We start from the raw sequence: 57,671 nt of genomic DNA on the forward strand, positions 1-57,671 counted from the left end.
AAAACTTATATCCTTATAGTTTTTTATAAAATTAAGTAAAAACAGACAGTTAAAGGCAATCGAGAAAATTGCTTATGCCAAGTTAACCACTCGATAAGCGAATTCGTCACTAAGAGTCCAGCACACAAACTGCTAGCATATCTTTTATTATCCATAGGGTGATTTTCGAAATACGTCGGGCTGCAATATTAATAATAAAGTGCCCACTATTTTGCCAACGCCCAACCATCTATTAAGAAGAAAATCATGCAATCAGCCATACAATCAAAACTGTCTAATATCACCTTAAAAGTGGGTAGCGTACTGGCCGTTACGGTGCTCATAGCAGCTTGTAACTCGAATTCGCAAGACACATCGACAGCGGGAGACTCGCAAGATATTAGCTTATTGAATGTCTCTTATGATATATCACGTGATTTCTATAAAGACTACAACACTCTATTCAGTGCAAGTTATCAAAAAGAGCATCCAGGTAGCAAGATCAAGGTAAATCAGTCACATGGCGGATCAAGTAAGCAAGCACTGTCTATTGCCAATGGTTTGCAAGCAGATGTGGCAACCTTAAATCAAGAAAGCGATATGAACTTGTTGGTAGAAAAAGGGCTAGTAGCTACTGATTGGAAGCAGGCGTTCCCGAATAATGCGGTGCCTTATACCAGTACCATGGTGCTACTGGTCCGTAGCGGTAACCCAAAAAATATCAAAGACTGGTCAGATCTGGCACGCAATGATATCGATGTGGTCATACCAAACCCAAAAACCAGTGGTACAGCACGTTATGCCTTTTTGGGTGCTTATGGCTACGGTCTGCATCAATTCAAAGAAAGCGTGGAAATGCCTACCAAAACCGATGACTTTATTAAGAAGTTATTGGCAAACGTGGTCACTTATGACAATGGTGCGCGTGCGGCGACGACCAGCTTTACCCAGCGCGGGTTAGGGGATGTACTCATTACGACTGAAAATGAAGCACATTTGGCTGCCAAGGAATTTGCTAAAGGAAAAGTCGATATCGTTTATCCAAGCTACTCTATTGTGATTGCTAATCCAGTGGCGGTCGTCACAGCCGTTACGGATAAGAGCGGTAAAACAGATGCCGCAAGTGCTTACTTACAAGGTCTGTGGGACGTGCCTGCTCAGCAGCTCATGGCAGAGATGTATATGCGCCCTAGTAATGCAGAAGTGCTGGCTGCTCATAGAGACACATTGCCTGAGATTACGACTTTCGAGCCAGTGGCTGTCTTTGGTGCTTGGACGCAGATTATGGATACGTTCTTTGTCGATGGTGGACGATTCGATCAGCTGGCAAGTGTGAAAAAGTAGTCTGTAAAGCAATCTATAAAATCATGCATAACTTGCCAGCTATCAGGTAGAAAATACCGTCAATCTTATGTGCTTTTGAGTCTCTATAAATGAGGCGCTTCTAGTAGGATTTTGCCAACTGATTGATAAGTTTAACGTTACGGTCTTGTTATTCCGTTTTGGCAATAACATACGCATATTCATCATTAAACATAATAAGATGGCGCTGTTAGCATACTTGTATTACTTAACAGATATCTTTGAGGGATTTATGACATACGCTGTGCGCTATCAACAAAAAAGTAAAACACTGAACGTCTTAAGTATTGCCGGTGTTGCATTAACTTTGGGTCTGGTCGGCTGTAGCAACAGCGAGCAGACAGATGCAAGTGGTAGCGCAGCAACAGACACTCAAGATATCGAGTTGCTAAATGTCTCTTATGATGTGGCACGTGATTTTTACAAAGACTACAACCCATTATTCGTTGAGCATTACAAAGCTGAAAACCCAAACAGTAATATCCTAATCAAACAGTCACATGGTGGCTCAAGCAAACAGGCGCTGTCTGTCGCTAACGGTCTACAAGCAGACGTTGCCACTATGAACCAAGGGTCTGATATTGAGCTGCTTGAGAAAAAAGGCTTGGTTGAATCAGATTGGGAAAGCAAGTTCCCAGACAACGCCGTACCTTTTACCAGCACCATCGTATTTTTGGTACGTAAAGGCAACCCAAAAGGCATTAATGATTGGGAAGATTTGACCAAAGACGGTCTTGAGATCGTGATGGCAAACCCGAAAGTCACGGGTAATGGTCGTTATGCATTCTTAGGTGCTTATGGTTATGGTCTGCATGCTTTTAATCAAGATGAAACCAAGGCTAAAGGCTACGTCAAAGACATGCTCAAAAATGTCAAAGTTTATGAGAATGGTGGACGTGCTGCAACAACTACATTCGTTCAGCGTGGTATCGGTGACGTTTTGGTTACTTTTGAAAACGAAGCCAACCTTGCAGCAACTGATTTCGGCGCTGGTCAAGTCGATATCGTTTATCCAAAATACTCTATCAAATCAGAAAGCCCAGTGGCGATTGTCAAATCAGTAACGGATAAGAAAGGCACAACAGACGCAGCAAAAGCTTATTTGGATTACTTATGGAGCGAGCCGGCTCAACAGTTAGCCGCCAATCTATATCTACGTCCTAGCGTGCAAAGCGTGCTTGATAAAAATGGTGATAAATTACCACCAGTTGAAACGTTCCGCCCGAATGATGCCTTTGGTTCATGGGATGACATCATGGGTACATACTTCAGCGATGGTGGCGTGTTTGACCAACTGGCCATCAATGCACCGCAGTAGCAAATGACTAAGACAAGAATGATCACTGAGTAGCCATTTAGTAAAGGTGATTACTTTGCTATAAACCAGGTGATGTAGTCATTCATAAGAAATTCCATAAAGGACATGGTCGTACGCACTATGTCCTTTATACCGTAAGCATACTAATAATAAGTTCGATATAACATGGTCTTACGATAAGTACCATCAGTTGGGCAACAGGATATCACTATGAGTGCACCCACATCTTCTACCAGCAAACCCCTTCCTAAGAAAGGTTGGCTGACACGCTTGCGTCAACGCAATGTGCTGCCAGGGTTTGGTCTAAGCATGGGCATTACTGTTTTTAGCTTATCGCTATTGGTGGTGCTGCCGTTTGCCATGATGGCCTATACGACCACGCAGATGGGCTGGACGGGTTTTTGGGAAACCATCAGCCAACCGCAAGTGACTGCTGCTATCAAGCTGAGCTTATGGATGTCCTTTTTGGCGATGCTCACCAATATGGTGTTTGGTACATTGGTCGCTTGGGTGTTGGTACGTTATGAGTTTTGGGGCAAGTCCTTGATCAATGCCTTGGTTGATTTACCATTTGCTTTGCCAACGGCTGTCACTGGTATATCGCTTGCCACGCTGTATGCGCCTAACGGTCTGATGGGGCAGTGGTTTGCCAAATTCGATATTCAAGTGGCCTTTACACCGATAGGTATCTGGTTGGCCTTGGTCGTGGTCAGCTTCCCCTTTATCGTCCGTGCTGTGCAGCCAGTACTCGCTGAGCTATCGGTCGAGTTTGAAGAAGCGGCAGCTGTATTGGGTGCCAATCGTTTCACCACCTTCCGTAAAGTAATCTTGCCAGAGTTGCTACCAGCACTATTAATGGGCGCAGGTATGATGTTTGCCCGTGCGACGGGTGAGTATGGCTCAGTTATTTTTATCGCGGGCAATATTCCGATGCAGTCTGAGATTTTACCACTGATTATTATCAGTAAGCTTGAGCAGTTTGACATTCAAGGCGCCTCTGCGGTCGCACTATTTATGCTACTCATCTCATTTGTGATTTTATTAACCATTAATATTGTGCAGTGGAAGCTGTCGCGCCGTGTAGGAGCTCGCTAACATGCAAATATCTAACAGCTACGACTACCAAAGCAACGCGGCAACCAAAGACACGCCATGGATACGCCGTACCTTTATCGGTATCGCTGTGCTATTCATGGTTGTAATGCTAGTGATACCGTTGCTAGCGGTGTTCTATGAAGCCTTTAAAGGTGGCTGGCAGCTATATATCGCATCGCTAGTCGATCCTGAAGCGTTGCAAGCCATTAAGCTCACACTAATTACTGCTGCCATCGTCTTGCCGATTAATATGGTGATGGGCATCGCGATTGCATGGTTGGTCACCCGCTATCAGTTTAAAGGTAAGCAGTTGGTCACCACGTTACTTGATTTGCCATTTTCAGTGTCACCAGTGGTCGCAGGCTTGATGTTCATATTGCTGTTTGGGCTCAATTCTACGGTTGGTGGCTGGCTAGAAAGCATGGGGTTCCAAGTGATTTACGCCGTTCCTGGTATTGTCTTAGCGACGTTATTTGTCACTTTCCCTTTTGTCGCACGTGAGCTAATACCGCTGATGCAGACTCAAGGCGACAGTGAAGAGCAAGCAGCATTGACGTTGGGCGCGACTGGTTGGCAGACTTTTTGGCATGTGACGTTGCCAAATATCAAATGGGCACTGCTGTATGGTTTGATTTTGACCAATGCGCGGGCGATGGGTGAGTTTGGTGCTGTCAGTGTGGTATCAGGTCACATTCGCGGTGAGACCAATACCATGCCGCTATTAGTCGAGATTGCTTATAACGATTATAACTTTACTGCCGCTTTCGCTTTATCTAGCTTGCTTGCTGCGCTGGCTCTCGTGACGCTACTCATTCAGCAAATCATGACGAAGCTACAAGAGCGTAAGTTTGCTAAATCTGAGCGACTGGCCAATATACCTGAGCTATCAGTGAGTGCCAATGCTACGGTTGTTACGACTAAAAATAGCAGTGATAAATAAGTCACGATACGACAAAAGATATAATAAGAGATACTATTATGAGCATCGAGATTCGCAGCGTTAATAAAAAATTCGGTAATTTTACCGCCTTAGATAACATCAATATCACGGTGCCTACTGGCAAGCTGACCACACTACTAGGGCCTTCAGGCTGTGGTAAGACGACGCTATTGCGTATCATCGCTGGTCTTGAATATGCTGACTCAGGGCAAATATTGTTTGATGAGCTAGATGTGACCAATACGCCTGTGCAAAAACGTCATATTGGCTTCATGTTTCAGCACTATGCCTTATTTCGTCACAAAAACATCGCTGATAATGTCGCGTTTGGTCTGACGTTGCTACCAAAGCATGAGCGACCAAGCAAAGCTGACATCAATAAGCGTGTGGCCGAGCTGTTAGAGCTCGTACAGCTGCCACAAATTGCCAATGCCTATCCACATCAACTATCAGGTGGTCAGCGTCAGCGTATCGCACTGGCACGAGCACTCGCGGTCAAGCCAAAACTATTATTGCTTGATGAGCCGTTTGGTGCACTGGATGCCAAGGTGCGAAAAGAGCTACGCACTTGGTTGAAAAATATTCATCATGAGCTAGGTATCACCAGTATCATGGTCACACATGATCAAGAAGAAGCCCGTGCAGTATCTGATGAGATTGTTGTCATGAACCAAGGGCGAGTGGAGCAGGTAGGAACATCAGAAGAGCTGATACACCAGCCAGCCAGTGCCTTTATCAGTGAGTTTTTAGATCTGACATAATTGAATATGGCATAGCCATATTGCTAAAGCCACGTTACTAAAGACACATTACTAGAGTTATGTCATTACAGCCACATTCTCATAGTCACATTGTTAGCAGACATAAAAAAGACCTATGATAAATAGGTCTTTTTTGCGTCAAACGATGCCTCGGATTTTCTTAATACCAATCACATTTAGCCTACTTTTGGTAGTGCAACATCATTGGCAGATATTTGCTTATAAGTAATCTCTAGAACCTCTTGGCACCATGCTGGTAAATCATCGGCAACTTCATACCACATCCATGTACCATCACGTACACAGTTCAAAATACCTAATTTTTTCAAATGATTTAAATGACGCGATATCGTTGGTTGAGGTTGATCTAATATTTCTACTAGCTCTCCCACGCAACGTGACTGTTTATTAAAAAGAATTTGAAATATTTTTAAACGCGTTGGATCGGATAGAACTTTAAATAATTCAATTGGTCGTATCGTAAAATTATTATCAGACATAAAATAATCCCTATGGGGTTATTGTTGATAGATGGTCAATATAGCAGTAGTTATCTACAAAATCGATTAAAAAATAAGCCAAATTACAGTTTATCGTAAATTTACTACCATTCATCTATATCATAACATAAATATTTATATTCGCTTACATAGATTAATTCATGCAACATTCTTGCCAAGTTATACCTTTCCTCTAAAAAAACTTCGTTGTCATTAAAATATATCAAATACTATTGAAAATGATAATAGTTATCGTTATTATAGGTCAAGTAATAAATATGATTAATCAGTAGTTATTGAATAGTAATATTCATAGGAGCCAGTTCATGTACGTATGCATCTGCAATGACGTAAAAGAAAAGCAAATTAAAGCAGCTATTGCCTCAGGCATTGATACGCTTGATGGTTTAAAAGACACGCTTGATGTAGCGACTTGCTGTGGCTGCTGCGAACCTATGGTCAATGATTACTTAGAAGAGCACCATGCGAAACTTGATGTCTTAGCTTACGCCGTTTAAGCAGCATCAACTTTTAATATTAAAATCAACAATACGCTTTAGCATCACACAAAATATCTAACAGACTTCACTTACGCTTTAACTATTATATATAAAGGGTAAGTTGCAAGCGTCCGTATAACTTCGCTAATACACCTATTTTAAGCACCTCTAATAATCAGAATTAACGCTAGCTAATTATTGTTCTCAATTAGCATCTTATTCTTAGTTCCTAACGTTACAAGCGATATCAGAGCCGTTATGCTACTATATATGTCTGACGCTGTAAGGCATTTTGTTGGTTTTGATATCTACTACTCAGTTTGCTAATAACACTATCCTTGTATGGGTAATTATGAATGCATTGTGAGTGGTAAAGTATAAATAGGGGAGTATAAGTTATGATAGGTAGCCCAAAAGTCATTGATTATTTGAATTTCTTATTAGGTGGTGAGCTTGCCGCTCGTGATCAGTATTTTATTCATTCAGAAATGTATGCTGAGTGGCATTATGGCAAGTTGTATGATCGTATCCATCATGAGATGGCCGATGAAACATTGCATGCCCAAGCCATCATTCGCCGTATCTTAATGTTAAGTGGCACGCCTAAAATGACGGTTGACGCGATCAATATCGGCGCGACTGTTCCCGAAATGCTTCAGCTTGACCTTAATCTAGAGTATCAAGTACAGCAGCACTTAAAGGATGGCATTGCACTCTGTGAAGCAGAGCATGACTATGTCACACGTGAGATGCTGGTCGAACAACTAAAAGACACTGAAGAAGACCATGCTCATTGGCTTGAGCAACAACTGCGTCTAATTGATATGATTGGCCTGCCCAATTATCTACAAAGCCAAATGGCTGAAGTCACTCCTAATCTCATCTAACATTATGCTAGGGCGTGTCCTAGATAATTAGATGAATAATGTTTAGCTTAAATAATAAATGAATAGGGAGAGAGATAATGAAAGGGGATAAAGAGGTCATTCGCGCCTTAAACAAAGTACTTGGACAGTCGCTGATTGCTATTAATCAGTACTTCTTGCATGCTCGTATTGCGCGTCATTGGGGATTAGAAGCCCTTAATGAAAGCTTTTATAAGCAGTCTATTGCCGAAATGAAATGGTCTGATGATCTGATTGCACGGATTTTATTGCTAGGCGGTTTACCGAATTTGCAAGACTATGGCAAAATGTTCATCGCTGAAGATGTGCCTGAAATGATTGACTGTAATTTGCGTTTAGAAAAACAAAAATTTGCAATTATCACGGACGCCATCACGTTATGTGAGACAAAATCTGACTATGTATCTCGCCAGCTATTGGTTATCTTAAAAGATGGCAACGAAGAGTATGAAGACTGGTTAGACACGCAAGAAGATTTGATTAAGAGTGTTGGGGTGGAACGATACATCCAATCACAAATGAGTGATGACGACGCGCCGTAAGATGATATGATAGATAAATAGATCATATTTTCTAAACTTGCCAGCCTATGATTGGTCATAAACCAAAACATATGCTGGCATTTTTATGTCTGAAATTTGACAGACTCTATCCGGCACACTTTAATATAGACCGCGACCATCTTCAGGCTTTAGGCGTAAAAAGTACAATCCTGAGAGAATGGTTAAAATACCAAGTATCCAATAGGTGGTTTGGAATGCAGCCAAGGTATCTAGCTCGAACCTATCACGCAGCAAATTAAGTACTGCTGCACCAAAAGCAATACCGAAGCTAATTGCCAGCTGCTGATTGACCGCCATTAGGCTGTTGCCACTACTGGTCTGCGTGCCATGAAGGTCGCCAATAGTAATGGTATTCATCGCGCTGAACTGCATAGAATTACAAGCACCCATGACAGTCAAGATGGGTATGAACCACAGCCATTGTGATGCGTCATTGAACTGTGCCAATACGATGATAAGCGAACCCATAAAAAAGGTGTTGTAAACCAAAACAGTGCGATAGCTGTAACGCTGAATTATTTTACTTACCCATGGCTTGATTCCGATGGCACCTACAGCGATAGGAGCCAGTAACCAGCCCGCCTGTGAAGGTGAGTACTCAAACACCACCTGTAATAGTAACGGTAGTAGGAACGGAACCGCACTGATACCGAGTCGCGTGAATAAGTTACCCGTAATACCAATGCGGAAGGTACGGATGTCAAAGAGGCTCAAAGGAAACAGCGGCGCCTCCCGCTTTTTGGCATGCCAGATATAAGCCCCTATCAGTAGGCCAGCACCTAAACCACAGAACAATCCATAAAGCTCTCGCCCTGCCTGTGAGCCGAACTCTACTGCCAGCGTAAATCCACAAGCGGCTGCCGCAAACAATAAAAACCCTGTCCAATCAAGACGCTTGGTATCTTCAAATAATGCAGGCACGAGTTTTTTGCCCATAATAAAACCGACGATACCCATCGGAATATTAATCAAAAATATCCAGTGCCAGCTGGCATATTGTACGATATAACCACCCAATACTGGACCAACTAACGGCGCGACCAATGCCGGTATCACCGCAAAGTTCATCACCGTCAAGAGCTTGTTGCGAGGATAAGACTTAACCAATATCAAACGAGCCACAGGCGTCATCATCGCGCCACCAATACCTTGAACAATGCGTGAGCCAATCAAAAAATCTAGCGTAGGTGAGGCAGCGCAGAGTAAAGAGCCAATACAAAAAATGATGATGGCCGATAGAAATACCCGACGTGTGCCATATTTATCTGCTAAAAAACCACTGATAGGAATGAAGATAGCCAAGGTCAAGGCATAACTGATCACTGCCCATTGCATCTTCAGTGGCGACTCACCCAACGCCTGTGCCATTTGCGGTAAGGACGTGTTTAAAATAGTGGCGTCTAAAATCTGCATGAACAGCGCTACCGCTAGCACATAGGGTAAGTATTTATCTTGCGTTGGGGTTAGCGTTACCATGTAAATCTCATTGGATATCTGATTATAAAACAAGCAAAAAGTATATTAACGACTAGAGCGTTATAATAAAAGTGACTCAAGGTAACGGTGCGCTGTCAAAGCGGAAAAATAAAAAACCTAACCGCAATTACATTGATTACAAGAGAGGACTTTAATGTAGGGAGTGGTTGTCGTTATAGTAAGCACTCCCTACATTTATAAAAATAAACTGAGGATAAATTATGAGTCAGGATAATAATAAATATGTACCACCAAAAATTTGGACGCAAGATAAAGAAAGCGGTGGTAAGTTCGCCAACATCAATAGCCCGACAGCTGGCGCACGTTTTAATAAAGAGCTACCAGTAGGTAATGCGCCACTACAATTGTATTCGCTGAATACACCGAATGGCGTCAAGGTAAACATGCTACTAGAAGAGCTGGCCGAAATTGGTGTCAAAGGCGCTGAGTACGATGCGTATAAAGTTGACATTTCTGAGGGCGAGCAATTTGGCTCTGGCTTTGTGACAATAAACCCCAACTCAAAAATCCCAGCTTTGGTCGATCATTCTAACAGAAACGACGGTGAGCCTATTGCGATCTTTGAGTCTGGCGCCATCTTAATGTACTTAGCAGAAAAGTTTGGCAAATTTATCCCTTTATCGGCTAGCAAAGCGCGTGCCGACTGTCTGTCTTGGGTGATGTGGCAGATGGGTAGTGCGCCGTTTCTCGGCGGCGGCTTTGGACATTTCTATGCTTATGCACCCGAACCATTAGAGTACCCAATCAACCGCTATACGATGGAAGCCAAACGTCAGCTTGATGTACTTAATATCCATCTAAAAGACAACAAGTACATGTGTGGTAATGATGAGACGGATTACAATATCGCGGATATGCTCATTTGGTCATGGTATGGTCAGCTAGTGCTGGGTAAGCTTTACGATGCAGCAGAGTTTTTACAAGTAGATGATTATACTCACGTAAAACGTTGGGCAGAGGCTATTGCTGAGCGACCAGCGATTAAGCGTGCTGTAGAGTTGCCATTACAATCAATGGGTTAGCTATAATTAGAGAACGACTAAACTGCTACGGCGTTAGCCTTCCTACATGTACAATTTACAGTCGGCTGCCTTATACTATTTTAGCGTTCTTAGACCATAGCTGAGCAGTACACAGCGTAATAATAAGGCTGATAAGCGGATTGCTTATCAGCCTTATTTTATAGACGTTTATAGTCATCAAGTTCATAGTTATTCTGTATCTATATATGGTTATATTAAAATAATCATGTACTTGCCCGTTTACATAATAGTACATTAGTATAACAGATAGAAACATTGATACGTTAAGATAGCAGACACTGCCTTGATGGGTAAGTACTTGTACTGCTTCTATTGATGAGTAATGACTATGAATGATGACAACCGTAAGCTGATGGGTATATCACTACAGACAAGCACTGATCGCTTTGCTGTTTGCTATTCTCAGGTCAAGGCCGCGCAGGACCATCGACATATAGACGTCTCTCCATACTTACAGCCTAAAGATACCACTCGTCTAAGACTTAATTCTAAAAAAACAAAAAAGACACCCTTATTAATGATAAAAAATAAAATACGATTATCTTTATTTGCTGCTATCAGCACCACCTTATTTAGCACAGCAAGTATGGCACATTCTGGCGTTGAGCTGACCAGCCAAGATTGGCAAGTTGCTTGTGATAACACCCGTACGTGCCGGCTGGCAGGCTATCAAGCAGAAAACAATAGCGAATTCCCTATATCTGTATTACTCACACGCCGTGCAGGTGCGAATGCGAGCGTGGATGGCAAAGTAAAAATTGGCGGTGCCAAAGAAAGCTCATCTAAAGCCTTGATGAAACTGGGTAACCGTCACCGTATATCATTGTTTATTAATGACAAAGACTACGGTGAAACTCAGCCGTTTTCGGCCACAGCAGGCAGTGCCGAATTGACTAAAACACAAGTGACCGCACTGTTAGAGGCGCTGACCAAATCAAGCAATATCGAACTGGTACTGCGCAATTCACGTTGGCAGTTATCTGATAAAGGCGCTAGTGCCGTTATGCTCAAAGCGGACGAAGCACAGGGGCGAGTAGGGACATCGAGCGCTTTTATTGATCATGCTAGTGCGGTTAAACCTAATAGTGGTGTGTTAGCACCTAAAGCGGCACCCACATTACGTTTTGTCGCGCCTAAACCAAATGCCGCCGTGAATGATAAGAAAAAGTTTGTCATGAAGTCGTCGCAATTGGCCGCACTCATGAAAGGCACTATCAAAGATGTCGATGATGACTGCCCAAACTTGTCAGATAAATCACCATGGCGTGTTAGTCGCTTGAACAGCTCGAAATTAATAGCACAGCATGACTGTTGGACGAGTGCTTATAATACAGGGGCGGGTGCCTGGGTCATCAATGACACCAAACCTTACAATCCAACACTGGTAACGACCAACGCGACTGACTACGATAAAGGTATAGTCACTTCAGTACAAAAAGGTCGTGGTATCGGTGACTGCTTAACTAAGACTGATTGGATATGGACGGGAAAATCGTTTGAAAAAAGCCATCAGAGCAGTACTGGGCTGTGCCGCATGATTGAAGCAGGTGGGGCGTGGCAGCTACCGACCTACGTGACAGAAGTTAAAACAAGTAAATAGTATTGAATATAAACGATAACCTGCTGAATCATATCGATATTTAAACATCGAGCTGTTATTGGCTAAGTCTTATTTAATAATTATGTGAAAAAATAGGTACAGTTGTACTTTTATTATGATATACTACGTCGCCACGTTAGCTTATAGCTTTCGTGAATTATGAGATTGATAACATCGCCTGCGATTTTGGGTCTAGGATGACCATAAGTAATTGTTGCCGATGATTTTGTGTACTTAAATAACCTTTTAAAATATCCGTTATTTTTGACTCATATCTTATCTACTGTTCCATGAGTATGGATTAGATTGGTTGCTGTTTGCCTTTATCTGCTTTAGACAAAGCATCGATAATGCGCGTATATCAAGCAAGGATAAGACACTCGGCACTACCACCAAAATACGTCAGACAGCACGAACGCATTTATTGTAGAAACGACAGCTCTATTGGCTGGGTTTCTGATTATCGACACTCCTACAGTGGTCCGGTAATTCTTTAATAAAGGCAGCGTGGTGAACGGTTATCAGTGGTATGCATCAAGTTTGCTGAATTTACAGCAGCTTATACTTACCAAGGATTACTATGACTGACATCTTATCTGCAATCGCCGCTGAAAACGGTATCATCGAAAGCACAGACACCCCAAACACTGACACTCAAGCGGCTACTACTGACGCTGTTGACGAAAACCAAGTTACTTTTACTGATCTTGGCATCGCTAAGCCTATTCTAACTGCACTTGATCGCAGTGGTTACACCAACCCAACGCCTATCCAAGCACAAGCTATTCCTTTTGCTCTAGCAGGTCGTGACCTTCTATTGTCAGCGCAAACGGGTAGTGGTAAAACTGCCGCTTTCGTTATCCCAGTACTTGATCGTTTAAGCCGCGCTACTAGCTTTGACAAATTAACCAAAGCACTTATCCTAACGCCAACGCGTGAACTTGCTCAGCAAGTACATGACAGCGTTCGTACATATTCTAAAGATATGCGCGGTCTGTTCTGTGTACCACTAGTTGGCGGCGCACCGTACAATGGTCAGATCACTGCTTTGAAAAAAGGCGTTCAAGTTATCGTTGCAACTCCTGGTCGTTTACTTGACCATATCAATGCTGGTCGTGTTGATCTATCAAGCCTAGAAGTATTGGTACTTGATGAAGCTGACCGCATGCTAGACATGGGTTTTGCTGATGACATCAGTGACATCTTGCGCGCTGCTCCTACTGATCGTCAAACTATCATGTGTTCAGCCACTTGGGATGGCCCAGTAGGTAAAATCGCTGCCAGCTTCACTAAGAACCCTGAGCGTGTATCAATCAAAGTAGAATCTGCACACATCGAAGAAAAAGTATACTACTGTGATGATTTCGATCACAAAAACCGTTTACTTGACAAAATCGTTTGCCAGCAAGATATGGAACAGATCATTATCTTTGCTGCTACCAAACGTAGCACTGAAAAACTAGCAAAACAGTTACAAGAAGCTGGTCATAAGGCAAGCTTCCTACATGGTGACTTGCCACAAAGCAAGCGTAACCGTATCGTTCAAGACTTGCGTAATGGTAAAGTTAAAATCCTAGTAGCGACTGACGTTGCTGCTCGTGGTCTAGACATCCCAGCAATCTCGCACGTAATCAACTATGACTTGCCACGCCAAACTGAAGATTATGTCCATCGTATCGGTCGTTGTGGCCGTGCTGGTCGTACTGGTATCGCTATCAGCTTGTGTAGCATGGATGATCGTCCACAGCTTAACGCCATCAACCGTTATTTAGATCGCAAAATGGAAGTATGTATCATCGAAGGCATGGAGCCTAAGAAAACTTACGTACCTAGCGAAAACAAAGGTAATGGTCGTGGCCGTGGTCGTGGTCGCTCTAACGGTGGTGGTAATGGTCAAGGCCGTGGTCGTTCAAGCGGTGGCTATCAAGGTAATCCTGCTAATGCTCGTGGTCGTTCAAGCGACAGCTCATCAACTGGTCAACGCGCTAGCAATGACAGCGGTTATCAAGGTAAGCCACGTGACACGTCAGGCAAACCAAATGAGCGTTCAGGTGGCAAGCCTTATCAAGGTAAGCGCACTGGTGGCCCTAGCCGCGGTGATAGCACTGGCGTTCCACGTGGTGAGCGTGCTGCAACGGGTCGTGGTCGTCCAAGCGGCAGCCAAGGTCGTCCAGCTGGTCGTTCTGACAGCCGTGGCCAAGGTCGTCCAAACGGCGGCAACCGTGGTAACAACTCGTAATAACGCTATCGTTAACGGTTAATAACGATTTGAATAAAATCACTTAATTTAACCGTATAACCTAGCATTGAAGAGCCAGATACTTGTTATCTGGCTTTTTTGTGTCTGCTGACTTTGTTTTTGTCCGTTTTAATATTCTTCGAGCATAATTAATAGGATTAACTTAGCTAACAGAGTAAAAATTAGCTTTGTATTCGATAGTGGCTTGCACGTTTTTTTTGCCTTCTCTATACTGACAAGCTTTTATCGTGCGCACTGGAGCCATTGGATGCCCGACTTTTCTCATTTAGCCATTGATAGCTTGCCATTAGCCTTTGGCATCATTATGGCCATTATCGGCTTGGTGTTTTATACACAAAGTCTACCTGGTAGGTTTTGGCGACGGTTTTATGCAATCTTGCCAGGTATTGTGCTGTGTTGCTTTATACCTGCGACGCTGAATAGCTTAGGCGTCTTCGCTGATGGTATTGGCTCACAGATTTACGGATTTACAGCGACTTATCTGCTGCCAGCAAGTTTACTACTGATGACTTTATCGATGGACGTGCCCAAAATATTGGGCTTGGGTTGGAAAGCGATTGCGATGTTTTTCGCGGCCAGTATCGCCATTATCATTAGTGGTCCTATTAGTCTGGGCGTCGCTAAATGGATATCGCCTGGCATGTTCACAGATGACACGCTATGGCGCGGATTTTCAGCGGTGGCGGGTAGTTGGATCGGCGGGGCGGCCAATCAAGCCGCGATGAAAGAGCTGTTTGGGGTTAGTGATGATTTATTTGGCATGATGATTTTGGTCGATACCACCAATGCTTCATTATGGTTATTGGCTATCTTGGTCATGGCCAAGCATAGTGAGAAAATAGATCGGTTTTTGCGGGCGGATACCAGCAGTATTGATAAAGTGGTTAAAGCTGTTGAAAATTATGAGCGTGACAATGAGCGACCAGCAACCTTAAATGATTTGATGGTGATGTTTGGTTTGTGCTTTGCCATGGTAGGAGTAGCGCATTTCGTCGGAGGTCAAATTGCAGGATTTTTTGCCCCATACAAATGGGCAGTCCAGTATAGCTTTGCTAGCTCATTTTTTTGGATGGTGGTGATTATCACCTTAATAGGCGTCATTTTTTCGTTTACTAAGATTCGTCGACTTGACCATGTGGGTGCATCAAAAATCGGCACCGTATTTATCTTTGTATTAATCGCCGCGATCGGTATGCAAATTAATCTGGCCGGTATCGTCTCGCAATGGCGACTATTACTAATCGGTCTGTTATGGATGAGTATTCACGTCGTGATTATTTTTGCTGTCGCTAGACTCATTCGAGCACCGTTCTTCTTTTTGGCGGTTGGCTCCAATGCCAATACTGGCGGTGCTTCTTCTGCACCAATTGTGGCAACTGCGTTTCATCCGTCACTGGCTCCAGTTGGGGTGTTTTTGGGTATTTTAGGTTACGCAGTAGGGACGTTTGGCGGTTATATCAGCACCCAATTGATGCGCTTGGTGGTGTCTTAATGTCTAAGCTGTCATTCTATTAATAGTGTTTTTTGCTAAACAAAACCCGCATTTATGTGGGTTTTCTATTATTAATGATTGGGTGACTTGAGTTATCGTTTTGTCTATCTATGCTATCGATACGTAAGCCTAGCCATAGCCTTGTATGAGTACGTGTTAACCTTTCTGCTAATTGAATAAAGACAAATAGGCATGTCAGGAATAAACAACGACTTAATAGGAACAGTAGCACTATGGCAAACCCAAAAAAATTAGAAGAAAAAACAAGTATAACAAGCACAGTAAAGAACGCTCTCTATAACTCTGACCAAGATAATATTCAGGTCAGAGGCGCGCGTGTACATAACTTAAAGAACGTTGATGTTGATTTACCTCGCAATGCTTTGGTGGTCTTTACCGGTATATCAGGCTCAGGGAAGTCGTCATTGGCATTTGGTACGTTGTTTGCCGAGTCACAACGCCGCTATCTTGACTCTGTATCGCCTTATGCGAGACGGCTGATCGATCAGGTTGAAGAGCCAGACGTTGATTCCATAGAGGGTCTGCCGCCAGCAGTAGCCTTACAGCAAAAAAGAGGTACGCCTTCAGTGCGCTCGTCTGTGGGTAGCGTGACGACGATATCCAATGGTCTACGCATGTTGTACTCACGCGCAGGAGAGTATCCGGCAGATCAAGGAATACTATATGCCGATGCGTTCTCTCCCAATACGCCAGATGGTGCTTGCCCGATTTGTTCAGGTATCGGCCGAGTATTTGAGGTCACTGAAGAGTTGCTGGTCCCAGACAATACTAAGACCATCCGTGAGCGTGCGATTGCAGCATGGCCGCCAGCGTGGCAAGGTCAAAACCTTAGCCGTATATTGACTACATTAGGCTATGATATTGATAAACCATGGCGTACATTACCGAAAAAAACACGCGACTGGATTTTGTTTACGGATGATACGCCAACAGTGCCTGTCTATCCTGAATACAACATCGAACAAACGCGCGATGCGATTGAGAAAGACGAAAAGCCAAACTACATGGGCACTTTCACCAGTGCCAAAAATTTTATTTTGCACTCTTTTGCCACGACCCAAAGCCCGCGTACCAAAAAACGTGTCTCGCAATTTATGCAAATATCTGAGTGCCCAGAATGTCACGGCAAAAAATTAAAGAAAGAATCGCTTTCGGTTAAGTTTGCAGGACTCGATATCGGTGAGTTATCACAGCTCACACTGACTGAAATGGCACAAAAACTGGAAAAAACTGCTCGTACCAAGGTAGCCGATAACACATCAAACCGCGAAAAAGCTATCGTTGCTCAGCGTATCGCCAGTGACATTCTCTCTCGTGTTGAAGCGCTGACAAGGTTAGGGTTAGGCTATCTCTCGCTTGAGCGTACCACACCGACACTCTCTCCTGGTGAGCTACAGCGGTTAAGATTAGCCACTCAAATTCGCTCGCAGTTGTTTGGCGTGGTATATGTCCTTGATGAGCCATCGGCAGGTCTGCATCCCGCTGATACTCAAGCATTACTAGGTGCGTTGGATGAGCTGATTGCAGCTGGTAATTCTGTGTTTGTCGTTGAGCACGACGTTAGTGTCATTAGACATGCTGATTGGATAGTCGATGTCGGGCCAAAGGCAGGTACGCATGGCGGCGAGATTGTCTATAGTGGGCCTGTAGATGGTCTTCGTGAGGTTGCGCAGTCGCATACTGGTCAATATCTCTTTGCCAATGCTACATCTAACGCTCAGTCTAAAACTAGTACAAGGCAGCCACCAGCCTGGCTTAAGCTTGCCAACATTGAGCGAAATAACATCACAGGATTAGACGTTGAGTTTCCGCTTGGGGTGATGACCAGCGTCACAGGGGTATCAGGCTCAGGCAAATCAAGTCTCGTCAGTCAAGCATTGGTAGAGCTTATCAATGAAGCATTGGGTCAAAAGACAGTCACAGAAGCGCCTGTCGGTGAGGCAGACTTACTTGAGCAAGAGCTTGAGTCAGTAACTGGTGGTGAAATCGTCGCTGGCATGGAGTACGTCCGCCGTCTTATTAATATCAATCAAAAAGCGATTGGGCGTACACCGCGCTCTAATTTGGCAACCTATACGGGTTTGTTTGACGATGTGCGTAAGATTTTTGCAGCGACCAAGCAAGCAAAATCTCATGGCTATGATGCTGGCAGGTTTTCATTTAACACCACAAAAGGTCGCTGCTCAAATTGCGAAGGCTTAGGGTTTGTCAGTGTTGAGCTGTTGTTTTTGCCAAGTGTCTATGCGCCTTGTCAGGTATGTCATGGGCAACGCTATGACGAGGAAACGCTAGCAATCACTTATCGAGACAAAAACATCGCTGAAGTTTTGAATTTAACAGTTGAAGCAGCTCATGAGTTTTTTGCTGATGAAGCGCCTATTTTTCGTGCATTAGAGGCATTGCTACAAGTTGGACTTGGTTACTTACGTTTGGGTCAGCCTGCCACCGAATTATCAGGCGGCGAAGCGCAGCGGATTAAGCTTGCCACCGAGCTGCAGCGTGTGCAACGAGGTGACACGCTATACATCTTAGATGAACCAACCACAGGTCTACATCCTGCTGATGTATCCATGCTAATGACACAGTTAAATGGTCTCGTCGATGCGGGCAATACCGTCATCATGGTTGAACACGATATGCAAGTGGCGAGCAACAGCGACTGGATTATTGATATCGGGCCAGAGGCTGGAGATGCGGGCGGAGTGATTGTTGCTCAAGGTACACCACATGACGTTGCTCAGTCAAAAGACAGCCGTACTGCACCGTTTTTATTGGTGTAATGGTGCTATATTTATATCAGTGTCTTTACATCAGTACACGTTACTGATGTAAAAATGAGTATTAGAAATAGAATTTTTCTAATACTCATTTTTTTATAAATATAAATAAATATCTATGCAGGTGTCTCTTGCTGCACTTGTAAACGTTCAACTCTATCTAGATAACTGTGTCCTAGCTCTGGCTCTGCCGAAGCGATCCAAGCGGCATATCCTGACAGCGTATTTAAAGTCTCATCAGAGCGTAATGTGCCGCCTGACTCTAGGTTATGAACGGCCGCGCGTAACATTTTTTTGATTTGACGAGATACCCTAGGTACGCCTTGTCCATTGACCACCATGCCAGTAACGTTATGCTGATTTCCTGTACGAATCACACGTGTCTTGTCGTTATTCAGCGCAAACCCTTCTTCTCGTAAGATTTTATTCACTGATCCTAAGAGTTGACCAATCAATTGGTTGTGCTTAGTGTCTGAATCGCTCTTTGCAGAGGTGAATTTCTGACTGGATACCGCCAAACTAAACGTTAAATCATCAGCATAGCGGCTATAGCGCAAGCCAATTTTGTCAGCTAGTCCCGTTAAGCGTCGATCTAAATTTAAGCAGACGATATTGGATAGTGCAGGGCTAGTAGGTGCACCTTGTGGCAAAGCTCTATCACCCAACGCCACATAGTAGGTAACGCCATCTTGTTTGATGATTTGCCTGGGTGCTTCGGTGCACAATAGCGCTAGTAGCGTGGATATTTGTTCTTGATAACCTGCATGACGGAACACGCCTTTGACGCGGCGCCAGCTGACACTAGGGAAGAAGTCTTTGACATCAAGCTTAATAAGCAGCTCACTATTGCTGTGTACGGCTGCATTGGTCACGATAGATTTGCCACGAACAAAACCATGTGCGGCATCATGCGTCGTTAAGTTGTTTAAGACTTGATGCAAAATCCAGCGCTGTACAAACTTCAAACGCGGTATGGGTGACCAAATTTGACGTGCTGTGCCATTGCGTTTGGCAATAGTGAAATGCGAATAGGCCAGATTGGTTGCGACGTCCCTTTGATAGCAGAGTCCTTTCAACTGGGGAACAGTTAGGTTAACTGCGTCTGCTAGCTCAGTATGCTTGTTGAGTAGTGGCAATTTATTTTCAATAAGGCGATTGGACGCGTCTTTGATATCCCATTTATCGGCACTGGTGTCATCTGACCAGTAGACTTGGTGACCAAGATGAACAATATGGTGAGCTTTATAGGCTTGCCACGCTGATTTTTTAAGGATTCTTTCTTCTGCTGCCTCTTTTTTCAAGGCTTTTTTATAGCGATCCCGTTCTTTTGGGCTCATATTATCGACAGGTTGGCGATCTACCATAAAGCCGTTCTTCACCAGCTGCTGCTGAACGTATTGATAGCGTCCGCCTGCCAGCTCAATGTCTTGCCATAGTTGCTGCCACTGTCGCTCAAAGGGCGTGGCATTAGGCACAGGGGTTATATAATCATTCTGCTGCTCTGTCTGCGTCGTCATACCTTACACCCCTTGGTTTTCGATAAAGCCTTTGGCTTCAAATCTGGCAATATGTTGTAAATAAGCCGCTTTGGCTTGAGCAGGTTGGTTAAACACGAAGTGCTGATGCGTACTGTCATCACCCGTGGTCTGCTCAATCGTTATTTTTTTATGTGCGATAGTCAGATAGATATAAGTAATGCAGGTCTCATCTGTTGCGGCAATCGCTTTGTCTTTGATATTGTCCGTCTTATTATCTAATGATGGTTCTGAGGGCTGCGCCAATGCAGATAAGTCCATCACCAAATCTGAAGGTGCTGTGATAGCCTCGTTTTTATACTGAGTGGCAGCTTTAGTGGAATGGCGAATAGAGTGACGAACAGGCACACGCTGACTCAATATGCGAGTGTCATGCCAGCTGTCATTTTTGGCAGTGGTACTGTCGTAATTATTATAACTGAGCCTTAATGCTATGAGATGTGCACATACACCTTGTGTGAGTCGGTGTTGTAAGTACTGCGGACAGCTACATTCTGCTCGGCTGACCAGTACTTCATCGCCCAGTTGTAGCTGACTGTGGTAAGTACGTCGATCCTCTTCAACATAGATATCAGCACTAATGCTCACGCCTTTGGTAGCGACAGTCTCGACAGAGAACTTCTGCACGGCATCCGCACGGCCAATCAAATCAAAGGCCTGTTTTTCTGCTTCATTGTGGTAAGCGAACTGCGCCATATCAAGCGGTGTCTGCGTCAATGGTCGATAGTAATAGCTCCCTTTCGCAATATCATAACGAATCAAGCCTTGCTGCGTTCCTGCTAGCAGCCACTGTCGCACTTGTGCTTGCGTGATAGGCGCTGATTTTAATTCTGACTCTTGCATTGTTAGCTGCTGGGTTAATGCGTCTACCGTACTTGGGCAGCGAGTAAGAATATCAACGACCTTTACTAACCCACTATCAGTACTTTCTGCTATTTGTTCACTTACTTGCTCGCTATTCGCACTAAGTGTGTTTTGCTGTGGGCGCTTGGGTAGTAACAAGTCAAAGTTTAACGACTGTGACCAATTGGCTTGGCTAAAGCCTGTCATGGCAAAGGTGAAATGAAAGCCTTTACCTTTTAGTGTCCAATAGCTTGGCATGCCTTGACCCAATAGAGATACCGAAACGCTGTCAGTATGTGGCAACAGGCGTTTTAATAGGCTGAGACGACGGCGACCCCATAAGCGAATGAGCTTTGCTTGTTGACCTTGATAGGGCTTTTGCTGTTGGCTAACTTGGCTGGTGACAGTGATGTCAAAAGGTTCTAATATAATCACTGGCAGCTGCTGAGGTCTAAGCTCAATCAACAATCCTCGGCGCTTGCCTTTGATGTCAGCATGCATACGCAGCTCAAATAGCACGTTATACAATGCGATTGGATCAAGATGAATGGTGTCTTGTGGCAATTGACCTGCAGACTGTACTTGTAGCAGTGCTCTGATCCAGCTTTTGGGCACATTGATGCGCTTTTCTATGATCTGTTTTTTTACGGTGGGCGTGGCCACTGTACTATCAGTATCTGCTTCAGCTGTCTCTGGCATGGTTTCGAGTAATTGTAAGCCGACCGCTTCATGACCAATGTCTAATATCGTTTGTTGATGATCGCGAACTTTCTCAATACCGTTAAACAACGCCGCACTGTAATCAATACTTGTGGTACCAAGGGTAGGTTTAGCACTTTGCTCAAAAATCTCATTGGTCAATGTCAATTGAGCATAGCAACCTTCATCACGGCTAAATACCTCAAAGCTAACACTTTGCTCATGCACCTGAATAATCGGGTCCAAAATACAAAAGGCGAGCGGGTCATTGTCGAATAGCCATGTGAAGTAATCACGCTGCGCAGTAAATAGGTTTTTATTGCTGCTGGCACGGCGCATCTGCATAAAGACCGTATACGCTGAGCGATCTTTTGGCACATAACGGTAATCGCTACTGACCACATCAAATAAGGCTAGCAAACTGTCACGAAAGACAAGGGGAGACTTGACCTTACCGTGGAAGTTAACCTCCGAACGATTCAGCTGAGCAAATAGTGCCACATGCTGAGTGTGTTCTCTTGTTTGCGCCTCCGACAATGAATCTGACGATTCGTTAACTTGACTGATTTGGCTAGGGGCGGCGTAGTCCAACTGCATCATCAGGCCATCAGTGTTGGCTACTACTTCTGACTCTGTTTCTGATGCTTGGTCTAATTGATTGTCTATAGTCATTGACTGTCTCCTTCACCCTGATTGCTTTTTTGACTGCTGTCCTGACTATTTTGTGCTGCGATGGTCGAGCTAGGTTGCGCCTCCATATTGACAGATGACAACGGACGCTTTTGCTGCGCTCGTATCATGGCACGTTGCCAGCGGCGTAGTACTTTATAAGCAAGCTTCTGAATGTCTGAATTTTCATGTGCCATGAGCGTCGTCAGCCATTGTTCAATATTTGGATCATGTAGCTGTCCAAGCGCTTCGATGGCACGGATACGAACCGTCAGCTCCATGTTGTCATTACTCGCACAATGATAGAGTGCATCAGCGTCTTTGGCTCTGATCCACTGTAGTAGCTGCTGATTGATTGGTATCTCGGTAGACGAGCCCTTATGTTTTAGCGCATTCTTTACTACCGTTATTATGGATTTTTGGGTAGATGTACCGCTTTGTTCAATACGAGCAATCACAGTTCCTAGCAAGGCTTGGTTGTCATAAGTAAGCTGCGATTGAGTTGCTGTCGAGACAACGCTCAACGTTGGCAAGATACTTGATAGCACCTTATCTTCAGCGGCAGGTCTAGCCAGCAATGCTAACAGCGCTTGCTGCCACCAATCACTGACGGTAGTAGAGAGTAATGCAATAGAGGTGATGGTCAATGGTTGACGAGCATCATTGAGCCAATCAAGCATTGCCACGATCTGCTTAGTAGCCGCTTTGTCGACAGCGCCTTTGGCAGTTGTAATGGCTATATGACGCATGATTAGCCAAACCAGTTGTCTGATGGTGCCACCCACTTGCTCAACCATATCAATCCACTGACTATTATTGATGGTCGTTGGACTGCGGTTGATGATGTCGATAAGCGTATGCCATTGCTCGCTTGCAGTACCAAAACGCTGCTGCAACGTCGCAACCATTTCTTTGTCTAAATAGTTAGTTGGATACTGGGTCAGATAACACAGTCCAATATGCTGTGTCAGAGGATTACTACTAATCAACGCGGTAAGCTGCGATGTTGGCATGTCTTGCTTGGCCATAATGGCATTTTGCAGTGCCATCAAGATGTCGGATGGCAAGTGCGCGCCATGCTGGGTGATAAATGCTGCCAGCTCATCGATGCTGCTATTATCAATGATACGCTTTAGACTCAAATGCTCAGTCTCTTCTATAAAGTCATTGTTATGGCTTTGAATGGCTGCCCAATCATAAGGGTAAACCTGCGATGCGAGGCTGCCCCAAGTTTTCTGTGCCGCCGTATAAGCCGCCATAAGCACAGCACGGTCTAAATTGCTCGTCTTTAAAATATCTAAGATTAATGCTTTATTGGCATCGTTATTATTCATCTGCAATAGCCATACTGCATGCCTTTGCGGACGGAAAAATATGGCTTTATCAAGATGAAGGCGTATATAGCTGCGGATTTGTTCCCAAGCAGGCGTTGTGTTGAGCCAGCGCAGTCCATTTAACCAATGGACAATGGCGGGATTGGTGAAATGGATTGCGGGGTCTGACAAGTGCGATTTTAATAGCTCAAAAATATGCGGACTATGCTCAAAATCACCACCTTGTGCAAGGCGACCTAAGGCTTCGCTAGCCACGTCTTGCAGGTAATGCTCATCATCTTCGGCCAGTTTGATTAACTTATCATAGGCTTTGTACAAGGTATGAACCTGTAAGTTTTTATCAGCATTGTCCGCAGGCGAGCTATCATTAGGCGAGTGAGTATTTTGACTTTGGTTGTTACTGCCTAGCAACTCGCCAATGGCCAATACACTGCAGCTGCGGAATTCAGCATCAGGGTTGTAATCTATCGTTGCCATCAAGATATTGACCCCATCAGAGTGACCGCACTTAGCCAATCCTTCAGCCGCGGCAAATTGCACATCAGCGTCTTTATTACGCAGGGCATTTTGTAGTGAGGCAATGCTGCTATGTCGTCTTTTGGCTCGATATGCCAGTGCCTCGACCAATTTAAAGGTATGGTTAGCTGGCATCTGCTCGTAGGCTAGCGCTAAAGCGGTATCAATGCGCGAGGATAAATCGCTGTCGCCCGATTGTACCCATGCCAGTGACGGTAATAGCTGCGCGGCAAGCGCATAATCACTATGATTCATAAGCGTAGTAAACAGCGATAACAAGACTTGCGAGTCTCTAGGGTGCTGACGTTGTAACCAGCGCGTGTCTTCACGCTCCTCCAAATAATCCTCAATTTTTTGATCGTAACCACTGATTTTTACTAAGGTATCAAATAAATATTTACGCTCTTCTTTATTTTTTTGCGGCGTGTGCTCAAACAGACTTTCTAAACGCTGTAGTAATGGCGCCACGAGATTCGTGTTACGTAGGTCAGCGATATCCCAATAAATAAACTGCTTAGGTTTGTTGATATGTGGATCATCAAGTAAGGCTAATAATCGTAAGTGCGCTTCATTGGCGACCTGTTCAGCAGTCGCAATATTAAAGCTGCTCTCTAAATCATTATTAAAGCCATCATCTAAAATATTCTTATTGATGAATTGGTACGACGTGAGTGCCTCAGTAAGTAATTTCCAGCTACGATATCTCTCATTACTGGACTGAGCGTCTTCAGCAAAATCAAACAAGTCATCAAATAGCGTGCTGTCCGCAAAGAGTACGTCATGAAACTCGACCAGTTGACTCAGTGCTTGATATTTTGCATTCCAATCATCACTCTTCACAGCGTGCAGCAAAAACGTCAGTTTGTCTTGGCGCTGCACTGACGGCGATTGACTGTTTGCAAAGGGCGTGACGATGACTTGTTTCCATTCAGCAACGATCTGAGGCAGTAGCGACTGACAATAGGTCTGTAGCCCAAGTAAGCTAGCAGGCAGATGGCCTAGTCGGTCTTTTAGCAGCTGATAGATCTCTTCTGCTAAGGTGTGATTATTGGTTTTTAACAAATCAATGAGTTGTTGATCAGCGCTACTACTGACAGTAGCTGTATCCGATGGTTTGCTTTGCTGCTGTACGGTATTGTTATTTGCGGTATCTAACAATAAATCCAAGCCGCGTTTTACCATGTCACGGTAGGGCGTGCTCATGGCATAGTCAGCCAGCTTTTTGGCAGGCATATCCAGCTTATACAAGCATGCCCAAGCCAACTCACGAGTGTCAAAACTACTGTGGTTGAGTAGTGGCAACAACACGCGACTGGTACTGTCTCGCCAGTCCTCATCGTTATTAGTGTTGTTATTGGTGTTAAGCTCTGATGGTTGAGTAGCAAGCCACATTAGCCCTCGAATGGCTTGGTCTGTGGTGCTGCTATTAGTATAATAATCATCGCCTGCGCGTATGACGCCAATCCAAGCACCAAAGGCAAGAGACTGGTATGGATAATGCACCTCAGAACTGTCTTGTTTGTCAGTAGGAGAATCACCTACTGTTTGCGCATCGCCTACTACCTCAACGATGGCTGTAACGGGGTGAGCACTTAACAATGCCTGCAAACTGCGTTGCCATTTTTGTAATGTCTCAAACACATCGTTCTCATCGTCATAATAATCATGAGCGAGTAATTCAGATAAGTGGCAAATGACACTAATGGTTTGTGCGCGTACCAATGGTTGCTGATGGCGACTGAGGTTGGCGAGCTGTTGTAAGTTCTCGGTACTGACGGTTGTCAGGATACTTGCTCGGATAGAGGCCGTATTATGCGACTGTCCTTTAGCACCACCTTTATCTACCATGTTTGGCATGGCATCCATCATCATTGTAATGACTTCAGAGTGAGCGGATAAAACACTGCCTAATTTACGTGACAAGTAATCACTTAGGTACTGCCACGTTGACGATAGTGCTGGCTGGTTATTAGGGTGTTGTACGTCATTTGGGTAACGAGCGAGTATATTGGCGTAGACTACTGCCGTGTCATTATCTGCAAAGCTTAACGCTTCTATCAGCTGGTTAAGTCGACCAGTGCTAGTAGTGTCTGTTTTAGTAGCTTGCAGGCTATCTTGCCAGTCATCTTGTAAGTCATTAAATATCAATAACAGTCTGGCTGCCACTGCATAGGACTCTGACTCAAACAAAGGCTGTAATTGCCGTGCATGTGTAATACCTAAACCGTGCTGCGCTTGTAGCCAATGCGTAGGCGTCATCGGTGCAACAAGCGTACTCAGATTGTCTGTCTCGTCTCTCTTATGAGTGAGGAAGTACTGCCCGCGAGCATCACCCAAAATAGCCAAACACAAACTGGCTGATTGACTGATAATGGCGCGCTCATCTTTTTGCCATTTCACCAGTAGATCAATGTCCTCAAAAGAGACTATCTGCGTAATCTTTGGTGCAAGAGGTTTAAAATCAGCATCAGGGTGGTGTAGATATTTAGCATACCAACCTAGCGCATCATGCTTTGATGGGTATGCCAGTTTAGACAAACCAAACAGTGCTTGGCTTACATGACTGTGCCACTGGGTATAGCTGTCACTTTTCTTGCCTTGAGAGGGCATAGGCAACTCTAAGTAGTGCTTAAATACTTGGTACGCTTGTTCATCACTTCGCTGTGCCTGTTCTTCGTCAGTGTATAAGCGTGATTGGCTGGCAAGTAGTTGAGCGACTGTTAGCTGAATATCAGGATAAGGACTGTTGAGGGCTACGGTAATCAATGCTTCGTGATGATTTGATTGATCATCGGTGCTACTATCATCTAGGCTACTGTGATCCGCTAAAATAGTAGGTTGTAAGTCTGTCAGTGCTAAAGCGACCGTCAAAGCTTGTTTACGCAGCTCAATACTGTCATCAGCGAACATAGCCACTAGAGCTGGCATCAGTTGTGTCAGCTGAGTCGTATTCGCTCTGGCTTGCACTGTCGTAAGGGCCAGTTGCTTGGTATCAGTATAAGGGCTGGCAAGTGCGTTTAACATTACGTCAGCAAACCCTAAATGCTTGCTTTGTTTGAGTGCGATGTCAAAGGCTTGTTTGCGAATAGCGGCAAACGTATCTGCAAAAAACAAGGTTAAGACAGCTTGATTAGTCTTTTGGTGATTCGTTTCTTCAGTGTTATTGGTTTTATTCGTTTTATGCTTCGAGTTCATCGCTAGCAACAGTCGTTGCCATTCTTCTATCGCCACTTGGTGCACATCTTCAAAAAGGTTTTGCTGCAATAGCTCAATAATGTCAACGATAGCACTGTCAGAAACATTTTTAGAAATATTGTCAGATGACTGCTTAAATTGGCGATTTAATAGAACTTTAACCACTTCTAACCGAATACTGGTAAAAGGGTTGTTCAATGCCTGTAGCAGTATGTCTGTCATCTCTGACGACATCTGAGTGCTTTTATCACTGCTATCACTACTATGTGCGCTATCCGGTGCAACATGCTTTAAAAACAGTGCTAAAGACTGCTCGTGAATGTCTTGATGTTTAGAAGCAAAACCCGTCGCTGCCCAAGATAATGCATTGTCTGCCAATTTGCCATAGGCTTGCATGGCGACTTGGCGCACGCCAGCGTCCTTATCATCTAGTAATGTCGGTAGGACTGCTTTGGCGTCTTCTATATTTAAATGACCAAGCGCGGTGGCCACACCAGCACGGATGATGGCGCTGTCATCATGGCTCATCAGACTAATCAGGGTGCCAAACGCTCGTTTGTCTTGTAGGCAAGCCAGCGCATAAGCCGCTCGGAAACTGATATCTTCGTGACTATTGCTTAAGCTTTGTAATAATGGCTCTAACGTGTCATTGCTTAGATTTATAGATTCAGTAGCAGACTTCTTGGATTTGGCCGTTTTAGCCTTACTCTTAGACTTAGATGCTTGGGTATTATCTGCTTGCGAGATAAAATCTTGCGTAGATAAGGTTAAACGGATCGCCTCATCGGATTCTGATGGTTTAACACTATTATCATTTGCCGCTGTGCTGCTAGCATTATCTAGTAGCGTGCCGCGCAGTAAGCGAAAGTCATCAAAATCAGACAGGGTACGTAATGTTTGCGTGTCACCTTGCTGTTTCAATGCCTCTATCAACTTAGGCTGAGACAGCAATGAGACGTAAAACGCTGTTTGCCTAATCTCTGTATTACGATGATTCTGTAGCAGCATCAATTGACGTGAGACTTCAAGGTGATTTAGCATACCGCGCTGATACAGACGAATTAACCCTGATTGGACAATGTCTGACTGATTGCAGTCTAATGCCATCAAATCTGCTTGCGGACTGTTCTCTGGCAACAGTGTCTCAAGTGAGGCCAATGCTTGCTTGCGAATATTCGCAAAACTGTGTGACAGCGCTTCTCTTAAAATAGGTAAGATGCGGCGCTGGCTGGTGGCATCCTTCATTGCAACCTTTAGGTAACCTTGTAACGCAGAGGCCACCACTTCCTCGTAGTAACGGTTTTTGAAGGCTTCTTCTAAATAATGCAGCGGGCGCTTCGCCGTACTTGCGCGGTCGGCCAAGGCATGAAAAGCAGCAAGGCGTACTTTTGCACTGTGCGCCGAGCTTAGTTCCTGCTCTAAAACCTGTGCAGTTTTATCAAGATTAGTAGTAGCAACCCACTGTACCAATTGCAATGCTTGGTTAGCCGTGAGCGTGTCGCTATCAGCAAGTAATTTTTTAACCAGCTCTAACGTTTGGTTATCTGCTTGCGCCTGTAGCAGCGCCAAGCCTTCTTTAAACGACACATCATTATTGTTTGAGGCATCTGTCAGTAATTGACCGACTCTCTGATAACCGTCTTTGATAATATAATTGACTGGTAATAGCTTGCTATTTTTTGCCGTACTATTTTGTGAGGTGCTATTCTGTGAAGTACTTTGAGTATGGTCAATAGGTATGAAACGTAGGCTCTGATCGGCACTGACGACGATGAGCGTCGGTTGTTCAGCGTAAGAAGATAAGACAATCTGTCGAGCCTTGGTTAGATCCTCTTTACAGCTGTTTGGCTGACCTTTATCAAATGCCCATGATTTGACGCTCTTGTCATCTGCTGCGGTAAATAATCGAGTATCTGAGACACAAAGTGCCGTGATCATTTCGCTGTGTTGGCTAGACTTAGCTCTATCAACAGGGTGGAGATCGCCTTGGACATGAGTACGGTATAAGCACTTATCTGCGCCTGCTGAGAAGAAGTACTGCCCAACTGGCTCAAAGCACAGCGCGTTTACTTTACCTTGGTGGAGCTGTTTGCGGCTACTTAGATTGAGCTGCGCGTTATCTGAGGTCCATTGATAGCTACTAACAGCTCCTGTTTTATCTGCCACGACTAACCACGAGCCATCATTTGAGGTTGCTAGCGCTGTTAATGCAGACTCCTTACTTGATGCTGCTATAGAAGACGAATAAGGCTCAATGATGACAGTACTGCTGGCCTGACTATTTTGATAAGGCCATACTACGATATGTTTTGGATATAAGATAGCCAACGCATCTTGTAGTGGTGCCATTGCTACAGCACGGCCTATAGCACTGTTGTTATCTTCAGGTGCATCAAGCAAGGATGTAGCACTAGTCTTCTTAACTTTCTTGGCTTGCCAATCCGTTTGGTAAAGATGACCATCATCACCAATCATAACAATAGTACTGTCATCTATCTCGGTGATGGCTTGCATCGCACAAGGCAGCGCAGTTGTCGATAAGCTAAATTGCTCACCTTGTTGATCAAGGACGTATAAGACCGTAGCAGATGCTTGCTGCTGGCGAGTAATAAAAAGACTGCGCCCATCTTGCTTGGTTGTCTTTTGAGTTGCCGCTTGAGTACTGTTGGCCTTACTGACTAGGCCAATGATTTGACCCCAATAGGGGAGTGTTATTGTTTTCATGGTGTTATCTCAGTTGAGGTGACGTCATATTTTTTAAAGTATCTATTTATCCATGTCTGCCAAAGCCGTTAAGCCGATGCCACTGGTTGCAGGTTTTTAGATAGTTCAGGATAGCGATGCAATAGCCGTGTGACGGCAACCAAACACGCATGACGCTCCATCTTGCCTGCCGAATGTGTAAAGGTGAACAGTGTGGGCATAATGAGCGCCGCAAAGGTACTGTCAGCCAACGCCACATCACGAAAGGTCTCAATCAATGCCAGTTTGGCACGACTCGCAGATATGGGTTTTAGCGTGATGTTGCTATCTGACTCAGCTGCCTCTGATGACTGTTGTGATGCTGAGTTTTTATCTGAGTAACGTTGTTGCTTGTGCTTATTACTGTCACTAGCATTGGGCTCTTGCGAACCGCCTAGACGACCAGGTGGTAGCTCAAAGAGACCACGGCGTAGCAGCATCAATAACTGATCGACTTCTGCAGGCAAGCTTGCCAAACGTCTATCTGTCTGCTCTGTTATGACTGGTTGAGCGCTGCAGTCTTTATCTCGTGCAGCATCTTTTTTATCTTTACTATCGCTACTGGTTGGCTGCCAGTTTGGAGACACGTGACGCGCCTTGTAGTGTTTCCATAGCATGGTCACGGCGGCATAGCGTACTTCACGGTCTGTGCTTTGGGTCAATCGATATAGAGACTGCACATCTTGGAAATTAGCATGACGCTGCAGCAAGGTGATACCGATTTGGCGAGCGACTCGCGCTTTGCTTTCAATCAAAGCATTCAACATGCCAGCATTCAATTGTGCTGACTGGATGTGATAACGTCGATTGGCAACGGATGGCTTGTCCAATAGCGCACGCTTTAGCAGTTGAGTGATATCCGTATAGGGAGATTCTGCCATCATCAGCCATAGGGCTGGCGTTGGTTGCCACGTCGCCATCTCATACTCACTCAGTAATAAGCCAAATGCTCGCAACTGGCTGTTACGGTGTTGCAATAAAGGAATGACGCGCTCCGCATCAAAGAATGAAGAAGGGACAATCGCATCGGGATCGACTGGTCTGTCTGTCAGTGCCATACAGATCTGTTCATGATGATGACTGAGGTAGCTGATCGCAAGCTCACTGATAGGTGCAGTAGCGTCATCTGTTGCCATATGCCACAGTGCATTGGCACCTGCAAAAGTATCGCCTTCAGACACCTCTCGTGATTGACCGCTCAGCATCTGTAAAAAGGCGGTTTCGGAAATAATCTTTAGCGGTGCACCATCGGCGATTAAGCTTTCGGCTTTAACTTGCTTGCTACCTTTACGGCCATTACCGTATAACGGTGAACCGTCATCACCGATGACCAAGTAATCTAACTTGCCGTTGACAGCACCACTGATGGCACCATTAGCCGCTTTCACAACTTTTTCGGCCTCGCCACGAGTCATGCTTTGCATCTTACCTGTGAATAAATAGCGTTGGCCAGTTAAATCTACTTCAGTAGCAGCATCGCTATTTGAGTCTTTATTATCAGTGCTATTACTGGAAGCGTTGTCAGTAGAGTCGCCTGCATTGCTGTCAAGATAAGCGACAAAGTCAGCAGGCAAGAACCCTTTGTTGATGCGTTCAATCGCAAATTCACGATAGAGTGCTTGTTCGCTATGCGCAAGATTCATAAGCCAGTCGAAACCTAAATCTATCGGCGCAAACCGACGCACATCAGACAGCCAATCCCGCACATTTTCTGCTAAGTACTCATCAAAGGCCAAGTGCTTTTGCCAGTTTTTAATAGGAGTGTCAGCAGATTTTAATTGTTCAACATATTCACTCACTTGCCAATCAGGCTCATAGGCAAGCGCATGCCAATAACTCATATCAAGCGTCGCGGCTGACAGTACATCTTCATCAAACCAGTCGGTAATGGTCGCTTGCGATAATGGGTGTAACAATAGTGTTTGCCATACTGCCGCATTTACTTGGCTCAAATCCAAACGTCTGAGCTGGTCCAACGCAAAGTCCATGCAGTAGCTATCATTGCAATCATTAGCATTGTAGTAACTGCCATTATGAGCAGAGAAGTCCTGTTGCTCTGGTATATCTAACTGCTGGGCAACGCGAATAAAGTATTCAGTCCCTAGCTCTTTGGCACTATAAAGCTCAGGCAGTTTTTTTATCGCAAATTTTACGCTGTGTGTTCTGCCGCTGGTCAATCGTTCAAAAAACCACTCAGGGGTTAAATCGCGCCTCGTAAAGTGTTTGCTAAGTTGTTTGCTCGCCGTTTGATAGTGATGCTCTGTGTCTAACAGCTGACCCCAACCGTTGACACCGATATCAGAAACAGAATCACGACTCAAGATATTGTTGATGGCAAATGCTCTAACAGGCTCATAATCTGACATGGCCAGTAACATCAGCTCAGTGAGTGATAAGTCCTGAGCGTAGCTTTTGGCATAGCCAATCGCATATTGATAGGCGGCAGGATAGTGTGAATGAAGTAGTTGCAGTACGACTTGATGCAAGCCTAATGTTTGAAATTTAGACTTTTCAAAGTGCGGTGAGTTTTCTAATAGCCAAACAATCATCTCATCACGCGCTTTGCTGTGCGCTTGTCCAGCAGATAAATATTGTAGCGTCTTACCACTCACATCACGTAATTGGGTCTTGAAATCGTACTTTAGGTTATCGGTTGCAAACTGTCTGACAGCCTCGTTTTTGGCGATAGCCAATAGCTGGATAAGTGGTTCAGGGTCTCGTTGCCACGCCTCAGAGAACGCGCGACCTTTTGCATCAAAGAGCTTGCGAGGTGAGCGACTGCTGAATCGATTGACGCCATAATCAAGACTGTTGTGGAAGCAGATGTGATTGAGCACCCAGCTGCTCGTTTGTCACGCTCTGCAAACTGTACTTCGGGGTTTTGCTCCCGAAACTGATGACTTAGAATTTTGTCCAAAAATCGCTCAAATGTCAGTTCGTGCTCGGGGATGGGCGACTCAGGAACATCATCAACTTGTGTTGCTAATAAACATAACTTATCAACCAAGCTAGGGTCTTGAGCGTGCCAAGCTTGCTGAATTTGTGCGAAGGACAGACTCATAGAAATTTGCCTTAATTTTTATTTTGTCAGCTTACAATGAATGTTTCGGTAAAATTTTGATTACTATGTAACCGCGTTTTACAAAAAACATCAAGGACTTTTGTCACAAAATAAATAGGTGGCGTCAACAGATGTCGCAAGCAAAAAGAGGGGTCAATTATGTATTGACAGTACTAACTGTTATGAGGCACACTTAACGGGTTGTGAGATTTAGCGTTTCACCGTTTACGGTGAGGGGCGACGTTGCGTCGTCCACGAGTCAAGCCATTACATTTTACCCAAGGAAGACTGTTTCAGTCCTGCTAATACCTAGATAAAGGCCCTAGTGTCATTAGCTCGCTGGCGCAATCACGCAATCGTGATTGAGCTAATGCACTAGGGCCTTTATCTAGGTGCAGTCCAGTGAGTCTTCCATGTACCAGGTCATGAGGTAGATTACACAACAATGAGTGCGACATCACTATGATGGCATTCAAGGTCTTTGAACCAAAACCGGAGTAGGGTTGTTTATTCAGCGCTACTCCGGTTTTTTATTGCCTGATTATTAGTTGATAATAAAAAAGCCCTTTGCATTAGACAAAGGGCTTTTTTAGTGCAAAAGATATATAAATGGCATGCTCTTATACTGAGCTATTTATTCCAATAATTATCAGGATATTCAGGCAGCTCAACCAATATATTGCGTAGCGCCTTTGACCACTGCCGACGAATGGTATTGAAATACTCATCATTCTCATCAATACGACGACCTTCAGGTGTCTCTAAACTGTCACTTTTATAAATGACAAAATCTATCGGCATTCCTACTGATAGGTTGGAGTGAATGGTGGAATCAAATGACAACATTAATGCACGCGCAGCATGCTGAATATCGGTGTCGTATGTGACCGACCGATCCAGAATTGGCTTGCCATATTTGCTTTCACCCAGTTGAAAAAAAGGCGTGTCTTTGGTGGCCCTAATACAATTGCCCTCGGGGTAAATCATATATAACTCGGGCGGCTGACCTTTTATTTGTCCACCCAACATAAATGAGCTGGTAAATTGACTACCGTTATCATCGTTAGCCACCGTTTTGGCATGGTTCATGACATTACGCATGCATTCGCCCACCATTTGTGCGGCATCAAACAATGTGAGTACAGTATTAAGATTGCTTTCATAGCGTTGGTCAATATCATGCTGTAACTTGGTAAATACCGCTTGTGATGTGGCCAGACTACCAGCAGTTTGTAGCACCATCACGCGTTCACCTTCAATACCATACTGATACAGCTTTCTAAACGTTGAGATATGATCGACACCTGCATTGGTGCGAGTATCACTAGCGAAAACCATACCATCTTTTAGGCGAATGGCAGCACAATAAGTCATAAAACATCCTTGGTAGTGAACATAAAAGGTATCAGGCTATGATAGTCGCGTGACCAATACTTGACTGTAAAGATTCTCATAGCCGCCGCCCATACGTACACCGCGTACAGGGGCTGTATCTAAGTAGTCTCTACCAATAGCGACGTAGACGTGAGAGCTTGGTTGAAACAGCTGATTTGATATATCAAAGGTATACCAGTAGCCATCTAACCACACTTCTGCCCACGCATGACTTGCCATGTGGTTTTCGGTATCGTCATACAGATAGCCTGATACATAGCGGGCTGGAATATGCTGATCACGACAGCAGCCTAAAAACACATGAGTATGATCTTGGCACACGCCAGCGCTCGTCGCAAAAGACTCAGCAGCTGTCGTACCTACATGGGTCACGTCCTTTACGAACGGCATTTTCATGATGAGGGCATTGGCCATCGCCTTTAGGCTGTCATGGGTGGGTTTCTTTAGATAAGGCGCTGCAAACTCACGCATCTCTTGTGAACATTTGGTCAATGGCGTTTGTACGGTAAACAGCAGATAGGGGACATAATCCATATCCTCTAAACGTTGGGTCTCTGTATCAATCTCCACGATACCTGATGCTTGCATTTGCAAATTATTATGCGCCTCATTACGGCTTAGCGTGAGCCAGTCATTACCAAAGCCATCCTTTTGATTGGTCGCCACTTTAGGGAGCATTACCTCCCATTCATGAATAATTTGATGCGGCATCTGCATTGGAGTCATACGTATATACTGGACACTGCGCTGTGCAAGCTCGCCGTAGTAGTAATTGGTTTGATGGCTGATTTGAAGTTTCATGATAGCTTCCTATGTTTCTGTTTATTTCATATGTATGGTCAATCCCATATAAATCGAATACAGTGTCAGGCTCGCTTAGTCTGCTATTGTTCGTGCCTTTACGCGCCTTTCTTGCTTTCAAACCCTATCGAATTGACTGTATCATTAGCGCTTGTCATTAGTTTGCGGCTAGACACCTTGACGCAAGATGATATTAAACTCTTTGCTAATCAGCTCAAAATCACTAAATTTCTTCGATCTAATCATCTGATTGGCCAGACGTGTCAGCTCACGCCAGCGCGTGTTCTCTGGTAGCTCATTGATCCAGTACTTAAATTCAAGACTGACCTCTATTGAGTCCTCTTCCAGTAGCACAGCCCGCTCAAGCTGCTCAAAATGACGCCCTAATTGCCAAAAACAAGTCACCGTTGGATGCTCTTGTTTCATAGCGGCGTTACATGCATGTAGCTGCAAGGTCGCTGCCCGATAGGTGCCAGCACTTGAGAGCCGCTTAATCAAGTTATATAACTCAGCAGTATCTTTGCCAATGACGCCTTTTGCCTCCTGTACATTGTCATCTATCGATTGAACGATGTTCGGTATGATATTTCGTTCCAAGTCAGACAGCATCTGCGCTTTCATGCTCTTAAACGATTCATCCGCATCCGCGTCAAAACCTAAATGGCCGATTAAGTGCTTCAGCTGTGATTTTTTGAGATCGTCTTTGACCAGTTTTTTCATGACATCATCATAGTAATACAGGCGCTCACTGTATCGCCCCAGCCATATTAGATAACTGGCAGTGGAGAGTAGTAGGATCATGGGTGCGTCATCTAGCATCTCATAGCCCGCTTCTAGAGGCTGTAGACGATCATAGTAGTTGGCGTGATCTGAGGTATTGGTCTCTGATGATAAAGGCGAGCATTTGCCAGCTTGACCATTGCAGTTTGGTTTTTTGGTCGAAGACTGCAAGTGACTGTCATCAACGACCCACGTGTCCTTGATACCGCCCCCTTGAGATGAATTGACGACTAAGGAGCCTTCAACCATGGCCACACGAGTCAAACCACCTGGCACAATATCTACCGAACCATCACCATGACTTAGGATAAAGGGACGCAAATCAATATGGCGCGGTGCGATGCCATCGCTGACAGCGGTAGGATTGGTAGATAGTGAGATAGTCGGCTGGGCAATGAAACCAGCTGGGTTTTCAAGTAGGCGCAGGCGATACTCTTCAATCTCCTTTTTGGTAGAGGTTGGACCAATGAGCATGCCGTAACCACCTGAACCTTGGGTTTCTTTTACGACCAGCTTATCCAAATTATCAAGCACGTATTTGAGCTCATCAGGCTTACGACATTGATAGGTTTCTATATTGGGTAAAATAGGCTCTTCATTTAAATAGAATTTAATCATATCTGGTACAAAGGGATATAGGCTCTTATCATCAGCCACGCCTGTACCTGGCGCATTCACGATAACGACATTACCAGCACGATAGGCGCTCATCAGCCCTGAGACACCCAATATCGAGTCAGATTGAAAGGCTAGTGGATCGATATATGGGTCATCAATGCGTCGGTAGATCACATCGACTTGCACTTTGCCACGAATACCTTGCATGTAGACTTTGCTGTCCTCAACCACCAAATCATAACCATGTACTAAGGGTACATTCATCTCGTGTGCTAAAAACGCATGTTCATAATAGGCACTATTAAATCGGCCAGGCGTCAAGATGACGATTTGTGGATCGTATTTGGACGTCGAGCTGGCAAGACAGGCTTTGAGACGATTCGGGTAATCGCTGATGCCCATAATGGGGGTGTCAGAAAACATATCAGATAAGAGTGTCTCTGATATTTTACGGCTCTCAAGCATATATGAGACACCAGACGGGGTACGCAAATTATCCTCTAGTACACAGAACTTGCCAGACTCATCACGGATCAGGTCGATACCACTGATGTGTGAGTAGATGGGTTTGTCCAGTTCAATACCCATCATCCAAGGCTCATAGCAGCCGCTAGCATAGACATAGCTGGCAGGCACAATGTCGGCCTTCATAATCGCTTGGTCATGATAGATATCGTGCAAAAAGGCATTGAGAGCGGTAATGCGCTGCTTACAACCAGCTTCTATCTGTCGCCACTCACTGGCAGCAATAATTCGGGGGATAATGTCAAACGGTATCATTCGCTCGATGTTTTTGGCATCGCTATAGACGGTAAAGGTGACGCCTTTACGATAAAAGATATTTTCGGCTTGTTCGTTGAGGTAGTTGAGGGCATCCATGTTGATGTTATCAAGCCAGTTGCCAACGGCCTTTGCCACTGGGCGATACTGACCCTTACTTATCTGTAGCTCATCGAAGCTTTGTGTTTTACTTTGTGCTTTTTTCTCAGATTTTTCTAAAGTGTCTTTTACTGTTTTTGAAGTAGGATTTTTGGTGTTGGTATTGGAGTCGGATGCTTTTATGGATTGACTCTGGGTTTGATTTTCAGAGCTTTCTTTGTTTTGGGTATTATCGGTAGACTGACTTTGAGATGCTGTTTTATTCATAAAAACCTCACGTATTCTTGGTAAAGTTATACTTTATGATGAATACACTGTCTATGCTAAGCCGCGTAGCAATGGTATTGCGCTGAACAGGTAATCTATCTCCTTTATTAACTATACAACGTATACTGATTGATATACAACAAAAGTTAAATAATAGATTTTGAGCAAATTTGACCTATTTATTCAAACAAATTTAGCTCAGTTATTGACAATATAGGAGTGGAACAGATATGAGTCTAAACGGGAGATTTTTAGCGCTGGCAAGCATAGGACTTGCTGCAGCTATTGGCATGACAGGCTGTGATAGTGAACCAATGCAAACGGCTTTACCTGCAGGCAGTACGGTGATTGCACTTGGTGACTCGCTGACCTATGGCTATGGGGCAAATACAGCATATCCTACGGTACTGGCAGAGCTAAGCAAATGGAGGGTTATCAATGCGGGTATTAATGGTGACACTTCTGCAGATGTAATGACTCGGGTGAACGAGATCACTGAGCAAAATCCTGATTTGGTATTATTGGGTGTGGGCGGCAATGATGTATTGCAGCGCATTGCACCTGATACGACGCGGGCCAATATCATCGCGACTATCGATACTTTGCAATCTAAAAATATTGATGTTGTCCTAATCGCTGAGCCGCATCTCAGTACCAGCACCTTGTTTGGCAAAGCCAGTGATAACCCACTGTATGAAGATATTGCGGAAGCTGAAGGCATACCGCTATATTCTGATGGTTGGTCGATTGTACTATCAGATGAGGCTCTAAAGTCTGATAGAATTCACGCTAATGCTGCAGGTTATAAACAGTTCGCCGAAGGACTACATGGTTATCTAAAAAAGGAATGCTGGGTACATTAAGCCGCGAATATTAACCTTGAAAACTGTAAGTAGCGAGTATGTTTTTGGCATCTAGAATACAATACGGAAAAAGCAGAGTGCCTAGTTAATAGACGCTCTGCTTTTTTATTAATGACAAATAAACAATTTTTATAGTCAGGCCTTTATAGCCCAGTCATTTTATGCATTGTCGCCCATGACGACTACCAAACCTTCATCAGCGGCTATTTTACCTTCGCAGATATCTTCATAAACCTCCAGCAAGCGATTAACCCCGTCGAGCTCCTGAATTTTTAGCCACGCATTGGTTTTTGCTGTACTGTGCATGACGTAGCGCATAGAGCGTTTATTAAATTCTTCAGGGCCCCACTCTTTCATGCATTGCTGTACATGACTGGGCGCAAAAAACTGCTGGCTACGTTCTTGAATGATACCTTCAGCATGACGTGGCTCGTCCCAGTGCGTAAGACCAACATTGCTGGTGTAGCGCATGTTATCGCCTAAGTGTCTATGTAGACGGCTAAGCACGTCAGTATTGGCTGACATATCTACGATGACTGTCGGCTTAGTTGCATCAATCTGCTCAAGCGTGTCATAGCTAAGCACACTGTCATAAGCATCGATGGAATTAACAAAATCTATATGATGGTTTGAGGTGAGGCCGATAACGTGCGGTGCGTCCTTATCATCAGTGAGGCCATATGCTAGGCCAATACTGGTTTTACTAGAGGCACTGATAATCACCACTTGCTCTGCACCAAACCAATCATTGCGCTTTAATAAATCATGTAAGCAAAATGAGGTTAAGTGCAAGACAAACAATAGCATGCGCTGATTGTCATGGGCGCGGTCATAGTTTGGTTCGTGGTTAACGCGCTGATACATATTGTAGCCAGGCGGCAGATCGGCACGATGGGCACTACCATCGAGCAAGCTGGTTTGTGTGATTCGCTTGGGGGTAATCACCAATTCGCTGGCAGGCGGAAAGTAACCAAATAGTCGTTCACCGACGGGCAGCGCATCACTATTGGACTCAACAACATCGGCAAAGCCCCAGACTGGAATAATGCCCCATTTTTCGGGTTCATCGCCATTTGGCGGGAAAAACTGCCAGTAGCGTAATTGGTCACCCATGACCGCGTAAGTAATATTGTTGGCGGTAAAGGCAAAGCGATCAACTTTGACGCGTACTTCGCCATCACCGAGGGTATGTACAGGCGTTTCTTGCAGGCGAGCTTGGGTTAGGTTTGCTTTGTTGGTCTGAAATTCTTGCATAGTCACTTCCTTGACAGTTGTTCTTGATAGTTATTATTAAATAGTTACTTTTTAGGTATTAGCAGTGGTGGCTTGACGTGCTGCCGTTATTTGCATAACTTCACCCATCAGTTTAGGCATATTAGCAGCGGCTTTTGGCCCTGCTGCTTTTAGACGCTTAAGGATGGCCAGCTCTTCAGGTGTTGTGTCTTCGCTGGCTTGTACCAGTTTAGTAAAACCATCTAAGCGATTGCCAATCATCCATTCACGTAGCTCAGGCTCTTTTGACCAGCGCATCTGGTTTTGCATTTGTGCCACTACACCAACCAACCAATCTGTATCATGGTTTGGTATAGGTACCACGCGGCATAACTCATTTTTTATCGTCTCGTCATCATAGTTGGCCTCGACATGAGCGGTAAACGCGGCACTAAATATGGGCTGATAGGTGCGCACCGTTTGAATGACCACCGTATTGCCTTTGAACACGTCATACGTCTCGGTCACTGGAACCGCGCGTGCAGAACAGTCGATATGCATGGTATTGGTGGTAGTAGCAACACTGTCATCACCAAAATAGATTCTATCAGTATCTAGACGAGTCACACGGCCTTTGCGTACAATGTTTTTAACACGGCGTAACTGTGTCAGCTCCTCACTACTAATGGTGGCACCATGGAACATTTGCGGGCGCACATTTGGATCAAGACGCATTAATACGCCACCTTTTTCTAAACGATCAAACAGGTCTTCGATGTTTTCAGCATCAGCAATCGCTTCTGCCTGAGTGGCTTGCGCACCCATGGTATGAACGAAAAAATCACGAGAAGGCTGGGTATTTTTACGATCGATAAACCAAGCATCTCTGGGCATAATCCAAGTTATATCGTCTGGATCAATATGGTTCTCTAGTAGCCATAATACCGCATCGATACTTGTTTTACCGCCACCAATGATGACGTAACCATCACGAGGTTTGGTTAGACTTGGTAGGTTATTTAATGGTTCAAACTTAACGCCTTCAGCAATCTCAAAATTTGGAGTATGGGTAGCGGGCACCGAGGTTTTGAAATAAGTACCGTCAATGATTTTTTTATTGACCTTGACCTCATAGCTGGTATCAGACAGTAACGATGAAAACTTACCGTCGCCTTTGTACTCACACATTGGGAAATACTTCACACGGCCGCTTGGTAAAAACGTGTGCTTCATGACTCTATCAAAGTAGGCCATGATTTCTGCCCCTGATGCCAGCTCAGACAAGCCTTTGTTTAAGCCAATCTCGTCAACCATACCGCCGCAAAGCTCACGCGAGCTGACACCATAAAAAGATGACGGTTGATGTAAGGTAACGAATGAATAGGCATCGTTCCAATGACCGCCTGGCTTATGATGTCTATCGACGATAATAATATTGGCATCGGTCTCTGTGAGTAGTACGTCGGCAAAAGCCATGCCCACCGCGCCACTACCAATGATTAGATAATCTGTTTCTAGGTGTTGAGTATTCATAGCATCCTTACTCTTAAGTTGAATTTATCCATATAAATCTTATATAACTGTTTGTACATAACAGTGTTATATACTAAAATAACACTGTTATAATTGTCAAGACCTAGTGAGAATCTAATGGATGCCAGAACCAAAATATTAAATGCTGCATCAGCGCTTTTCTTAGAAGGAGGCGGGGATGCCTTAAGCGTGCGTGGTATCTCTAAACGCGCAGGTCTGTCTACAATCGGTATATACAGCCATTTTCAAGGCAAGCAGGGCATACTAGATGCGCTGTACATAGAAGGGTTTAACCTAGTCCGTGAAGCCATGGATGTGATTCCAGAGGGTAAAGCATGTAAAGAGCAAGTATTAGAAGCGTGCTTGGGTTATCTCAATGTGGGCGAGCAACACGAGGCACACTATCGGCTGATTTTTGGGGAATCTGATGCAGGATATCAGCCCTCTGAAGAAGCCATTGCAGCCAGAGACAGTGCATTTTCAAAACTGGTACGGGTGGCGGGTTCGTATCTACCAGATGGTGCTACTATTGAGGAGCGCAGGCAAATAGCGCTAGATATCTGGGCCATCGTACATGGGTACGTCAGTATCAGTCACCACATGGTTTTTACCGATGATATAAATTTGGACTGGAAATCAATGGCGCTACGAGTGGTAGAAGTACAGTTGGATGCCATTGACATAACTAAAGCTAAGCATTAGTAAAGCACTCCTAAACGAGCCGATAAATCAGCAGTATGGAGGTGAAAATCAATATCAAACAGCGATCCTAGATCCGTAAGTATTGATTATAGCTATGTAGATAGCGTTTCGATGAGCCACCATTCTGCTTAAAAAGTTAATTAACAAACATAAGTCTTTTATCTTGTAAAGTGCATTGCTTTAGGTTATTTTTTACTATTGATTGCAGTTCTTTAACCAAGGAGAAGCAGTTTGGATACTAACTTATCACCGCTTAAGATTTCAGTGGTTGCGGCGCTGACACTGCTTACAGGCTCGCAAGTATTTGCAGAGGCCAAGTACGGTGATTATGGGACAGAAACGGCGCTGACGCTTGCCCGTGACTATGCAGGTCGTTATACAGGTTCCGATAAAGAAGTCCAAGCTGCTGATTATATGCAGCAGCGTATGACAATCGATGGCAGTAACAACCAAGTCAATCGTCAAACTTTTGATTTCGTAGCGCCTCGTGGTTTATTCAGAGGTCAAACGTTAACGAGTAATAACGTTGTCGTAACCCAAAAAGGCAGTGCTGACAGCAACAGAACGCTATTTGTCGGCGCACATTATGATTCTGCCGTCGCCTATCCAAATTACGAAAACCTAGAGGCACTGGACGATAATGCTTCTGGGTCTGGCGTCTTAACTGAGTTGACAAAAAACCTGACTGGCATTGAGACAGAGCATGATATCCAGTTTGTGGCATTTGGTGCAGAGGAGGGCGGTCTCAATGGTTCAAAGGCATTTGTTGATCAGCTAACGGACGCAGAAAAATCAACAGCACTGGGTATGATTAACCTAGACAGTCTGATTACAGGCGACAAAATGTACGCCAACGCAGGGCGAAACGCTTATGACAGTGATGGCAATGAAGTGGCTGCCAATGTGAGTTTGCGTGAAAACGCACTGCGTATTGCTAAAGAGCTTGGTGTTACACTAGAAGTTAATCCGGCTATTATTGCACCGGGTAATACAGAGTCATACGAGCCTTATGGCGTTGGCTGCTGTAGCGATCAAGAATCTTTTGATAGCGTGATGCCTGTAGTTGGATTTGAGGCTACTAACTGGGGCCTTGGGCCTGATTATGATGGTTACACACAAACTGAAAACCCGGATATTCCAGGTGGCTATACATGGCATAACCCTGCATTAGATAACGAAGAAGTGCTTACTGCGGCCTTTGGTGAAGAACGCATAGCGCAAAGAATGCGTGACTACTCTCGTATCATCAGTAGATTGATTATTGAACAAACCAATGCTGATATCATCGCATCAACCAAAAGCGCTATTAATCTGCAAAATACGACGGGTGCTGCGTTAAAAATTAATGCTACCGACTCACACTCAGCGGTGCTAGAACGCGCCAATGCTTTGGCATTGCATACTCTCGATGATGCGGATCCTTTGGATTCTGAGTCGCGTACTCAGGTTTGGGTAGATGGCTCCCAAAGCTACGTGGATGCTGATGAGGTGCAAGAGGGCACTCGCGCCAATATTGGTCTGTATGGCGAATATACTGTACTGCCGAGCTGGCGTGTTGGCGCAGGTGTGCAAGCGGCCAATCAAAACAATAACACCGTAGAAAATGGTATTAAAAAAGATACGAGTTATGGTGTTCAGGCCTACTCTTTACTGGGCGGAAAAGACACGGCTTGGTGGAACACCACATCTCTGAGCTTATCTAAACATGACTTGGACGTTAATAGAACGGTAAAACTGGATGGTAATGACGGCATCAATATTATCAACAATAGCGAACGCGGTGATGCCAATGCCGATGTGTTCAGCGCATACAATGAGCTTGGCTATAATTTTCTTATCAAGAAAAACGTCGCGCATGGTGTCTTTTTGGGTCTGAGTTACAGTGATACAGATATAGATGGATATACTAGTGGCAATGCCAATTCTCGCACTGCACTAAAGGTTGATAGCACCTCTAGCGAGGCATGGAATTCAGAGCTTGGTTACCAGTTACAATATGGCTTTGATTTGATGGGCACGCCTGCCAAACTTCAAGGAAAAATCGCTTACGTGCATGTTATCGACGATGGTTTAACAGACAGTTTATCGACAACGTCTTTAGCTGATGGTCAAACAAGAGAGGTTAGCATCACCCAAACAGATAAAGATGACGACTATGGACGTTTTGAGTTGAGTGTGAGTAATAAGGTTCATAAAAACGTTTATGCGTATCTGAATGGCGACACCACCTTTGCACGTGACGATAAAGACAGCTCAGTACAACTAGGCTTGCAATATCAATTTTAAATCTCAATGTGTGAATGTCAGACTGCGCTGCTCAATAATTCATTTATGAGCAGCGTTTTTTGCTTATGCATGTCAATATATTAATTATAAGTGCGTATTACTGATTACCGTTACAGTACTCAGATTCAGTAATACCAATGTGTGCGAAATATTAAAAGAATAGGGATGGCGTATATGTTTAGCATCATAAGAGACTGGCGTGAGCAGCGCATACTAGACAATAGTGAATTTACTCATGCCGATTGGATGGAGGCAGCTAAACGTATCGTGATACTCGACAGATTAAGTGTTGACGAGATGACGCATTTATGCGAGCTCGCGACGTTGTTTTTGGCTGATAAATCCATCACTGGTGCACAAGGTTTTGAGATTACCAATGCTGTCAGACAGTCGATTGCGTTGCAAGCGTGCCTACCAATATTAAACCTAAGTCTCGATTGGTATGCTGGCTGGTCATCCATCATAATTTATCCTGGCTCGTACAAAAGTGACAGCACCACGGTAGATGAGTTTGGTATCGTCCACGAAGGCACTCAGCACCGTAGCGGGGAAGCGTGGCTACGTGGTCCTGTCATTCTCTCATGGAAGGACGCCAAGCATTCAGGCGAACGTGACGGACACAACGTTGTCATTCATGAGTTTGTACATAAACTCGATATGATGAATGGCCGTGCTAATGGCTTTCCACCGATGCAGCCTGATATGGATCCTGCAAACTGGACACAGATTATGAGCCGCGATTTTGAAGACTTTCAGACACATCGCAAGTTAGGGCTAGATCGTTATGGTTCGACCAATCCTGCGGAATTTTTTGCGGTTCTGAGTGAAGTGTTTTTTGAAACGCCACAGAAGCTCATCGATGCTTATCCGGATATTTATGAGATTATGGTGAAATTCTTTCGTCAGACGCCGTTATGAGTGATATTTATAGAGGTTGTGACAGTAAACTGTATTCAAAACAGCATATTGGAATTGGGGAAGCTGAGATGATTAACGCTATAAAGGACGATATGGCAAAAGTAGAGATCTATGAAAGTGCTGATGGAAAGGCGCAGGTAGATGTACGTTTTGAGCAAGAGACCGTCTGGTTGTCACAAGCACAAATGACCGAGTTATTTGGTCGTGACCAATCAGTGGTTTCTCGTCATATCGCCAATGCCATAAGAGATGAAGAAATCGATGAAAAAAGCAATATGCAAAAAATGCATATTGCAAATTCAGACCGTCCGGTGACTTTTTATGACCTAGATGTAGTTATATCAGTCGGTTATCGCATAAAATCTCCTCAGGGTGTGCAATTTAGGCGTTGGGCAACGCAGCGCTTGCGTGAATACTTGGTACAAGGTTATACGCTCAATCAACAGCGCTTCGATAAAAACTCTACTGAATTGCAACAAGCGCTAAAACTAATCAAAAAAACCGCACAAAGCCCCGAGCTTAAAAGCGACGAAGGACGCGGACTGGTTGAGATTATAAGCCGCTATACGCAGACGTTTTTATGGTTGCAGCGCTATGATGAAGGTCTACTGGATAGTCCTACAGGGCAAGATGGTGGTATCTTACCCAGTACGACTGAGGCGATGGCAGCGTTAACTGATTTGAAAGCGCAGCTGATAGATAGGGGTGAGGCGACTGAATTATTTGCCAAGCCTCGTGGTGATGGTTTGGATAGTGTATTGGGTAATTTACAACAAACGGTCTTTGGTGAGCCTGCGTACCCAACTATCGAGAGTAAAGCGGCACATCTACTGTATTTTATGGTAAAAAATCATCCTTTTACTGATGGTAATAAACGCAGTGGCGCTTTTTTGTTCGTGGATTTTTTGCATCGTAATCACCGACTGCTGAATGATAAAGGTGACATGGTCATCAATAATACTGGGCTTGCGGCATTAACCTTATTGGTCGCTGAATCTGACCCTAATCAAAAAGAGACTCTGATCAAACTGATTATGAATATGTTGTCTTTAGAAGGCTAATAAACAAGCTTGTCACCAAAAATCAAGTAATATAAGTTGGGATATATATCTTAATATTTGAATATATGGCATTTATAATCAGATAGATTAGGCTGCCATTTTAAACGCGCTCTATAAAAGAGATCAGTCAATCATTTTTATCGGCCCTAAACAGTCCATTGGTCATTAATGATCGCCACCAGATAACGCTTGCCTTTATACTCATCAAATACCAAGCGTAGAGCGCGCCAGTCCATTCCAGCATATTTTTCTGTACCTTTATGATAGAACTCTACAACATCTGATTTTTGATATATGTTGTCTATGTTATTAATCATATTGCCATGAGACTTAAGGCCATTGCTGCTAGGCGTAACACTATTAAACTTGTTGGCAGTAACCCAAGTATCTAAATATGTTGGTAGCGGCGTGATTAATAGATCGCCAGTACCGTCTTTTTCGCCCCAAGTGAAGCGAATTTTGGACTGCTGTAGATATTGCGCATACTGTTCACGACTAAAGACTTTGTCAGTCTCTGGACGCACATAAGCGTACATCGAAAACCGAACGCCGCGTGTTGGATGAATATCATCAATGATAGCAGCATAGTTTTGATTCGCTAATGCTTGCTGAATATGTGTGGCTTGCTGTATCAGTGTCTGTTGGTTGTTTTCCATTGTAGCGTGGCTTTCAGATGAATGACCGCTGTTATGAATATCAGATGTTGTCGCCAAAGATTGGCAACCAGTGATAAATAATACTGGCGCTAAAATCCCAATAGTGGACAGTTTTGAAAAAGATGCTCTTGTCATAAAAATATCCTTAAATATGTGATCAGGTATGATTAGACGTTAGCATAAAAATACTGGAACAAGTTAGTAAAGATAATTTTAATGTTGTTCAGGATATTTATTCAAAACCACCTCAAACCGTTGGTTTGTTTTCGCATAATGTATATTATGTTAAATAGGCTCTATTGAGCATTAGGTTTATGGCGTATCAACTATAGAATTACAGCAATCATGTACTTCTCATCATATTTTTAACCATCGAATTCTTATCCAGTTTCCCAGCTCTCACCGACCAACGTCATCCTGTTTAGTTATTCAGAAATATCTTTGACTGTCGCTCGCGAGTATTGAGGATTATTTTCAAAAGTCTTTTATATATGTATTGTTGGAACGGCCACTTTTATCTTTTATCAAACATTTAAATTCCAAAAGTTTTATACAACCAGGCATAGAGATTCTAAACCTCTCTACAGTATCGACCATCTATTTATATCTGAACATACAGTTAGCTTTTTATTCTTCATGATCATGACTGCTAACTCATTTATTGATTAGATGTATTCGCTGACTAAATTCCTAGTATAGACACCTTAATAACCTATTAACGGTATCTATCATTTATTAATCTGGATATGTGCTGATATCACCAATCTAAGTTTAATTGCAAAAATTGCACTAAACGGCATAACTCCCTCGAATGCTCTTAGTTTTATATCGCTCTTGAGTATTATCCATCCAAGCCATCGTACCCATCCTTTTTCATATTTCAATTAAAAGCCGGATTGGAGTATTGGTTAGCACTGATTTGAAAACCCCTTATGTTTCTAGAAATCTTATCTATCACGGCAATAATTGCTCTTTACTTCTTATCGTTAAGCAAATTTTAAGACTAATAAATGATTCATTGATAATTTTTAATGTACTTCTCTTTTTGTTATGTATTTTATATATTACCCACAAAATTTACATCTTCCAAATTTGCACAGAACAGTACTACGACCCTGATTTAGATATTCTGTGCGAGTACAGGAGCATGTGTTTTATAGAAAACCCTCTCAACTGCTTACCAAATCGACTGTCTACACCAAAATGGCGTTTAATTATCTATCAAAATAACTAGCAAAAATGGTGTGTAGGCCAACAGTGACATGACCTACTCCTTATTTTGGCCATTATGCTATAATCATCCCCAAGTGAACCTTGGGGATAATTAAGTATGAATAACCATTACTTAAAAGGTTTTATAGGTTATATTTTCAAATACTAGTGTCCATGCCAGTGTCCAATAGTTCTTTATGCTTATAGATAGGACGCTTTTCATAAGTTATAAATCCTAAACCTATCATTCGCCTTACTTATTATATTTATGGATACACATCATGGCTGTCGACAATGCAAATGACATCAACAAACTTGAATGCCGAGATAAAGACTATTCGGTTAGCATCTCAGGTGTGGCAGGTTTGAGTCTTCGTATTTATCCAAATGGTAAAAAGGAATACTACCTGCGATATTCTCATCCGCACATCGATGGTAAGCGACCTAGGATGATGTTGGGTAAAGTTGAAGACATCAGTTTGTATGAAGTTAAGTATAAAGCAGAGACTATACTTAATACGGTAGCAAAAGGCTCTGACCCCAAAGCTATCCATCAAAAAGAGCAAACTAATAAATATGCTCATCTAAAAAATGCACCATTTTCTGAGATTGCAAAAGCGTGGCGAGATCACAAAACATCAGGTCGCCAACAAGGCAAATCTAAAAAACTGTCATTTAGTGAGTCGACTCTTAAGTTTTGGGATCTATGTCTCGGATATATGTGTCGCGAAATTGGCGACTTAAGAATGAACGATATCACTAGCGAGATGATATTAAGCGTGTGTGAGTCGATTCAAAACAATGACAACCAAGCGACTTTCGTTGGTGCAAGCACTCGGCTATATACTGAAAAGGTGTTTTCATTCGCTGTCGCACGAGGACTGTGTGATAGAAATGTGGCGATTGATACACGTGGTGAGCTTGCACCTGCCAACTCAGGCAATCATTTGCCAGCTATTACCAAGCCAGATCAATTTGCGACTCTCTTAAAGGATATGTCTGATTTTAGAGGTGCAAGTAAGATCACATTAGAGGCGATGAACTTATTACCTTATGTGTTTGTACGTAGTATCGATTTACGGTCTATGCGTTGGAGTGATATAGATTGGGATAATAATTTGTGGTCATTCTCCCCCATTAAAGGTGAAGGTCGTGATGATATGGTCTCGCATTTAGTCGTACCATTGGCGACACAAGTGATTGCACGTCTAAGAAACATGCAGTCCATCACAGGCCATAAAGAATATGTATTTGCTTCGATGCGCGGTTCAGGCAATGCTTATATTAGTAAAGCCACGTTGGTGCAGATATTTCATCGGCTGGGATACAAAGATGTGCAATGTGCGCATGGATTTCGGGCATCGGCTAAAACATTGCTGATGGAACAGCCTGAGTTACGCTATTCGGATATCGTCACAGAATTGCAGCTGGGTCATAGAATTAAAGACACGCATGGTGGTGCTTACAATAGACTCGATGAGATAGATATCAGAGTAGATATGATGCAGGATTGGGCAAATTATATAGATGAGCTCCGAAATAACTCTAAAAAGTAATGATGTCGTTTCTACGACGTGTAGATAGCCATATTACTGACAATCAAAACATAAAAAACCCTTCACGCTAAATTTTCATAGCGTGAAGGGTTTTTATACGTTCTGTTTTTAGTAATCGACGGTATAGCTTAAACCATAAGTGGTGCCTGCTGCTGGTAAGCGGTTCAGGTCTCCGTAAGTGGTTTGATGGTAAACCGTTAAATAGTCTTTATTAAGTAGGTTATAAATACCATAACCTACTCGGCCTACTGGCATTTCTACTTGTCCCAACACATCCAATGTCATGTAACCCGTAACTGGCAATGCACTAGAATCAGGGTCTTTTTGTTGATCTTTAGAAGCTCTGTCATCACCGCCAACGGCCAATGCTTGCAGACGTATATTACTGCCTTCATCAAAGTTATACTGAGCAAATGCGGTGCCTTTTAACGGTGTTAGGCGCACAGCATCTAGCTCTAACCAATCGCCATTATAATCATATTGACCACGGGTATATGCCACACTACCACCTACTTGCCACTGATCGCTAAGGTCATGAGTCAGTGAACCTTCTACGCCATAAACACGCTCATCAGTATCTACAACCTCGACAGTATAGCTGTCTGTAAAGCGTACTACTTTATCTGATTCGTTATAAAAACCGCTCAAGCGTGCTGCTGTATCACCGTGTTTGCCCTGCCAACCAAACTCATAGTTATTGGTTGCAATCGGTTGAACATTGTCTGAATTAACCACGAAGCCGGCACGCACATCTCGCAGCGCTCGCTGTATATCTGCGGTATCAAGACCTTGTGAAAAATTGGCAAACAATTGATCTTTCGGTGTTATCTGATAGCTGGTACCAAGATTAAAGAGTACTTTGTCATGGTCGGTACTGCCTGCTTCTACCGTTCCTGCTTCATAATTATTTGTAGGATCGTTAGCGTAATACTCTTCCATCATTTGTTCGTAGACCGGTACAAAGGCATCAGTATCCGATGACAGCTTTTGATAACGCACGCCAGCACTGGTATGCCACTTATCGGTCAAATCCACATCTGCATTGACAAAAGCACCCAGTTTATCAATGGTGGTATCTGGTCCAGCATTATAGGTGAGACCGTTTGTTTTAGCCGTTAAGCCATTGCTAACATAAAATGCCGTAAAGTCTTGTCCATCGTAGGTTTGCTCGCTGTTTTCACGTTCAAAATCAGCGCCGTAGCTAAATAATGTCTTTTTACCAGCAAGTTCAGTTTCTGTTTGCATAGCGGCACGCAGACCCATGACATCAATTTCCGCTTCTGACTGAGTGATAAAATATGGATTACCATTTGCATAATAAACATAATCATCTTGCTCTGTTACAGCTTTAACGGAAGGGTAAAAACGACCTTTTTCGTTTCTGTAGTAACCAGTCAAGCTTAAGCTAGAACCTGAGCCTACAAAATCATCATCACTATAATTTAAATTTACCGAGCTTTTTTCGGTATAAGGCTGGTTTTCTACGTTGGCGCCATCAATGGCTACTAAAGATGGGCTGGCACCATATAACACGGCTAAACCATCACCGTAGTCTGGGCCGTAGTCAGTATCTTGCTTATCTTTATAATAAGTCGCTGCGAGATCAAGACGTTGGGTGTCCGTTAGCTCTATACCTAAGCTACCATTCACACTTAGTGATTCGGTATCTTGTTGATCCGTTTGGTTGACATCAGGGCTAACTCGGTCGCCTTTGCTATCAAACTTACCACCTTTGGTCTCATAATCAACATCTAAGCGCCCATAAACCCGCTCACCGCCATATCCTAAAGATTGCCCTACATTATAGCCAAATGAATCTGAATCAAAGTCACGACTGCTACTAACGCCCACTCTGGTTTGTCTAATAGGGCCATAACCCACCAGAGATTTAGTCACAAGGTTAATCAGACCACCTGACGCGCCAGCACCATAGATACTGGTGGCACCCGAAAGCACCTCTACCCGCTCAAGCTGTGACGTATCAATACTGTTAAGCTCACGTGAAAGACTGCGTGAACCGCTTAACGGTACACCATTTAGCAAAAACTGTACTGGACGGCCATGCATGGTGGTGCCATAGTTGCTGGTCGAACCACTACTGGTACCCAAGCTCGGAATCAGCTGTGCCAATACGTCACCAGTGGTACGGTTGCCCGTCGCCTGCATCTGAATCTCGCTTTCAGTAATCACTTGCGTGACGGCTGGCATCTCACTAATCTTCTGAGCCAGTGCAGTACCTGTTCTGGCACTAGCAGTGACTTTAATGGTATCTAAAGTCACATTAGGCGTCTCAGTTGATGCCGCACTCGACGCCAGCTCTGCTGAATTCTCTTCGGCCACAGATGCCGTATTATCATTGGTTTGTGCATATAACTGCTGGCTAATACAGAGGGTAAGAACGGATAGAGCAACTTGATGATGGCTTTTCATATTTACTTCACTTAGTTGGGTCGTCAAATAGTGGTATCAGTTATATTTAGCTAATAATACTGTGTGTACTAACTTTGTGAATAGCATTGTAAATGATAATTGTTTTTATTTCCAGATGAATTTTTACCTTGTTGTAAGTAGTAATATATGCCAATTTTAGGTGCGACTGAGTCGTTCTATAATTAATAACTTCACTGGCTTTCAAATAACTTATCCAGCCGATTATTACGGTAAGCCTCAAAAAATATCTGAAACTTCACCTCATCTTCTTTGTGCTTTTTTTGACAATCTGGTAATAGCTGCTGCGCTACATCAACAGGCAATATAAACACACCATCATTATCCATCATAGCGATATCGCCTGAACGGATAATCGTTGTCTGCTCACCAAAGCGATAGGCAATATCGGATGCTAGCGTGCCTTGTATGTGGTCGCTTTTAAAGGTGGTCACAGCACTGACGCCTTTTGCAAATACAGGGAAGTCCAGCTGCTGAATTTGTACTGAGTCAGTCGCCTGTCCAATAATAATTACCGCTGATAGCTTCTCGTAGATAGCCGCGCAAGTTCGCAGTGCTCCCCAACATGCTTTAATGCCTAATACTTGAGCATCAATACATAACACATCATTAGGCGCTGCTTGAATCAATGCCTGATTAATCACCTCCGTGTTGTCAGAGGTTAGTTGGACTGTTAACACTCGGCCTACTATGGTAGCCGTGCAGGGATTGAGTGGCTTAATATCTGGTAAATACCCTACTCCCGTTAGATGACCAATGGTTGAAGTGCCTATCTCTTTATAAGCATCCATAAGATCATTAATGTCGATGTCATTCATTATATTCTCACTATCGCACTTTTTAGCTTTTGCTTGTTTCTTGATAACTTTTGTCGCATCACTAAGTAGCTATTGGTTAAAAGGGTTAATTGGCTAGCGGCTTTTCTTAACACGCGTAAACGGATTGATCGTTTTGCTTTCTCCAGCTGGCATACTGCCATGAGGATCGGAGCCACGTGCAATCACAGGCAATAGCAATGTTTTATGCGGGTAATGTGAACTGTTCAATAGCTCATCACGGAGTATCTGACGCTGATCGTCATCAAAATCGATAGTCACCAAGGATTCCTCAATACTTATCATTGCCTCGTGCCACAGCGTATCTTCATTAATATGATAGTGCTCAACCAGTGACTCGATAATCGCCCGAATATTAACTAACAACCCTAATGACTGTAGATAAAATATCAGCGCTTGCGGCGTCTCGCGATATAGACGGTTTTTAAAATCTGGCGGGCTTAAATACTCAGGATCTGATATTTTATGGCGTGCCAGCCATGGTACATAGATACGTACGGAATCATGGTCACGTAGTAACAGACTCGTAAAACGATTGTCTTTTAATACGATGGCTATATTCTGCCCGTGCATCTCAGGCGCAAACCCTAGGCGTAGACAGCGCAGCATCGTTCCCAAAAACACATCACAAAGATTCTTAAAACGCACTATGGCAGCAGTTTTTTTATTCTGTGGCGCAACTTCTTGGATGCTGTCCTGGCTACTATTCTGGTTAGTACTATGAATGCCCTCCTGAACAATCCCGTCAAAAATGTGATGGCTGACACCCTGCTTGTAAACCAACATACCCAAGCTTGCCATGGGTAACAGTTGAATCGTATCGTCACACATATCTGCTGGTAATTGACGTAGCATCGCGCCTAGATGCGTGGGCTTTTCTTGATAGAAGTAAGGATTGATAGCGCTTTTATCATGCAAATGAGAGGGCGACATGTAACCCCACCACAGACGTTCATCCCATAACCGTAGCTGTGCTGATAGTACGGGGTCTAACGTTCTTGCCTGCATCAATATGGATTGGTTTTTTTCACCATTGATCAGCTTGAGGGCTGGCAAGTAGCGTTTTGAGTTCAGTGCGTACACACCTATAGGCAGCTTAATGCTATTTGGCGTATCAGCATCAATCAGCAAACTGCGCATGGATGAGCTGGCATAAGTGATGAGCGTATCAAACTTGAGGGCGACAACTGTGCCATTGGCAAGATCGTCGGTATACATGTCATCAATCACATGAGTCATTTGCCAAGGGTGTACGGGCATCGCAATGTGCGTCTCCGTAATACCTTTATCGTCTAGCTCTCGCATCAACTTCTGCTGCTGCGTAGTATCCAAAAGATATTTCGCTGGATTTTTCGTTGTTGTGTCTTGAACATGCTCTGCCACCATGACATGGCTGTTGGCGATGGCGACCCATACCAGTTTAATGGGCTGGTTAAACTCTGCCATATAACATTTGTATTCTGTTGCCGTAAAGCCCAACTTGCCTTTTGCCAGTGGATGAAACGGACGATCCATCAGTGAGGCCCACTGCTCCGCTGCAATCAAGGTTTGATGCCAATGCGGATTCTGACATACTGTAGTCGTGATGTTTGCCACTGCTGACTGTTGCTGCGCTATAAAAGAAGCCTCTAAGCTCTCTTTTAGCTTTAAGACACCGACGTCAGATAAGCTGTCACTGTCCATCATTGATAAAAAGATATCTAACAATTGCTGTGCTGACCTTACTGGCTCTAGCAAAGTGTTATCTACATAATGATTGTTATTGAGGATGCTATTAAGACTGTCATTGACACTGTGTATGATAGGCAAACAGGATTTAGATAGTCGCCATGGTGAAGTATAAGCAGGATCGACCAGTAGTAATAACTGTCTATTTTGGTCAACTTGCATCACCATTAATGGGTTGTCTTGGTCAAAAAAATCTTGATGCTGCTGTGGTAGTGATTCTAAAAATTGATGCGCGTCTTGAGCTTGGGTCGTCTGATGATTTGCCAAGTACTCATGGATGGTTGTCACTTGAATAAGGTGCTCATCCACCCACTGCTCTAATAGAAAGCACTCTACCAAATGGCTAATCAGCGACCATTGAATGGCCTCGATATCTGAATCAGGATTTGCATCAAGGTGGCTGTTTTGCGCAGAATTTTGTACAGGAAATAATGTATACATCGTCTTACCCCTGACTTTTAAACAGTGGGTTATTAATGTATTTAATCGGGAATGCCTTATCTCCGAATAATCGGCGCTTAGCCAATGACTCAATGCGCGTTTGTTCAGCGAATACATCAAACAAGTCAAAGCGTACTTGATGCTCTGGATGAGAGGTTTGATAGTCAGTTACGCAGTCAGCAACCTGTTGCCAAAACGCCACTTCAGCATAGTTATAATACGTCTGCATAAAAATCGCAATATCTGACAATGCCACAAAAAACAAGCAAGCAACCGTCATATCACGAATGCCATCTGTATCTTCGGTCTCGATGAATGAGCCTCTATTTAAGGCAGCATGAGCAGGTGGCAAGCTATAAAAGTCTGGACGCAAGTGTTGTTGAGTCAAATGCGTGGGTGAATAGCGAACCCCGTCATGCAAGTCTTTTAATAATATTTTTACGGGATAACCATCTTCATGTACCAAGACGATATTTTGCGCATGGCACTCTAATGCCACACCATAACCAAATAGGATATGTAACAAAGGGGTAACAGTGACCTTAATTAACTGCGCAATCCATGTCTCTACACCATATTTATCAAGCCAAGGTGCTATCAGATGCGAGCCATCAGCATTGATATAACTGACACCATTGAGCGGAAATGCTGTTTGACCTTCTGATAAATACTGGTTTACGTTTTCTCGCCAAATCGCAGCTAGCCCGCCATACATATTTGGATGCTGGTAGCCACGTGTGCGTAACGCCTCATGGTCGAGACTGACACCAACGGTCTCACCTAAAAACGCAATGGGTAATGCTTGGGCAGTCTTGTCATCTGCAATCAGTTGATTTAACCAAGTGGTGACAACAGCCGCATTCATCACGGTATGCTTTGCTAGTATTCGCGTGCTTGAGGTATTAATCAGATGCATACTCAGCTTTAAGTAGGCTTTATTATTACTGACGTCATTATCACCATTAACATAGTCATCAGCATTACCAAGCATCGTCAATGAGCGAATAGACTGCTGAGCGCGGTACTGATGACCTGTACTACCTAAGTAGATAATCTCTTGCGTGGCAATCAGTGGTTGTAACGCTTGAATTAAGGTATTTTGCCATTGCCAAGGGTGTGCAGGTATTAGGCAATAATCATTAGCTGTCTCATTTGTGATTGTAATTACTTCTGTGAGTTTGGCATTAAGTGCATCAAATTCATCAGCACCCACATAATCTTTCACCCATTCATTGATATCGATACCAGTAGTGGTATTGCTCACCAGTAGCTCTTTTTTGACCGCCAACCATACTACGTCGATGTTCTGATCAAATTCCGGCCCATAGTTATAGTTGTCTTGCAAATCAAAACCAATACGAGACTTAAAACACGGATGATAAGGATGCCCTGCCGTCAAATAGCCTTCGAGTTGCTCATAAGTGAGCGTATCAATAGGTACATGTATATTAGAAGTCAGTATCTGAGACTGTGTTTCATTCACTAAGGTATGACGCAGCTCTTTGATAAAGCTGTCTTTGAGTTCTGCACCCTCAATGTTGAGCAAGATATCACTGATTACGTGCTCAAGAATGGCGTCTTGGGCAACACCATTAACCACTCGCTGCACATTTAACTCATTCAAACGAATGATGTCAAAACTGTAATGAATATAGCCTTGCGCGGTATAACAGACATCACCATCTACTTTGATAACAAAATTCAGCAGAGTCTCACTATCAGCACTGTCATTAGCGGTGTTCGCACTTTCAGATTCAAAATCAATAATATTTTCATATAACAATGCTTGTAGCAATTGCTTAATCACCCGTTGCTCAGCGCGTGCTATGATTTTAGAATTAACAGGTGCTTGCCACGGTTTAGTTGCATAAGTGACATTTGCACTATTATTATTTTTGGTAGAGTTTGCTAGATGATTGGACATAGATATAAGCTTCCTGTCTGAAAATTGAATCAAGTAAAAGTATGAATTTAGATGCGTGTAAAGCGAATGATAATTATTTACGTTGATAAGTTAAAGTAAACCCTTATACGGGGTATTTGTTTATGGGGATCGTGGTAATTTGCACGCTGAAGGAATCGTGAATAATAAAATCACCGCGATGACCACCAGTATTTCTTGGATCGCGCTTGCCATGCCGTCACTACTACCTGCTGCCAATAACTGCGCACTTCGACTGCCTATATAAAGGGTCGACAGCGTGATAAATATGCTAGAGATGATGCGGCGACTGATGTTATTAAGTGCGGCTCCCTCAGTGACAGAGTCTTT

Annotated in this window: 35 protein-coding genes and 1 pseudogene (1 of these 36 running past the window's edge); 19 read left to right on the plus strand and 17 right to left on the minus strand. The window is 43.8% G+C overall.

The window, feature by feature from the left end; all coding sequences use genetic code 11:
* The first annotated feature begins 246 nt into the window (after positions 1-246).
* The 5 genes from ACZW67_RS03315 (at position 247) to ACZW67_RS03335 (ending at position 5,455) form a co-directional block, all read left to right on the plus strand.
* Complete coding sequence (locus ACZW67_RS03315) at positions 247-1,323, plus strand: sulfate ABC transporter substrate-binding protein (protein ID WP_465182146.1); 1,077 nt, start codon at positions 247-249, stop codon at positions 1,321-1,323.
* A 250-nt stretch (positions 1,324-1,573) separates the two neighbouring features.
* A complete protein-coding gene (locus ACZW67_RS03320) occupies positions 1,574-2,659 on the plus strand; it encodes a sulfate ABC transporter substrate-binding protein (protein WP_352257586.1) in 1,086 nt (361 codons plus the stop codon).
* A 210-nt stretch (positions 2,660-2,869) separates the two neighbouring features.
* Positions 2,870-3,754 (plus strand): sulfate ABC transporter permease subunit CysT, encoded by an 885-nt coding sequence (gene cysT / locus ACZW67_RS03325; RefSeq protein WP_110923496.1) that lies wholly within the window; start codon positions 2,870-2,872, stop codon positions 3,752-3,754.
* A 1-nt stretch (position 3,755) separates the two neighbouring features.
* The gene (gene cysW / locus ACZW67_RS03330; RefSeq protein WP_465182147.1) at positions 3,756-4,694 is read left to right on the plus strand and encodes a sulfate ABC transporter permease subunit CysW; all 939 of its coding nucleotides are present in this window, start codon (positions 3,756-3,758) and stop codon (positions 4,692-4,694) included.
* Positions 4,695-4,732: 38 nt separating this feature from the next.
* The gene (locus ACZW67_RS03335; protein WP_194196572.1) at positions 4,733-5,455 is read left to right on the plus strand and encodes a sulfate/molybdate ABC transporter ATP-binding protein; all 723 of its coding nucleotides are present in this window, start codon (positions 4,733-4,735) and stop codon (positions 5,453-5,455) included.
* 176 nt (positions 5,456-5,631) lie between these two features.
* On the opposite strand, the gene ACZW67_RS03340 is transcribed toward ACZW67_RS03335, so the two are convergent.
* Positions 5,632-5,955 (minus strand): ArsR/SmtB family transcription factor, encoded by a 324-nt coding sequence (locus tag ACZW67_RS03340; protein WP_465182148.1) that lies wholly within the window; start codon positions 5,953-5,955, stop codon positions 5,632-5,634.
* A gap of 326 nt (positions 5,956-6,281) precedes the next feature.
* Between ACZW67_RS03340 and ACZW67_RS03345 the strand changes: the two genes are divergently transcribed.
* The 3 genes from ACZW67_RS03345 (at position 6,282) to bfr (ACZW67_RS03355) (ending at position 7,902) form a co-directional block, all read left to right on the plus strand.
* Positions 6,282-6,473, plus strand: a complete 192-nt coding sequence (locus tag ACZW67_RS03345) for a (2Fe-2S)-binding protein (RefSeq protein ID WP_110923492.1) — start codon at positions 6,282-6,284, stop codon at positions 6,471-6,473.
* A gap of 380 nt (positions 6,474-6,853) precedes the next feature.
* Positions 6,854-7,342 (plus strand): bacterioferritin, encoded by a 489-nt coding sequence (gene bfr, locus ACZW67_RS03350; protein WP_110923491.1) that lies wholly within the window; start codon positions 6,854-6,856, stop codon positions 7,340-7,342.
* A 77-nt stretch (positions 7,343-7,419) separates the two neighbouring features.
* A complete protein-coding gene (gene bfr / locus ACZW67_RS03355) occupies positions 7,420-7,902 on the plus strand; it encodes a bacterioferritin (RefSeq protein WP_197101164.1) in 483 nt (160 codons plus the stop codon).
* Positions 7,903-8,022: 120 nt separating this feature from the next.
* On the opposite strand, the gene ACZW67_RS03360 is transcribed toward bfr (ACZW67_RS03355), so the two are convergent.
* On the minus strand, positions 8,023-9,399 hold the full coding sequence (locus ACZW67_RS03360) for a DHA2 family efflux MFS transporter permease subunit (protein WP_201589570.1): 1,377 nt from the start codon (positions 9,397-9,399) through the stop codon (positions 8,023-8,025).
* A 221-nt stretch (positions 9,400-9,620) separates the two neighbouring features.
* Between ACZW67_RS03360 and yghU the strand changes: the two genes are divergently transcribed.
* The 5 genes from yghU to uvrA all read left to right on the plus strand — a co-directional run bounded on the left by yghU (position 9,621) and on the right by uvrA (position 18,616).
* Positions 9,621-10,442, plus strand: a complete 822-nt coding sequence (gene yghU, locus ACZW67_RS03365) for a glutathione-dependent disulfide-bond oxidoreductase (protein WP_110923488.1) — start codon at positions 9,621-9,623, stop codon at positions 10,440-10,442.
* A 349-nt stretch (positions 10,443-10,791) separates the two neighbouring features.
* Positions 10,792-12,063: a DUF1176 domain-containing protein gene (locus tag ACZW67_RS03370; protein ID WP_465182149.1), complete on the plus strand. Its 1,272-nt coding sequence runs from the start codon at positions 10,792-10,794 to the stop codon at positions 12,061-12,063.
* Between the two features lie 580 nt (positions 12,064-12,643).
* Positions 12,644-14,302: a DEAD/DEAH box helicase CsdA gene (locus tag ACZW67_RS03375; RefSeq protein WP_194196565.1), complete on the plus strand. Its 1,659-nt coding sequence runs from the start codon at positions 12,644-12,646 to the stop codon at positions 14,300-14,302.
* Positions 14,303-14,570: 268 nt separating this feature from the next.
* Positions 14,571-15,815, plus strand: coding sequence for a DUF819 family protein (locus ACZW67_RS03380; protein ID WP_465182150.1), 1,245 nt, complete (start codon positions 14,571-14,573; stop codon positions 15,813-15,815).
* Between the two features lie 233 nt (positions 15,816-16,048).
* On the plus strand, positions 16,049-18,616 hold the full coding sequence (gene uvrA / locus ACZW67_RS03385) for an excinuclease ABC subunit UvrA (RefSeq protein WP_465182151.1): 2,568 nt from the start codon (positions 16,049-16,051) through the stop codon (positions 18,614-18,616).
* Positions 18,617-18,729: 113 nt separating this feature from the next.
* Here uvrA and ACZW67_RS03390 read toward each other — a convergent pair whose 3' ends face one another.
* The 7 genes and pseudogenes from ACZW67_RS03390 to ACZW67_RS03420 all read right to left on the minus strand — a co-directional run.
* Complete coding sequence (locus tag ACZW67_RS03390) at positions 18,730-20,130, minus strand: reverse transcriptase family protein (protein ID WP_465182152.1); 1,401 nt, start codon at positions 20,128-20,130, stop codon at positions 18,730-18,732.
* 3 nt (positions 20,131-20,133) lie between these two features.
* A complete protein-coding gene (locus ACZW67_RS03395) occupies positions 20,134-22,362 on the minus strand; it encodes a hypothetical protein (protein ID WP_465182153.1) in 2,229 nt (742 codons plus the stop codon).
* Positions 22,359-30,128 carry a HEAT repeat domain-containing protein gene (locus ACZW67_RS03400; RefSeq protein WP_465182154.1) on the minus strand — a complete coding sequence of 2,590 codons (7,770 nt, stop codon included), beginning with the start codon at positions 30,126-30,128 and terminating at the stop codon, positions 22,359-22,361. The genes ACZW67_RS03395 and ACZW67_RS03400 overlap by 4 nt, the downstream gene beginning before the upstream one ends.
* A 68-nt stretch (positions 30,129-30,196) precedes the next feature.
* On the minus strand, positions 30,197-32,983 hold the full coding sequence (locus tag ACZW67_RS03405) for a BRCT domain-containing protein (protein WP_465182155.1): 2,787 nt from the start codon (positions 32,981-32,983) through the stop codon (positions 30,197-30,199).
* 854 nt (positions 32,984-33,837) lie between these two features.
* On the minus strand, positions 33,838-34,581 hold the full coding sequence (locus tag ACZW67_RS03410; RefSeq protein WP_110923480.1) for a proteasome-type protease: 744 nt from the start codon (positions 34,579-34,581) through the stop codon (positions 33,838-33,840).
* 36 nt (positions 34,582-34,617) lie between these two features.
* A complete protein-coding gene (locus ACZW67_RS03415; protein ID WP_465182156.1) occupies positions 34,618-35,403 on the minus strand; it encodes a transglutaminase family protein in 786 nt (261 codons plus the stop codon).
* 951 nt (positions 35,404-36,354) lie between these two features.
* Positions 36,355-37,947: pseudogene (locus tag ACZW67_RS03420) on the minus strand (circularly permuted type 2 ATP-grasp protein); the annotation flags it as partial.
* A 230-nt stretch (positions 37,948-38,177) separates the two neighbouring features.
* On the opposite strand from ACZW67_RS03420, the gene ACZW67_RS03425 reads away from it, so the two are divergent.
* Entirely contained in the window at positions 38,178-38,810 is a 633-nt protein-coding gene (locus ACZW67_RS03425; RefSeq protein ID WP_465182157.1) for a GDSL-type esterase/lipase family protein, read from the plus strand.
* A gap of 159 nt (positions 38,811-38,969) precedes the next feature.
* Here the strand turns inward: ACZW67_RS03425 and ACZW67_RS03430 are convergent, their stop codons facing one another.
* On the minus strand, positions 38,970-40,064 hold the full coding sequence (locus ACZW67_RS03430; protein ID WP_465182158.1) for a DUF2855 family protein: 1,095 nt from the start codon (positions 40,062-40,064) through the stop codon (positions 38,970-38,972).
* A 51-nt stretch (positions 40,065-40,115) separates the two neighbouring features.
* Positions 40,116-41,555, minus strand: a complete 1,440-nt coding sequence (locus tag ACZW67_RS03435; RefSeq protein ID WP_465182159.1) for an NAD(P)-binding protein — start codon at positions 41,553-41,555, stop codon at positions 40,116-40,118.
* A gap of 117 nt (positions 41,556-41,672) precedes the next feature.
* Here ACZW67_RS03435 and ACZW67_RS03440 point away from each other — a divergent pair, with 117 nt between their 5' ends.
* From ACZW67_RS03440 to rhuM, 4 genes are all read left to right on the plus strand, one after another.
* Positions 41,673-42,257, plus strand: a complete 585-nt coding sequence (locus tag ACZW67_RS03440; protein WP_465182160.1) for a TetR/AcrR family transcriptional regulator — start codon at positions 41,673-41,675, stop codon at positions 42,255-42,257.
* Between the two features lie 231 nt (positions 42,258-42,488).
* Positions 42,489-44,543 (plus strand): autotransporter domain-containing protein, encoded by a 2,055-nt coding sequence (locus ACZW67_RS03445; protein ID WP_465182161.1) that lies wholly within the window; start codon positions 42,489-42,491, stop codon positions 44,541-44,543.
* A gap of 174 nt (positions 44,544-44,717) precedes the next feature.
* On the plus strand, positions 44,718-45,461 hold the full coding sequence (locus tag ACZW67_RS03450) for a M90 family metallopeptidase (protein ID WP_465182162.1): 744 nt from the start codon (positions 44,718-44,720) through the stop codon (positions 45,459-45,461).
* Positions 45,462-45,529: 68 nt separating this feature from the next.
* Complete coding sequence (gene rhuM, locus ACZW67_RS03455; RefSeq protein WP_465182163.1) at positions 45,530-46,522, plus strand: RhuM family protein; 993 nt, start codon at positions 45,530-45,532, stop codon at positions 46,520-46,522.
* Between the two features lie 146 nt (positions 46,523-46,668).
* On the opposite strand, the gene ACZW67_RS03460 is transcribed toward rhuM, so the two are convergent.
* Positions 46,669-47,313, minus strand: coding sequence for a hypothetical protein (locus tag ACZW67_RS03460; RefSeq protein ID WP_465182164.1), 645 nt, complete (start codon positions 47,311-47,313; stop codon positions 46,669-46,671).
* Between the two features lie 1,358 nt (positions 47,314-48,671).
* Between ACZW67_RS03460 and ACZW67_RS03465 the strand changes: the two genes are divergently transcribed.
* Positions 48,672-49,946 (plus strand): tyrosine-type recombinase/integrase, encoded by a 1,275-nt coding sequence (locus ACZW67_RS03465; RefSeq protein ID WP_465182165.1) that lies wholly within the window; start codon positions 48,672-48,674, stop codon positions 49,944-49,946.
* A gap of 108 nt (positions 49,947-50,054) precedes the next feature.
* Here the strand turns inward: ACZW67_RS03465 and ACZW67_RS03470 are convergent, their stop codons facing one another.
* From ACZW67_RS03470 to ACZW67_RS03490, 5 genes are all read right to left on the minus strand, one after another.
* Positions 50,055-52,376, minus strand: a complete 2,322-nt coding sequence (locus ACZW67_RS03470) for a TonB-dependent receptor (protein WP_465182166.1) — start codon at positions 52,374-52,376, stop codon at positions 50,055-50,057.
* A 191-nt stretch (positions 52,377-52,567) separates the two neighbouring features.
* Entirely contained in the window at positions 52,568-53,212 is a 645-nt protein-coding gene (locus ACZW67_RS03475) for an RraA family protein (protein WP_465182167.1), read from the minus strand.
* A gap of 93 nt (positions 53,213-53,305) precedes the next feature.
* A complete protein-coding gene (locus ACZW67_RS03480; RefSeq protein ID WP_465182168.1) occupies positions 53,306-55,399 on the minus strand; it encodes an IucA/IucC family protein in 2,094 nt (697 codons plus the stop codon).
* Positions 55,400-55,403: 4 nt separating this feature from the next.
* On the minus strand, positions 55,404-57,323 hold the full coding sequence (locus ACZW67_RS03485) for an IucA/IucC family protein (RefSeq protein WP_465182169.1): 1,920 nt from the start codon (positions 57,321-57,323) through the stop codon (positions 55,404-55,406).
* Between the two features lie 120 nt (positions 57,324-57,443).
* Positions 57,444-57,671, minus strand: partial view of an MFS transporter gene (locus ACZW67_RS03490; protein ID WP_465182170.1) — the end only. The gene runs 1,257 nt beyond the window's last position; the window shows 228 of its 1,485 coding nt (coding positions 1,258-1,485); its start codon lies beyond the right edge, outside the window — the gene reads right to left on this strand; its stop codon occupies positions 57,444-57,446.

The organism is Psychrobacter sp. TPE 89C (assembly GCF_055522395.1).

Bases quoted from the DNA above. Each gene is read 5' to 3' on its own strand.
- ACZW67_RS03470 (WP_465182166.1), bottom strand. From the start codon at position 52,376: ATGAAAAGCCATCATCAAGTTGCTCTATCCGTTCTTACCCTCTGTATT.
- uvrA (WP_465182151.1), top strand. From the start codon at position 16,049: ATGGCAAACCCAAAAAAATTAGAAGAAAAAACAAGTATAACAAGCACA.
- cysT (WP_110923496.1), top strand. From the start codon at position 2,870: ATGAGTGCACCCACATCTTCTACCAGCAAACCCCTTCCTAAGAAAGGT.
- ACZW67_RS03345 (WP_110923492.1), top strand. From the start codon at position 6,282: ATGTACGTATGCATCTGCAATGACGTAAAAGAAAAGCAAATTAAAGCA.
- ACZW67_RS03435 (WP_465182159.1), bottom strand. From the start codon at position 41,555: ATGAATACTCAACACCTAGAAACAGATTATCTAATCATTGGTAGTGGC.
- ACZW67_RS03425 (WP_465182157.1), top strand. From the start codon at position 38,178: ATGAGTCTAAACGGGAGATTTTTAGCGCTGGCAAGCATAGGACTTGCT.
- ACZW67_RS03460 (WP_465182164.1), bottom strand. From the start codon at position 47,313: ATGACAAGAGCATCTTTTTCAAAACTGTCCACTATTGGGATTTTAGCG.
- ACZW67_RS03485 (WP_465182169.1), bottom strand. From the start codon at position 57,323: ATGTCCAATCATCTAGCAAACTCTACCAAAAATAATAATAGTGCAAAT.
- ACZW67_RS03450 (WP_465182162.1), top strand. From the start codon at position 44,718: ATGTTTAGCATCATAAGAGACTGGCGTGAGCAGCGCATACTAGACAAT.
- ACZW67_RS03370 (WP_465182149.1), top strand. From the start codon at position 10,792: ATGAATGATGACAACCGTAAGCTGATGGGTATATCACTACAGACAAGC.
- ACZW67_RS03390 (WP_465182152.1), bottom strand. From the start codon at position 20,130: ATGACGACGCAGACAGAGCAGCAGAATGATTATATAACCCCTGTGCCT.
- ACZW67_RS03335 (WP_194196572.1), top strand. From the start codon at position 4,733: ATGAGCATCGAGATTCGCAGCGTTAATAAAAAATTCGGTAATTTTACC.
- ACZW67_RS03395 (WP_465182153.1), bottom strand. From the start codon at position 22,362: ATGACTATAGACAATCAATTAGACCAAGCATCAGAAACAGAGTCAGAA.
- ACZW67_RS03415 (WP_465182156.1), bottom strand. From the start codon at position 35,403: ATGAAACTTCAAATCAGCCATCAAACCAATTACTACTACGGCGAGCTT.
- ACZW67_RS03475 (WP_465182167.1), bottom strand. From the start codon at position 53,212: ATGAATGACATCGACATTAATGATCTTATGGATGCTTATAAAGAGATA.
- ACZW67_RS03375 (WP_194196565.1), top strand. From the start codon at position 12,644: ATGACTGACATCTTATCTGCAATCGCCGCTGAAAACGGTATCATCGAA.
- bfr (WP_110923491.1), top strand. From the start codon at position 6,854: ATGATAGGTAGCCCAAAAGTCATTGATTATTTGAATTTCTTATTAGGT.
- rhuM (WP_465182163.1), top strand. From the start codon at position 45,530: ATGATTAACGCTATAAAGGACGATATGGCAAAAGTAGAGATCTATGAA.
- ACZW67_RS03400 (WP_465182154.1), bottom strand. From the start codon at position 30,128: ATGAAAACAATAACACTCCCCTATTGGGGTCAAATCATTGGCCTAGTC.
- cysW (WP_465182147.1), top strand. From the start codon at position 3,756: ATGCAAATATCTAACAGCTACGACTACCAAAGCAACGCGGCAACCAAA.
- ACZW67_RS03480 (WP_465182168.1), bottom strand. From the start codon at position 55,399: ATGTATACATTATTTCCTGTACAAAATTCTGCGCAAAACAGCCACCTT.
- ACZW67_RS03315 (WP_465182146.1), top strand. From the start codon at position 247: ATGCAATCAGCCATACAATCAAAACTGTCTAATATCACCTTAAAAGTG.
- ACZW67_RS03465 (WP_465182165.1), top strand. From the start codon at position 48,672: ATGGCTGTCGACAATGCAAATGACATCAACAAACTTGAATGCCGAGAT.
- bfr (WP_197101164.1), top strand. From the start codon at position 7,420: ATGAAAGGGGATAAAGAGGTCATTCGCGCCTTAAACAAAGTACTTGGA.
- ACZW67_RS03360 (WP_201589570.1), bottom strand. From the start codon at position 9,399: ATGGTAACGCTAACCCCAACGCAAGATAAATACTTACCCTATGTGCTA.
- ACZW67_RS03440 (WP_465182160.1), top strand. From the start codon at position 41,673: ATGGATGCCAGAACCAAAATATTAAATGCTGCATCAGCGCTTTTCTTA.
- ACZW67_RS03430 (WP_465182158.1), bottom strand. From the start codon at position 40,064: ATGCAAGAATTTCAGACCAACAAAGCAAACCTAACCCAAGCTCGCCTG.
- ACZW67_RS03340 (WP_465182148.1), bottom strand. From the start codon at position 5,955: ATGTCTGATAATAATTTTACGATACGACCAATTGAATTATTTAAAGTT.
- ACZW67_RS03410 (WP_110923480.1), bottom strand. From the start codon at position 34,581: ATGACTTATTGTGCTGCCATTCGCCTAAAAGATGGTATGGTTTTCGCT.
- yghU (WP_110923488.1), top strand. From the start codon at position 9,621: ATGAGTCAGGATAATAATAAATATGTACCACCAAAAATTTGGACGCAA.
- ACZW67_RS03320 (WP_352257586.1), top strand. From the start codon at position 1,574: ATGACATACGCTGTGCGCTATCAACAAAAAAGTAAAACACTGAACGTC.
- ACZW67_RS03380 (WP_465182150.1), top strand. From the start codon at position 14,571: ATGCCCGACTTTTCTCATTTAGCCATTGATAGCTTGCCATTAGCCTTT.